The 57,671-nt window shown below is 64.3% G+C and carries 40 protein-coding genes and 1 pseudogene (2 of these 41 cut by a window edge); 22 read left to right on the top strand and 19 right to left on the bottom strand.

The annotated features are described in order from the left end of the window. On the top strand, positions 1-738 hold the 3' portion of the coding sequence (locus H570_RS18860) for a hypothetical protein (RefSeq protein WP_156899876.1). The gene continues 84 nt to the left of window position 1, outside the view; only the last 738 of its 822 coding nucleotides appear in the window; its start codon lies off the left edge, out of view; it ends in the stop codon at positions 736-738. A 276-nt stretch (positions 739-1,014) separates the two neighbouring features. On the opposite strand, the gene H570_RS0106860 is transcribed toward H570_RS18860, so the two are convergent. The 8 genes from H570_RS0106860 to H570_RS0106825 all read right to left on the bottom strand — a co-directional run bounded on the left by H570_RS0106860 (position 1,015) and on the right by H570_RS0106825 (position 9,192). Continuing rightward, complete coding sequence (locus H570_RS0106860) at positions 1,015-2,064, bottom strand: PIN domain-containing protein (RefSeq protein ID WP_027080091.1); 1,050 nt, start codon at positions 2,062-2,064, stop codon at positions 1,015-1,017. A 209-nt stretch (positions 2,065-2,273) separates the two neighbouring features. Beyond that, positions 2,274-2,942 carry a Cap15 family cyclic dinucleotide receptor domain-containing protein gene (locus tag H570_RS0106855; RefSeq protein ID WP_027080090.1) on the bottom strand — a complete coding sequence of 223 codons (669 nt, stop codon included), beginning with the start codon at positions 2,940-2,942 and terminating at the stop codon, positions 2,274-2,276. After that, the gene (locus H570_RS18145) at positions 2,942-3,412 is read right to left on the bottom strand and encodes a hypothetical protein (RefSeq protein ID WP_051176188.1); all 471 of its coding nucleotides are present in this window, start codon (positions 3,410-3,412) and stop codon (positions 2,942-2,944) included. The genes H570_RS0106855 and H570_RS18145 overlap by 1 nt, the downstream gene beginning before the upstream one ends. A gap of 83 nt (positions 3,413-3,495) precedes the next feature. Further along, entirely contained in the window at positions 3,496-3,966 is a 471-nt protein-coding gene (locus H570_RS16710) for a Mov34/MPN/PAD-1 family protein (RefSeq protein WP_084499912.1), read from the bottom strand. Beyond that, a complete protein-coding gene (locus H570_RS0106840; RefSeq protein ID WP_027080089.1) occupies positions 3,945-5,621 on the bottom strand; it encodes a ThiF family adenylyltransferase in 1,677 nt (558 codons plus the stop codon). Before H570_RS0106840 ends, H570_RS16710 begins: the two co-directional genes overlap by 22 nt. Position 5,622: 1 nt before the next feature. Continuing rightward, on the bottom strand, positions 5,623-6,789 hold the full coding sequence (locus tag H570_RS16705; RefSeq protein ID WP_156899875.1) for a CBASS cGAMP synthase: 1,167 nt from the start codon (positions 6,787-6,789) through the stop codon (positions 5,623-5,625). 2 nt (positions 6,790-6,791) lie between these two features. Further along, on the bottom strand, positions 6,792-7,871 hold the full coding sequence (locus H570_RS0106830; RefSeq protein ID WP_245559555.1) for a CBASS cGAMP-activated phospholipase: 1,080 nt from the start codon (positions 7,869-7,871) through the stop codon (positions 6,792-6,794). Positions 7,872-8,106: 235 nt separating this feature from the next. Then, on the bottom strand, positions 8,107-9,192 hold the full coding sequence (locus H570_RS0106825) for a site-specific integrase (protein WP_027080087.1): 1,086 nt from the start codon (positions 9,190-9,192) through the stop codon (positions 8,107-8,109). A 104-nt stretch (positions 9,193-9,296) separates the two neighbouring features. Here H570_RS0106825 and H570_RS16700 point away from each other — a divergent pair, with 104 nt between their 5' ends. Both H570_RS16700 and H570_RS18140 read left to right on the top strand, forming a co-directional pair. Further along, complete coding sequence (locus H570_RS16700) at positions 9,297-10,274, top strand: DNA-binding protein (protein ID WP_051176185.1); 978 nt, start codon at positions 9,297-9,299, stop codon at positions 10,272-10,274. Positions 10,275-10,330: 56 nt separating this feature from the next. Further along, positions 10,331-11,059 carry an enhanced serine sensitivity protein SseB C-terminal domain-containing protein gene (locus H570_RS18140; protein WP_051176184.1) on the top strand — a complete coding sequence of 243 codons (729 nt, stop codon included), beginning with the start codon at positions 10,331-10,333 and terminating at the stop codon, positions 11,057-11,059. A 346-nt stretch (positions 11,060-11,405) separates the two neighbouring features. On the opposite strand, the gene H570_RS0106810 is transcribed toward H570_RS18140, so the two are convergent. Genes H570_RS0106810 through H570_RS0106800 form a run of 3 tightly spaced genes read right to left on the bottom strand, consistent with a single transcriptional unit; the run spans position 11,406 to position 16,104 of the window. Continuing rightward, positions 11,406-14,399, bottom strand: a complete 2,994-nt coding sequence (locus H570_RS0106810) for a Tn3 family transposase (protein ID WP_027080086.1) — start codon at positions 14,397-14,399, stop codon at positions 11,406-11,408. A 23-nt stretch (positions 14,400-14,422) separates the two neighbouring features. Next, positions 14,423-15,694, bottom strand: a complete 1,272-nt coding sequence (locus tag H570_RS16690) for a site-specific integrase (protein WP_017355000.1) — start codon at positions 15,692-15,694, stop codon at positions 14,423-14,425. After that, a complete protein-coding gene (locus H570_RS0106800; RefSeq protein WP_014159604.1) occupies positions 15,691-16,104 on the bottom strand; it encodes a MerR family transcriptional regulator in 414 nt (137 codons plus the stop codon). Before H570_RS0106800 ends, H570_RS16690 begins: the two co-directional genes overlap by 4 nt. Positions 16,105-16,209: 105 nt before the next feature. Here H570_RS0106800 and H570_RS0106795 point away from each other — a divergent pair, with 105 nt between their 5' ends. From H570_RS0106795 to H570_RS0106740, 13 genes and pseudogenes are all read left to right on the top strand, one after another. Then, positions 16,210-16,827 carry a cation efflux transmembrane domain-containing protein gene (locus H570_RS0106795; protein WP_014159605.1) on the top strand — a complete coding sequence of 206 codons (618 nt, stop codon included), beginning with the start codon at positions 16,210-16,212 and terminating at the stop codon, positions 16,825-16,827. Positions 16,828-17,135: 308 nt separating this feature from the next. Next, on the top strand, positions 17,136-17,456 hold the full coding sequence (locus H570_RS18855; protein ID WP_062167471.1) for a hypothetical protein: 321 nt from the start codon (positions 17,136-17,138) through the stop codon (positions 17,454-17,456). 164 nt (positions 17,457-17,620) lie between these two features. Next, positions 17,621-17,854: pseudogene (locus H570_RS19590) on the top strand (dolichyl-phosphate-mannose--protein mannosyltransferase); the annotation flags it as partial. 158 nt (positions 17,855-18,012) lie between these two features. Beyond that, positions 18,013-19,728, top strand: coding sequence for a phosphoethanolamine transferase (locus H570_RS0106790; protein WP_051176183.1), 1,716 nt, complete (start codon positions 18,013-18,015; stop codon positions 19,726-19,728). Between the two features lie 71 nt (positions 19,729-19,799). Further along, positions 19,800-20,171, top strand: coding sequence for a diacylglycerol kinase (locus H570_RS0106785; RefSeq protein ID WP_027080084.1), 372 nt, complete (start codon positions 19,800-19,802; stop codon positions 20,169-20,171). Between the two features lie 141 nt (positions 20,172-20,312). Next, complete coding sequence (locus H570_RS0106780) at positions 20,313-20,624, top strand: hypothetical protein (RefSeq protein ID WP_126941536.1); 312 nt, start codon at positions 20,313-20,315, stop codon at positions 20,622-20,624. 56 nt (positions 20,625-20,680) lie between these two features. Next, the gene (locus H570_RS0106775) at positions 20,681-21,934 is read left to right on the top strand and encodes a TolC family protein (RefSeq protein WP_027080083.1); all 1,254 of its coding nucleotides are present in this window, start codon (positions 20,681-20,683) and stop codon (positions 21,932-21,934) included. Next, entirely contained in the window at positions 21,931-23,184 is a 1,254-nt protein-coding gene (locus H570_RS18520) for an efflux RND transporter periplasmic adaptor subunit (protein ID WP_062171269.1), read from the top strand. The genes H570_RS0106775 and H570_RS18520 overlap by 4 nt, the downstream gene beginning before the upstream one ends. A gap of 15 nt (positions 23,185-23,199) precedes the next feature. After that, positions 23,200-26,436 carry an efflux RND transporter permease subunit gene (locus H570_RS0106760; RefSeq protein WP_027080081.1) on the top strand — a complete coding sequence of 1,079 codons (3,237 nt, stop codon included), beginning with the start codon at positions 23,200-23,202 and terminating at the stop codon, positions 26,434-26,436. 78 nt (positions 26,437-26,514) lie between these two features. Further along, positions 26,515-28,974 carry a heavy metal translocating P-type ATPase gene (locus H570_RS0106755; RefSeq protein ID WP_027080080.1) on the top strand — a complete coding sequence of 820 codons (2,460 nt, stop codon included), beginning with the start codon at positions 26,515-26,517 and terminating at the stop codon, positions 28,972-28,974. Position 28,975: 1 nt separating this feature from the next. Next, positions 28,976-29,701: a response regulator transcription factor gene (locus tag H570_RS16685; protein WP_051176182.1), complete on the top strand. Its 726-nt coding sequence runs from the start codon at positions 28,976-28,978 to the stop codon at positions 29,699-29,701. Positions 29,702-29,770: 69 nt separating this feature from the next. After that, complete coding sequence (locus H570_RS0106745) at positions 29,771-30,493, top strand: hypothetical protein (RefSeq protein WP_017354992.1); 723 nt, start codon at positions 29,771-29,773, stop codon at positions 30,491-30,493. A 387-nt stretch (positions 30,494-30,880) separates the two neighbouring features. Then, positions 30,881-31,159 (top strand): hypothetical protein, encoded by a 279-nt coding sequence (locus tag H570_RS0106740; protein WP_027080079.1) that lies wholly within the window; start codon positions 30,881-30,883, stop codon positions 31,157-31,159. 12 nt (positions 31,160-31,171) lie between these two features. Here the strand turns inward: H570_RS0106740 and H570_RS0106735 are convergent, their stop codons facing one another. Next, positions 31,172-32,269, bottom strand: coding sequence for a UvrD-helicase domain-containing protein (locus tag H570_RS0106735; protein WP_017354990.1), 1,098 nt, complete (start codon positions 32,267-32,269; stop codon positions 31,172-31,174). Then, complete coding sequence (locus H570_RS0106730; RefSeq protein ID WP_017354989.1) at positions 32,247-33,827, bottom strand: ATP-dependent nuclease; 1,581 nt, start codon at positions 33,825-33,827, stop codon at positions 32,247-32,249. Before H570_RS0106730 ends, H570_RS0106735 begins: the two co-directional genes overlap by 23 nt. A gap of 274 nt (positions 33,828-34,101) precedes the next feature. Here H570_RS0106730 and H570_RS0106725 point away from each other — a divergent pair, with 274 nt between their 5' ends. From H570_RS0106725 to H570_RS0106715, 3 genes are all read left to right on the top strand, one after another. Next, positions 34,102-35,154, top strand: coding sequence for a DNA-binding protein (locus H570_RS0106725; protein WP_027080078.1), 1,053 nt, complete (start codon positions 34,102-34,104; stop codon positions 35,152-35,154). 42 nt (positions 35,155-35,196) lie between these two features. Continuing rightward, entirely contained in the window at positions 35,197-35,823 is a 627-nt protein-coding gene (locus H570_RS16680) for an SEC-C domain-containing protein (protein ID WP_027080077.1), read from the top strand. 534 nt (positions 35,824-36,357) lie between these two features. Next, positions 36,358-36,645 carry a hypothetical protein gene (locus H570_RS0106715; protein ID WP_156899874.1) on the top strand — a complete coding sequence of 96 codons (288 nt, stop codon included), beginning with the start codon at positions 36,358-36,360 and terminating at the stop codon, positions 36,643-36,645. 63 nt (positions 36,646-36,708) lie between these two features. Here H570_RS0106715 and H570_RS0106710 read toward each other — a convergent pair whose 3' ends face one another. The 3 genes from H570_RS0106710 to H570_RS0106700 all read right to left on the bottom strand — a co-directional run bounded on the left by H570_RS0106710 (position 36,709) and on the right by H570_RS0106700 (position 49,945). Beyond that, on the bottom strand, positions 36,709-37,140 hold the full coding sequence (locus H570_RS0106710) for a hypothetical protein (RefSeq protein ID WP_027080075.1): 432 nt from the start codon (positions 37,138-37,140) through the stop codon (positions 36,709-36,711). 144 nt (positions 37,141-37,284) lie between these two features. Next, complete coding sequence (locus H570_RS16675) at positions 37,285-45,873, bottom strand: GH36-type glycosyl hydrolase domain-containing protein (RefSeq protein ID WP_156899880.1); 8,589 nt, start codon at positions 45,871-45,873, stop codon at positions 37,285-37,287. Between the two features lie 154 nt (positions 45,874-46,027). Further along, the gene (locus tag H570_RS0106700; protein ID WP_027080074.1) at positions 46,028-49,945 is read right to left on the bottom strand and encodes a GH36-type glycosyl hydrolase domain-containing protein; all 3,918 of its coding nucleotides are present in this window, start codon (positions 49,943-49,945) and stop codon (positions 46,028-46,030) included. A 107-nt stretch (positions 49,946-50,052) separates the two neighbouring features. On the opposite strand from H570_RS0106700, the gene H570_RS0106695 reads away from it, so the two are divergent. The 3 genes from H570_RS0106695 to gnd all read left to right on the top strand — a co-directional run bounded on the left by H570_RS0106695 (position 50,053) and on the right by gnd (position 53,953). Further along, positions 50,053-51,447 carry a glucoamylase family protein gene (locus tag H570_RS0106695; protein WP_245559554.1) on the top strand — a complete coding sequence of 465 codons (1,395 nt, stop codon included), beginning with the start codon at positions 50,053-50,055 and terminating at the stop codon, positions 51,445-51,447. Continuing rightward, on the top strand, positions 51,447-52,946 hold the full coding sequence (locus tag H570_RS0106690; protein ID WP_051176181.1) for a mercuric reductase: 1,500 nt from the start codon (positions 51,447-51,449) through the stop codon (positions 52,944-52,946). The genes H570_RS0106695 and H570_RS0106690 overlap by 1 nt, the downstream gene beginning before the upstream one ends. A 101-nt stretch (positions 52,947-53,047) precedes the next feature. Continuing rightward, the gene (gene gnd, locus H570_RS0106685) at positions 53,048-53,953 is read left to right on the top strand and encodes a phosphogluconate dehydrogenase (NAD(+)-dependent, decarboxylating) (RefSeq protein WP_027080071.1); all 906 of its coding nucleotides are present in this window, start codon (positions 53,048-53,050) and stop codon (positions 53,951-53,953) included. A gap of 136 nt (positions 53,954-54,089) precedes the next feature. Here gnd and H570_RS0106680 read toward each other — a convergent pair whose 3' ends face one another. The 3 genes in view from H570_RS0106680 to pgm are tightly spaced (at most 39 nt apart) and all read right to left on the bottom strand, a layout consistent with a single transcriptional unit that may run on beyond the window. Beyond that, a complete protein-coding gene (locus tag H570_RS0106680; RefSeq protein WP_027080070.1) occupies positions 54,090-54,305 on the bottom strand; it encodes a hypervirulence associated TUDOR domain-containing protein in 216 nt (71 codons plus the stop codon). Further along, a complete protein-coding gene (gene tkt / locus H570_RS0106675) occupies positions 54,305-56,377 on the bottom strand; it encodes a transketolase (RefSeq protein ID WP_027080069.1) in 2,073 nt (690 codons plus the stop codon). Before tkt ends, H570_RS0106680 begins: the two co-directional genes overlap by 1 nt. A 39-nt stretch (positions 56,378-56,416) precedes the next feature. Beyond that, a protein-coding gene (pgm, locus tag H570_RS0106670) for a phosphoglucomutase (alpha-D-glucose-1,6-bisphosphate-dependent) (RefSeq protein WP_027080068.1) crosses the window boundary here: on the bottom strand, positions 56,417-57,671 show its 3' portion. The gene runs 410 nt beyond the window's last position; only the last 1,255 of its 1,665 coding nucleotides appear in the window; its start codon lies beyond the right edge, outside the window — the gene reads right to left on this strand; the stop codon is at positions 56,417-56,419.

The raw sequence follows: 57,671 nt of genomic DNA, 5'->3' as shown, positions 1-57,671 counted from the left end.
GACGACGTGATCGAGGCTCAAACGGTTGCGGGAATCGACTTCGGGGCACAACTGTTCGCTAGTTGCTGGGTCAAGCAGGATGCAGAAGATATTGTGCAATGGAGCATGTATGGAAACCGCATGCGCGGTGTCCGAATTTCACTCCCTGACGATCCCTTTGAGTGGAATTTGCTGAATGCACACCACCAAGTTCCTGGTACAGACGCCAAGTGGCAGTTCGACAACGCCGAAGCGCCGTTCTCGTTGGACGAGGTATTCGGTGATGGCTACTTGCTCCTTCCTGTAATCGACCGTGGCCGCTTCCTCAAGGAAGTTTGTTATGTCGAAGACGTCGCGGAAGCATATAAGCAGCATGTCAGGAATGATGGGGATAACATTGTGATCGACGGCCACCCTGCGGAGCTTGCCAAATACAAATGGAACAGATGGGAGTTCCAGCGAGAGCACCGTTTCGTCTTGACTACTCTGCGTGGGCCACGCAGCACGGCCAATCCCCAAGAGTACGGCGCACGCTACTACGACCTGGTGCACGATCCGCTGTGGCACCGGCAAGGTGCGTTGTCACCACACATTGACCTGAAGATCGCCCCGGAAGCACTGCAAAAAGCTGTCGTGACGATTGGTCCGCTGGCTTCGGATGAGGATCGGGACCAGATAGGTCGGCTGTGCAGCCGATATGCCCCAAGTTCACGGATCAAAATGAGCGAGTTCCAAGGCACGATGCGCGAAAAGGCGTAGGAGGGGCGCAAAAGTCCGATTCTCGTCGGCAGCAAACGCTGGCGAGCTGATTAGATGGATTTATCGGGGGCAGGGTGGGCATGCAATCACCCGTCACCCTTAGCGAACGCCAAAAAGCAAACTGGGCTCTTTATACATCCGCCATAAAGGATCTAGGGGCATCGTCTGCTGAGCAGGCTTGAATTCGTAGGTGACTGTACCCGCCGCATCACACAGGCGAAGTGATCGACGGCGCGAACAGCGTCGGCATCCGTTGCGCAAACAGTTCTGACAGCCTCAATCAAACACGCCACCGTAAAGCTCAGCCGTGATGTAACCATTTCCGCGCACGCTTGCGGACAAGACTTCGCAACTAGATTTGTCTGCGGCCAATTCAATGGCGTAAGCAAAAGGAACGCCCACTATCCCCACAACCCGCACTCCGCTTACTTTCTCTCCCCAAGGAACAAGCCTCTTGTCCTCGCTGTCCCAAATTGCGTTGTCCCAATCCCAGTGGGAAAAGGCGACCCGCGCTTTGCAAGTCACATGGCCGTACAGCAGAAAGGAATTGTCCTCACTGGTAACGCGATAGGCAGTCTCGATTCTAATTTCTTGATCATAGACTTCCAAAATTTCAAGCTCCGCATCTTCTACGTCTTCTGCATGCACTATGTATTGAACTAGTTCTTCAGATGTCTTGGCCTCAAACGCCTCTAAGAATTCATCCAGAATTTCCTTGTCAGCTTCAGACACTTCTTCAATGTTGAGATGGACCATCAACTCTTGGAAGGTGCTTAGTTCAGTGATGTGGTCCGCTTGATCTATGGCCTTGGAGAAGTCCTTGTCTGCGGTGATGAAGGCAATTGGCTGATCTTCGCTAGCCGCTGACGCAACCGCCGCAAAAATGAAGGCGTCTGGGAACTGGTCCTTTTTAGATGATTCTGAGAACACCCCTTTGCCATGGGTGTAGTCGTTCAACACCGAAAGGGGAGGGACATCATTGATGGTCAGAGGCTTCGTCTTGAATTCAAGAACGAACTTCTGATTCAGACGTTTGTGGTACTCACCGAAGATCTTCTGCCAAACCTCTTCCCTGGTCAGGGCAGGTAGGTTGATGCCCAAGTGTTCTTCTGCACGTCCTTTAAAGTCGTCTTTGAACAGTGGCTCCAGCGCTTCGAGATCCTTTTTGGCCCACCGCTTGGCGATCTCAATGATGGTGAGGTCGGTGGTAACCACTCGGATCAATTCTGAATCCACCAGCTCTTTTAGCACCAGTGCCTCCGACTTGTCGAAGTTCTTCCCGAACTGCAGGAACTTGTTCGCGTCGATGAACACTTTTGCAGTCATGCTGTGAGCATCCTTCTAATGACTAGACTAGCGAATGGAAAGGGTTTCAACACCTCATGTGAGCGCGCGTGCGATCCAGCGCTCATCATCAAGGTTGTGGCTGTACAGTCATGGAGCGCAACTAACTCGAATAGGAATATCTATCGGAGTTAGGGTGTGGCTAACCGACAGGTCTGCTTCTATAGCGTTCAAAAAAAGATTGCTAAGAGCTAATTGGTTGCTCCGGGTGGCGGCCATTCGGGTGACGGCCATTTCCGTAGCGCATCTTCGAAACTCTGGACGCCATCGCATTCAGTCGCCTTCCGTTGCAGGCTGATCGACCCGTGTGTCGGGGAGTTGGTCCAATAGAAGCCTCGCAGCCTGTCACCGCCCAGCAGTTCGACTTCTCCGGTCCCTTTGACCCGTTCCTGCGCACCCGCGTAGTGCCTATCTAATTCGTAGATATAGGCCAATACGGTAATTGCGTGACGGTTGTTCTGGATCAGCGCCTCAAAGGTCGATTGGCCGCGCTGTTTCTCCGTATAGCTGCAGATCGAGATGTCCAGATAGGTCTGGCGGATGACGAATACGATTGGGATCGGCTGTCCATCCTTGAAGTAGCTCGACGCAAGATGGCCGAGCCACACGCCACGAAGGTCCGGCCGCCCCATCCATCTCGCCAATGGTCCAAGTCGCCATCCGAATCTGTAAAAGCCCGCAAACAACAGGCCTGTCAGAGTGATAGCCAGGAAGACAGACTGCAGAACCGCCTGACCGAAGGGATGGCCGAGGCACCCCCATCGGAATAAAGAGATGGCGGCGGTCAGCACCAGCGCGGTCACGGCGAATACCTTCGTCAACCGCGACAATTCCACGCCGGTTAACGTCAGGCTTGCCATTAGGCTTGCACCTCTCCACCCAGCGCGCGCCCTTGCTGAAATACAGCGGGGGCGCCCTTGTTGCTCAGCAGAGCTGTATAGGAAACCGATGCAATCCTGGAGCCCGCCATCGCCGCCATATGCCTCGCGCCTAGCGGCAAGCCTTGGGAATTCGACTGGCGGAGAAACTCCACGGGCGGAGACAGGAACTGCGAGATATGCGTTAGCGCGAACGAGCTGGCATCGATGAGGTGAAACCCGTCGTGCCACGGCGAGGTAAACGTTGAGATCTCCGCCAGCAGTGACGCCAGCGTCCGTCGATCGGCGACGGGTAGCGTTTGCGGGAATAGCGCTTGATCGCCGAGCGCGACGATAGGAAGGTCGGCCAGCGAAGAATAGAAGATCAAGCCAAGGCCGGAGAACGCATGCGTCGCATGCGATTGCACCTGCCCAAGCAGGTCGAAAATTTCGTCCGGGCACAACTTATTCATCGGTCGAGATTACATGGGCCCTGGGAGTACTGTCGACGCCGGACGACGGGAGAGCATGCCGGCAATCATGGCGACGCCCACCACTACGTCAGTTCGGCCATCGAACGCAGCCCGGTTGTGGTGCCGACACCGATCCAAAGACGATCCTGGGTGCCGGCAATTACGAAGAGCATCGGCGTTTTGCGCTTGCTGCAGATGCGTTGCCATCCAACCATATCGATCGTCGACGGCGAGGGGCTATGTTCTGGGTGGGTATGCCACTCGCCCAAGTAGTCCATGGTCCCGCCACTTTCGCGCCATCGCGTGAGTGCGGCCTGCTGGTGCGGCGCGGCGGAACGAAAGAAACGGGTCCTGCTTGCATGGTCAGGAGCCACCGGCGCGCTGGCCTCGGTCACGTGCAGGTGGGAACCGCGCCGGTACCCCAGCAGGATGCCGCCGGCTTCGGGCGCGCCTTGGCGGAGTTGACGGTGCCGGCCGAGCACCTGGAGCACCCGTTCTTCGATCAGGACGAAGCCGTCATCTTCGGGTCGCCTCAGGATGAGGGGACTGAGCATCCCGGGCATCCCTCGAGCGGCGAGACATTCTGGTTCTTGATCTTCCTGGCGCCAGCGCCTTCGATGTAGCGGCTCCGAAAGCGCGGCGAGACGTCGCCCTTGAGCCAGTCGATGACCATGTCGATAGCAAGGGCGGAAGAAGACATCGGCGCGGAAACGGCATACGGGGTGTAAGCGGTGCAGCCGACGACCCTTGTCTCCGGATCATGATCGATGACAGGGAATCGCTGCGATCGCCTAGGGTCGTCGTTCCGGCGCATGCAGCGGAAACAAGCATATTTGCGCTGATCTACCCACAGCGCCTGGACACACTCGCCGTTGCCGACGATCCACGTGTGCAGGACCGGCACGCCCTCGGTGCCGGACTTAGTGCGGCGGTTCGCATTGATCGCCTCGCTCACCGCCTCCTCGCCGGTCGCGTCGATGACGAGGTCGCCGGCGATGTCGGAAGGGTAGGCCGCCCGCCGCGGCTCGGCGACGATCCTGGTGTGGGGAAACTGCCGGATCAGTGTCTCCCGCAGCGCGACCGCCTTGGGTTTGTACAGGCTGTCCATGCCGAGGAAGTGCCGGCCCAGGTTGCCGGGACCGAGCTCGTCCGGATCGATCAGAGTCAGCGAGCCGGTGCCCGATCCCGCACCCAGCTTCACCAGCGCCTGCGCGAGGTAGCCGCCGATCGCGCCGCAACCGACCAGCGTGATCCGCCGGTCCTTCAGCGACGGGAATTGCAGGTTGCGGCTGTGGATGAAGTCCGGGCTGATCTGCCTGACACTGACCCGCGTAATCGGAAGTTCGTGCCCCTTGCCGTACAAGTGCTGCCGATACCCCGATGGCTTGCGCTGGTGCATCAGCGTGCGGTTGGAGTTCAGGTCGAAGAAGAATCCGAACCAGCCGGCCGGACTGTCGATTAGGAACTGGACCGCCTTGAATCCCAGCCACTCGCGTTGCCCGAGCACGGCATGGATGCGCTCCATGGCCGTCGGATCCCACGACTTGATCCAGGCGAACATGTCGGCAATCGTCGCGGGCAGCGTGCCCGGCAACGTCGGTGACCGGGTGCTGCGGACGATATAGGTCCCGACCTTCATGCGCCTGGGCGCTGGCCAGCCGCGGGCCTGGGCCAGCGCCTTGACCTGCGCTTCGTCGCTGGCGGCGATGACATAGAGACCGTCGTCAACGGTGATGCCAAAACAAGGCACGGCGCCGTCGCCGGTGGCCTCGGCGAGCAGCACCGGAGCAGGCAGGGGGCGCTGGCCGATCTCCCAGTTCGCGCCGAATTCCTGTTCGAACTCGCGTTCGCGATACGTCGTGCTCCCGCTGAGTCGATCAAGCTCCCGCTGCGCCTGTTCGATGCACTGCCAGATCGCGTGGTCGGGACGATAGCGGTCGAGTACGACGCGTCCCTGCATGAAATAGCACTGCACCCCGTCGCCGGACACGTGCGGAGTCAGCGCGGGCAGGAACGCCGGGTGCTCGAGGATGACGAGCGTGGGGTAGATCGTGAAATCCCAGTCCGAGATCTCGAGCCGGACCTTGACCGGACCCTTGGCGCACTGCAACTCGCCGACGAAGCAGCGCGCCGAACCTGGGCGCTTGATCGGCTTGAAGCCGAGCTCGCCCAGTTTCGTCAGCCCCAGCGCGAGCCGCGACGCGGGCATGTCACCCCGACTGGTTCGAGCCCACCAGCGGCGGGGCCACGGCCGCGGCCGACGACCGGCGGACCTGGTCGGCGCTGTCGTCGACTTCGATGAAGCTGGTGTCGTTGGCGATGCGGCTGCCGAACTCGCCACGCATGTTGCGGATCGCGTCCGGCGCCAGGTTCAGGCTGGCGTAGTGGCGCGAGTTCCACACCTGGTCCAGGAGATCCTTCGCGTGGGCCTTGGCCACCTTGCGCTGGGTGGCGTCGAGCCGGTTGAAGTCGGTGTTGCCGCCATCGATCCCCGGCTCATAGATGTCGTGCCCGATGCTCTCGTAGATGGCGCGGGCGGCATCCTCGAGCGCGAGGTCGTCGCGGCGCAGGCGCGGGACGAAGTTCCGCGCCACCAGGATCATCAGCGAGACCGAGCTGGGGCCATCGCAGTTGGGCCAGTAGTAGTCGCGCCAGCCCTTCACGTAGCGGCAGACTCGGCGCAGCTGCTCGCCGTGCTGCTCCACGCGGTCGTTGTACCAGCGGGCGACTTCCTCCGGATCGGTCTTGAGCCATTCGCCATTGCGCGTGGCTAGGTGGACGCCTTCAATCATCTGCCAGAACGGTTCCGGCATCTCGGCGAAGTCCACGCTTTCGCTCAGCCGTACGCTGTCGCGCGTGGCATAGAGCTGGCCGCTCGCGCGGGCGCGTTCCTGGATCGTGTGGAACTCGCTGGCCGGTACGGCGTAGAGGGGCACGTCGATATGCGCCCACGCCGCGATCTTGACCCTGACGCAGCTCGTCTTGCTGCGGTCCAGCGACCAGCCGCGCTTCCTGCACAGCTCGTCCAGCGCTGCTTCGACGATGTTGAAGTAGGTCTTGGCAGCCGTCTTCGGACGCGCGTCCATGATCTCCACCGGCAGGTAGACGCCGAAGTCCCAGTCCATCTCCTGTCCGGAGTGCGCCGGCTGGATCAGCGTGCGGTAGACGCAGGAGCCCTGGCTGCGGAAGCGCGGGCCGATCTGTCGGTCCATGCCCAGCAACTGGGTCGATGCGGCGCGCAGGCTCGCCCGCAGGTGGTCGCGGATATCGTTCTTCGCGTGGACCAGGGTTTGCCACTGGGTCTTGGTCGGCTCGATGACCTCGTCGAAGCTCAGGGCATGGCCGGCGTTGAGAAACAGCTTGTGCAACTTCAACATGATCATGCTCCTTGAGCAGGATTGGCGTGTTCGCCGTAGTGGAAGGTCGGTGTCGGCGCCGGGCGATCCAGCAGCGCCAGGATCGACGCGTTACCGAGCGCGCGCTTGGCGCATTCCGCCGCGGAGCCGAGCAGGATTTCCCGAGCGGCCCGGTCGGTCTTGTCCAACGCCACGGCGCGGGCTCGTTCGTCGGTCAGGTCTTCGTCGAGGTGGTGGTACTGGCCGGGCGCGATCGCATGGCCCAGCAAGTGGTGAACCAGCGTTTCCTGCGCTGAGATGGAAACCCCGAACAGGCGCTTGGGCATGTTGGCCGGCATCCAGCCGCCCCAGTCCAGCGCACCGCCATTGCGGTTGCGATGCGGGTCGACGGTGAACTTCGCCGACATGGTGCCGACCGCCATGACGTGGAGGTTCTGGCGCGGCTGCCCAAGGAAGTGCTCGGCTTCATGCAGCGCCAGCAAGCCCGGAGCGTTGGCGAACAGCCCGCCGTCGACGTACTGGCAGTTGTTGAAGACGTGGCGCGGGAAGAATCCGGGAGCGGCGCTGGTGGCCAGCGCGACGTCGACCAGCCGGTGCTTGTAGTCCGCGGAGAAATCCGGGTGGTGCGGCGTCTTGAACAAGACCGGGCGTCCGGTGGTGTGATTGATCGCCGGGACGATGACGCGATGCGCGCATGCGCCAAGGGTGCGCTGGCCGAACAGCGTGTTAGACTCGAGGAGCTTGGCGAGAGATGCTTGTGTGTAAGGGGAGCGCAAGTAGCTGAGGAACGACCAGCGCTTCTTGAAGATCTCGTCGCCGCGTTCCTCGAACAGCGCCACCATCTGCTTGGCCGGTACTTCCAAGGCCAACGCCAAGGCCAGGATGCCGCCAATCGAAGTGCCGGCGATCAGGTCGAAGCGGGTCGCGATCCGCGCATCGATGCGCTCTTCGAGGTCGGCGAGGATGCGGGCGGTGAAGAGCCCGCGGTAGCCACCGCCGGACAGGCTCAGGATGCGGAATGGGGAATCAGGCCGGGCAGCACTCGGCGTGCTGCCCGCCAGGTCGTGCGGATCGTCCTCTCCCTGCTCGACGATCATGGTCATATAGGCCCCCTAGGCGGTCTGTGTGCTGGACTTCAGTGGAAACGGCACCAGTGTTCAGGTTCCCCGTCTCATAGATGGAGACCACATCAATATGGGGGCATAGATCACAATTTCAAGGGGCGACTGGGAAATTCCCCACTAGATCTAGTGTCGGAAGGGCTGCGACTTGTAATGCGACCGACAGCTTGGGGTTGTTTGCGGCTAAGGAAAGACCGAATTGGATGCCCAGCAATGCCTAGTCCTCCAGAAGACGCGCAGCGGGATTCGCCGTGGCACCGCCCGTCTGGAAGTAGCCGATCACACTTGACACCGCCCGATGCTCCGTCAACTGCATGATCGCAGGCAGCGACACCCCCTGGCGGCTGGCTTCGGTCACGAACCCCGACCTGAGGCTGTGTCCTCCAAAATCCCCCTCCAAGCCCGCCTGACGGGCACGCCTCTGCACGATCTCACCAACGGCGGCTGGGGAGAGGGCAGGGCCCACACGATCCTTCCACAGCCGCCGGAAGATCGCGCCTTCGGTAATCCCAGACGCGTCCAGCCAGTCCTCCAACGCCAGCGCGGCGCGATCGAGCACCGGCTTGTCCGGCGTCGAGTTGGCCGTCACGCCAGCTTGCTGGGTCTTGCTGTGCTCGAGCCGGTAGATGTAGCCCTGGTCGCCGAGTCTTTTCAGATCGCGCAGATCCGCCGCGGCGACCTCGCTTCGCCGCCGCCCGCCGCTGGCAAAGGCAAAGCAGAGTAGGGCGCGGTCGCGCAGACCCATGAGACTGTCGTCGCAGGTGGCCAGCATCCGTTCGAGCTCGGGCAGGGTGATGGCGGTCTTTTTACGTGGTCGCTCCCCACGTTTGACGGCCGCCCGGGCCGCGCGGCTCAGCACGGTCCGGACGGCAGGCTGCTCGCAAGGATTGGCTACTTGCTTGAGCCGGTGCGCGGTCGACAGGACCGCGACCCGATGCCGGACAGTGGCCAGGGTCCAAGGACCAGGTTTGGCTTTGAGGCCGGCCGTCACGAGTGCCTGATCGACGGCCGGCGGTAGTTCCCAGGCCAGGTCGCCATCGGCAGCTCGTCGGTGGACATGGTCGACCACGAACTGCAACACGGCCGCTTCCGAAACAGGGAGTACCAGTTCGACGCCGTAGCGCGCTGCATGCCAGCCCGCCCAGTAGCGCAGGGCCGTGGCGTAGCTGCGAGTGGTGTTCTCGGCGGCCGCTTCGGCCAGCAACTCGCGCACGGCATCGGCAGCCTGTTGGGCGAGCTGGTCGGGGAGGGCCATGCCAGAGGCCGGTTGCACGAGGATCGGAAGTGCGTGATTATCATTCATAGTATGTAGTGTGCACTACGCTACCGACCGTCTACCCACGATAATCATCACTTATCACCAGTAGGGAGTCAACAGAGTAGGGCGCCCGCGTAGGAGACACACTCATGGCCCGAGGCATCACCGAATCCGACGTCCACACCGCTGCTGACGAGATCGTTGGTGCCGGCGAGCGGCCGACCGTCGAACGCATCCGCGCCCACTTGGGCACCGGCTCTCCGAACACCGTGACCCGTTGGCTAGAGACCTGGTGGAAGGGGCTCGGTCAGCGACTGGAGGTACAGCAGGCGAGTCTTTCGCTCCCGCAAGCCCCAGACGCCGTGGCGAAAGCCGCGGGTGAGCTATGGCGCCTGGCGCTGGAGCATGCCCAAGCCAACGCCAAGGAGGTACTCGAGGCGGAGCGCGCGGCCCTTCAAGAGGGACAGACCGCGCTTCAGGCCGAACGCGAATCCTTCGCCCTTGAAGCCACCGCCCTACGCGACAAGGTCGAGGTCGCCTCCCAAGCTGAACGCGTAGCTTCCACCCAAGCGGCCGAGCTCAACCGTTTGGTCAGCCAGATGGAAGGCCAAGCTGCTGAATTGACTCAGCAGCGTGACTTCGCGCTGGAGCAAGCTGCGAACGCCGAGATCACGCGACAAGCAGCTGAGCGACGCCTGCAGGCGCTCCAAGACGCTGCCCAGGCTGAACGGGAGACGCTGGCGAAGCATGTCCAAGCGACCGAGGACCGGGCTCATGCCGAAGTCGATCGCGCCCGGCAGCAGAGCAGGGAGCTCCAAAGCCGTCTCACGGCCCTTCAAAAGGAACAGGCAGCGTCCCAGAAAGCGCACTTTGTGGCCCTGGAGCAAAGCAACGCCAAAGCCATGGAGGCCCAGCGTCAGGCTGAGATCCAGAAGGCCAAGGCTGAGGCGCTAGCAGGACAACTGTCGCAGCTGCGCGACTTGCCGGCCGAGTTGGAGTTGGTCCTACGCCAGGCCAAAAAGGCCGCGCCGAGCCCCAGAAAGATGGCCCGACGGAACGTGCAAGCGTCCCAGAGTAAGAAGGTGTCATCGGCGAGCCGAAAGACGTCAGCCGCGGACCATGACTAGGCCACGCTTGGAACCGTGCCATAGAGTTGCACTACTGCCTCCAGACGGATCCAGACATGATCAGCGAAAGCGAACTTGAGGAACACCTAGAGCGGGCTCGTGGGAATCCAGAGGCGGATCAGGAATTCTTCCGACTCCTGCTTGAGGCTACGGTGTACGCCCATGTTCCGATCTCCGACGACTCGGCGAAGTTCCGCCTGATTCAGTTCAGGCACCCTGATGGCTTCGACGCGCTGCCGTTCTTTACGTCTGAATCCAAGGCGGCCGCCGCTGCTGGCCGTTCGGCGAGAGTCGTGACATTCACGGGGCGCGAACTGCTCGAAGTCACCCGCGGGGCTACCTTGATGCTCAACCCGAATGACGGTGGCGCCGTGTTGTATCCGGAGGAGGTCGAGTCCTTGTTGACGACCGGGAACATCGCTCAGCTCAGGAAAGACCTATGGCCAGGTGGGGGGGCGTGGTTTGGCGCCCCAGACTACCTGCCTTCTTGGCTGATTCCCGCGTTGACCCAAACGTTGAAGAGACAAAGGCCCGTCATGTCGGCTTACGTGATCCAAACCGCTCCCGAAGCGAATAAAAACGACGTCTCCCTGCTGATTGTGCTCGGCGTAGCACCTGACCAAGCGGAGCGCGCAGTGCGAGCGTGCCTGACATCGATGCAACCGGAGATCCAGCGATCACCACCGGAGCTGGCGATTGACCTGACGGTGTTCGATCCGGCCCAGGGTGTCCCGGACTTCGTTACTGACAGCTGTGTAGAGGCTTTTTACCGGAAGAACGTTTAACCATTCGGAGCCGTGTGCAGCGAGAGCCGACGGCCAGAACAATTTTACTTTTTCCAAGAGGCTTCGCCGCATGCAACAGTCGTCTGGAACTCAGGGCCGCGTGGAAGTTGGGGCTCTTAAAGTGCGTCGGCGTGATTTCTGAGGAATTACGCCTGCGGACATTGAGACTGGGGATATCAGAGTGCGGCAAATGGGGGGGCGCGGGTGCAGGGGACAATCAAGCGCGCTCAACACTCAGCGTTCGAACCGGAGGGTCGGCAGGGAATCGTTACGTACAGGGCCAAAAGCTGCCTAAGCAATTGAAACGAAATGATAATTGCCTTATCCCGATAGCGGATCTCCCCGTCTATGGGGCCTGTTCAAGGACTTTCGCTGTATAGCTCAGCGGCGCCACTTCCCTATCAAGGTCGAGATGGTAGTCGCCGAAGCGATTGATGTGGCTGGTCCGATACGGCGACAGGCCGGCCAGGATCTCGGGGGTCAGTTCAATCCCCTCCTTCCGCATCTCAGCCAAGGTCCGGCTCATGCCTTCTACGTTGTGGAGGATGATCATGTTGGCGACCAGCTGGCTGTACTTGATGATCTTGCGCTGCTCGTGTTGGACGTTCTCAGCAATGATCCCCTGGCTGCCAAAGAACACCCATTTTACGAAGCCGTTGTACTCCTCGCTCTTGTTGGTCGCAGCATGGATCGTTTTCCGAATCTCGTTGTCGTCGATGTAGCGCAGCAAGAACAGCGTTCGGACGGCCTTGCCAACTTCCCGGAAGGCGAAGTACAGCTTGTTCTTCCGGCTGTAGGTGCCCAGCCGGCGCAGGATCGAGGACGCGGTGATCTTCCCCAATCGGATTGAGATCACCACCCGCAGCATGTCGTGGAGATGGGTCGCGATCAGTTGCCAGTCGATGCTGTCTCCGAACAGTGCCTGGATGTTCTTATAGGTCCTACCAGGTTCGGGCCGGAAGAATGTCAGATCCTTGATGTTTCGTATCCTGGGCATCAGCTGGATGCCCAGCATGTGGGCCAAACCGAAGACCGGGTAGCTTTGGGCCTGCGTGTCGCCATGGACGATCTCAGGCTGGATGTCGGAAGTATTGGCCAGCAGGCCGTCGAGGATGTAGATGCCCTCGTGCACGCCACAGGGAATGAAGTGGCTGAACAGCGCCACGTATTTGTCGGACACATGGTAGTAGCCGATGCCGCCGTAGCCGCCGTAGCGGATGTGGTACTCCGACAGCAGGTTGTCCTCGTAGACGCTCCATTTGGTGCCATCTGCTGAGGCGCTTTTCCCGCTGCCCCAGTAGCCCGGGAGGTCGAATTTATTGTAGGTATTGATGACCTCTACGATGGCCTTCTCAAGCACATCCTCGGTCACGTATTTCAGGTTCAGCCAAGCAACCTGGCGCCGGCTGAAGCCCTTGATCGACCGCGCCGTCTGCGTCGGCCCCAGGTTGCAGCCATAGCAAAATAGCGTGGTGATCACACGTCGGGGCAGATCTTCGACTTGGCTCTCGGTACCGGCGATCGGGCGGAAAAAACGGTGCAGATCCAGCCATTGGCTGGCATCGATCAGGACATCGACGATGCTGGATTCTGGAAGCCGTTCGGCGATGAGGCGATCCACGGTGGTAATCGCGCTGGAGACTTCGGCGCGTTGCCCCTTCCGCAGCACCAAGCGCCCCTCCAGGATGTCTGCATGCACGTTCTCCGGGAAACGCGAGTCGACCTCGTCTGCCAGGCCGGTCAATTGTGCGCGCAACCCTGCCACGAACGACTCGGCGTCGGTGGGCAGGCCTGACACCTGGCCATAGGCTTCCAGTTCCTGGGCCAAGGTGGCTTCATCGACCAGCTGCTCGCGGTAGTCGTCAAATCGTTCGCTGCTCGGGATGAAGAGATCTCCCGACTTCAGTTCGTCCTTGACCTGCACCAGCACGGCCAGCTCGAAGTACTTACGGTGCATCCAGCCGGCGCCTGCCGCGCTGGCCCGCTTGCCAAACACGTGCTGACGCCAGAGCTTGGACATCCAATCGAAGTCCTTTTCCGGGTCCAGGCCGAGGGATGCGACCTCGATCAGCTCACGGCGTTGGTTGCGCAGCGACAGCACCGCTGCAATCAACGGCTCCATGCCGGCATCGTGGCTGGTTGCCCGCAAGTTCATCAGCTCCAGCCCATTGAACAGCAGCGGCCTGACCGCGCCGTAGGGTTGCAGCATGAAAGGCAGATAGTTCTTTCCTGCGTATGCCATATGTTCTTCGCATTCGGCCAACAAGGTCGACACTTCCGCTTCCAGACTGTTATCGATGGCATCCACGCGCTGACTATCGCTGCCGTCGAGCTGATAGGCCTGCAGGATTTCCTTGAGCTGGCCGATCAGGAAGTCGGCCCGCTTGGCATGTTCGAGCTGGTAGGCCAGCAGCTTTTGCTGGGCCGTGTTCTCCAGCCCGCGCACCTGCTTGATGAACAGCTCGGCTGCGTCATCCAGCGTCTTGGCATGCTGGGCGCGAATGAAGATGGTGGCCAACGCATAGCGCTTGTCCGGAGCCAGTTCGGCTAACTCGCTGGCGTCATAGGCGCGAGCCATTGCACGGAATTGCTTGAGCTTGGGCACCGGCACATCGATGGGAGGCAGCTGCTCGGCCAACTGCTGCAGCATGCGGATGTGCTGCAGATAGAACCGGACCTCCTTGTTGGTCGGTCGGCCAGGCTCGCGCTTGAGCGATTGCCAGCCAGTAAATCTGGAGCCTTCCGGTGCGCGCAGCAATTCGTCAATGAGCGTGCGCGTGGCAGGCGTCAGCGCGTGACTGATGCTGCGGTAGTAGCCCAGATTGACCCGCTCACGTGCGCCGATGGCGGCCAGCTCCAGGGTGCGGAAGCCTGGCAGTTCGTAGCGGTGGTGCACCAGCTCTTCGAGCAGGACGTTCACGATGTCCGGGATGGTGTGCTTGGTCTGGGCTGCTCCGGTGGCCACCGTGTCCAGCCAGGCCAAGCCTGATTTGTCCAGGGGATGTACCCCGATGAACTGCCGAAGCTGCGGCATATGGCGGCGCTGGCTACCGGAAGCGTCGTAACGTTCGAGCTGGTCGGTGTCCAATACGCGCCCGAGTCGGGCGGCCTTGGCGATGTGCTTCCGGATCCGCTCGGGCACTTCGGCTAACACCGTGAAGTAACCCAGGCGCTGGAAGAGCTTGAGATGAATCAGTACCGCCAGCTGCGGTCCCGGCTGGGTGGTCAGCTGCTTGGCGAATGCAATCTCAGCGGCGGTGGGGGTATAGATCTCCTCCAGTTCCTTGGCGGTGGGATCAGGCTTCAGTCGCGGGTAGGCGGTCTCGTGAAGGGTAGCCATTGGATCCGGAGGTTATGAGGGGATCAATCCCAGTGCCGGCCGTCGTCTGTATTGAGAGACGCTTCCAGGAAACACTGGTGCGTATCGGCCATGCGGTGCATGTCATCGAGCAACGTGGCCAGGATTTCATCCAGATCCCGGTCGGGATCGGTGGGAACAGTCAACTGGTACTCGCTGCTGGCAGTGTTCAGGCGCACAGCCTGGAACGGGGCCAAGCAGATCTCTTCGATCCGGCCTCGGGCCTTGGCCGCGCCGCGGCCCGTGCGGGCAAACGGGGTCAGCACCATGCGCAGGCGCAGCTGCAAGGCCGGTTTGCCCTCGGGCGCCGGCAGTGCCATCGCCGGTACCGGCGCGGTTGGACTGGGCAGGCTTGCTTCAATGCGGTCACGGGCAAAGGGGTCACGCCCGTCCAGATAGCGCATGGCCGACTGCACATCGCGCCAGCCCACGTACTCCATCAGCGCCTTCATGTCCCAGCCTTGGTCGTTGGCCCAGCTGGCAAAGCCGCGGCGCAACGAATGGCTGCTGTGGAGCCCCGCATCGGCAAAGCCGGCACTGGTCAGCAACTCGCGTAGCAGGCGCACCAAGCTGTTGGGATGCAGGCCCTCGGCGCTCACCTGGCCCCATTGGTTAACCGCCCGAAACACCGGCCCTTCGTGCAGGTCGGCCGCCTGCAGCCACACCTGGGTCGCCTCCACCGGGCACAACCGCGACAACGCCGGCACCTTGTAGGTGACGCCGGCGGCCTGGCGGTCGCCCTTGCTGCGCGGCAGGAAACAGGTCATCCCCTGTCCCGGCACCAGCGTGAGATGGGCCACGTCCAGACGCAGCAGTTCATCGCCACGGAAGCCCCGCCAGAATCCGAGCAGCACCAACGCTCGGTCGCGTTGATGGCGCAGCGCCGCCGCTCCGTCGCCCCGGGCATGCGCCGCCGCGATCGCGGCAGCCAACCAGTCATCGAGCTCGACCAGCCGCCGAATCTGCAGCGGCGCGGCTTGCTTGACCTGGCCCGGGTGCAGGGTCTGGATGCCTTTGAGCACCTTGCGCACCAGCGGCGACCGGGTCGGGTCGACAAAGCCGTGGTCGCGGTGCCAAGAGGCAATGGCGGCCAGCCGGTGGCGAAGCGTGCTGGCGGCTAGGGTCTGCGCATACGCGGCCAGGTACCGCGCCACGCTGTCCGGTGTCGCTGGGAGGTGGCCTTGCCATTCAACCTCGAAGTGCCGCAGCGCCGACGCATAGCTGCGCACCGTGTTCTGGCGCGTGGCTGCATCGAGGTAGCGGTCCAGTTCGGTCACTGGCGCGTGGCCTCCACAGCGACCGGCTGCCGCAGGGTCGACAGGATGGTGCATTCAGCCCGCTGCCCACCGTGGCAACTGGCAATCACCCGTTCCAACTCGGTGGCCATGCGCTCCAGGTCGGCCATGCGCGCCCGCACGTCGGTCAGATGGCTGCGTGCCAGCCGGTCCACGTCCCCGCACGAAAGCTCCTCATCGCCGGCCAGCTGCAGCAGGCTGCGGACCTCCTCCAGGCTGAAGCCTAGGTCCCGGCCGCGCGCAATGAAGCGCAGCCGCTCGATGTCGGCCGGGCCATAGACCCGGTAGCCATTGCCCGAGCGCCCCGGGCGCGGCAACAGGCCGATCCGCTCGTAATAGCGGATCGTCTCCAGGTGGCATCCACTGGCGTCGGCAGCCTCACTGATTTTCATTCGTAGTACGCTTGACTCCGTAGTAGCTACGGACTTTACACTCACCTGCTGTGTCATGCCAGCGACCCGCCCGGGCCCGGCTTCCCTGCGACTGGAGATGTTCCGATGAGTGATTGCGGCTGCCACCACGAGGCCAAGAATGCGCAGGAGCGGCGCGTCCTCTGGATCGCCCTAGCGTTGAACGCGGCGATGGCCGTGATCGGCGGCATCGCCGGCTGGATTGCCCATTCCACTGGCCTGCTGGCCGACGCTCTGGACATGCTGTCCGATGCCACCGCCTATGCCATTGGCCTGGTCGCTATCGGGCGCACGGCGCGCTTCAAGGCCAATGCCGCTTGGGTCAGCGGCAGCGTGCTGCTTGTGCTGGGTGTGGGCGTGTTGGTTGAGGTGGGCCGCCGGGTGATGTACGGCGCCGAGCCGGTCAGCGGCTGGATGATTGGCACCGCCCTGCTGTCGCTGGCGGTCAATATGGCGGTGCTGCGCATGCTGGCACCGCTAAAGTCCGGCGAAGTGCATCTGCGAGCGACGTGGCTGTTCACGCGGGCCGATGTGGTCGCCAATGTTGGGGTGATCCTGGCCGGTCTGTTGGTGTGGTGGCTGGCCAGCCCGTACCCGGATTTCGTGATCGGCGCCCTGATCGGCCTGTATGTGATCAAGGAAGCCTTCGAGATTTTAGGTGATGCCCGCCGGGCAGGTGCCGACGCGCGCAAGACGGCTGCATGACCAGGCTTGGCCGACTGAGCTCGGACTCTGGCGGCTGCGCTTGAACCCGGCACTGTCACGTGGCGCAGCTGGCCCCCGACCTAATCCGTCGCAGCTCAATCTGCGTGACCGTGCGGAAGCTCAGGCAAAACGTTAACTTTCTGTTCTTCGGATGCCGGATTCCGTCAATTTCCCGCGCCAGCTTTTGCCTGGCCACCTAACTCGCAGAGGCCACTCGAGCCCGCGAGATTGATGAATAAGCGTCAGCTTGCTGATGAGCGGGACCCAAGGTATCTTTCCGGCCTCAAATGTATCAGTCCTAGCCACACGTGCCTTCCATTGTCATCCATGCCAAGCGCTACGCTCTGGCACTGCTGCTCGCAGTGATGATCATCGTGCCTGTCGTTGATGCTTCGGTCTGCTTCTCTGAGGAGCAGTCACACCAGGAAGTGGCAGGGCCAGGCGATGGCCACCCCGATAAGGCGCATGCCGCTTGTGGTCACGGTCACTGCCACCACAGCAGCACTTTTGTGGCGTCCAACGGTTTCACCAGTGCCGAAGCCGCAAGAAATGAAGGCGGGCACACGTTCTACGAACAGCCCATGACGTCCCACATCCCGGACACGCTGATTAGACCTCCCAGGCTTTGATCGCATAACAGGCGCAACGCGCCTGTCAGTCCTTCTGCGATCACCTTTGTGTAGGTCTTTCCATGAACACATCTTGTTGCTGGGCGCTCCGTGCGCTCGGCCGACGCGTGGCTGCACGTGCAGTCGCCGGCCAGTACTGCGCCGCCTTGAAGAAGGCGACCTGAATGCCCTTCTCAACATCTACCAATCTCCGAACTGCACGCGATCGAGCGGCACTACTGATGGCAACCTCCGTGCTTGCCATCGGCGCATCTCTTGGTGTGCGCGATTTTGGGCCTGTCGACGAACCGAGATTTGCCTTGGTTGCCACCCAAATGGTGGCAACCGGAAGCTCGCTGTTCCCGCGTCGGGGAGCGGAGCTGCACCCAGACAAGCGTCTCTTCATGTGGATCTCGGCTGCACTGCTGTCACTGACCCAAAACCTGCGGACCGCGGTCCTGGCCCCTTCGCTGGTGTCAGGCGTTGCATATGTGTGGATGGCTTTCCATCTAGGAACGCGCAATGGCGGCCGTGTGCGCTAGGGGCGCGCGCGGTGGTCAATAAAAAGGAATCACCAATGCATTACGTGAAAACAGAATTCAACCGAGGCAGTTCGCGCGGGGGCCTAGGCTCAGATCCACTGGGCCGTCTTGGCAAGCCCATCTGCGGCCCGCAGCTGGGCGTCAACACGTTGATTATCATCGTGGCGATGTACTTCACGTTCTTTCTCAACAGCGCGTTCTTCGCAGAAGTAATTGCGAAGAGTGGTGCGGACGGAGCAGCTCGTGCGCTACTTGTTATCTCTACGGGAGCGATCCTCACTGCCTTGAATGTGCTCATTCTCGGATTGCTATGCGTTCGATGGACGGTGAAGCCGGTTCTTGCATTGCTTCTCGTCGTGTCCGCTACTGCTGCCTACTATTCAGACAATTACAGCGTCTACTTCGACGCCAGCATGGTACGAAATGTGCTGAAGACCGACGGCGCTGAAGCCGGAGAGTTGCTGACCTGGGGCTTCTTTCTTGCGGTACTAATTAAAGGCGTCGTGCCAGCTATCGCGGTATGCATGGTAAGGCTCCAACGTTCTTCCAATGTGACGCGGGCGATACTTGCAAGAGTGCTTCTACTTGGCATGGCGGTTGTTGTAATCGTTGGCGCGGCAATTGCGTCATTCGACGACCTCTCATCACTCATACGCAATCACAAGCAAGTCAGATACCTTGCAAACCCTGGAAACTACATCGCTTCCATTGCGAAGGTTGTGCGAGAAGACACCCGTGCGGAGCGCGGTCCGATCCAAGTGGTTGGCCCCGATGCCATGATGACGCCTCATCCGCCAGGCGCGAAGCCCCACTTCTTGGTCATCGTTGTAGGTGAGACGGTTCGTGCGCAGAACTGGGGTTTGAATGGATACGGCAGACAGACAACGCCACAGTTGGCAGCGTTGGACGTCGTCAATTTCTCAGACGTGACCGCCTGCGGGTCAAACACCGAAGTGTCGGTGCCCTGTATGTTCTCTGCGTACGGGAGGCGAGACTACGATCGAGACAAGATCAAAGGTTCGGAGTCGCTTCTGCATGTTTTGGAGCGTGCCGGGGTCAGGACCCTATGGCGTGACAACCAGACTGGATGCAAGGGCGTCTGCTCTGATCTGGCATTTGAATCCTATCGCGTGCCGGTCAAGGATGTTCTGTGCGGCGACCAAGCATGCCGTGACGAGATTATGCTGCAAGGTCTGCATGACTCGATCGAGGACAACCCTGGTGATGTCGTTGTCGTTCTACATCAGCTGGGGAACCACGGACCCAGCTACTTCAAGCGATACCCGGAAGATCTGACGAAATTTACTCCCGACTGCCGAAACGCAGACTTGGGCAAGTGCACACGCGGTGAAATCGTCAATGCGTATGACAACGCGGTCCTTGCGACAGATGACTTCCTTGCAAAGACAATTCGCATGCTTGAACAGGACAAGAGTCACGATACCGGGCTGATCTATGTCTCCGACCACGGCGAGTCATTAGGGGAGGCGAACGTCTATCTTCACGGGCTCCCCTACGCTATCGCCCCTGATACTCAGATCAAGGTGCCGATGGTGATGTGGATGTCTGATGGTATGAAGAGCAGCAACAACCTGGACCTTCAATGTGTCCGGGACCGATCAAAGCAGCCGTCCAGCCACGACAACCTCTTCCATTCTGTGCTTGGCCTGATGCAGGTTAGGACGACGGTGCTAGACGAGAGCCTAAATCTGTTCTCAGGCTGTACCAGCAACGCCGGTCACAGCCTATAGCCGACCACGGCGAGTATCGCTGTTGGAAGACCCGTGAGCGTCTCTTGGGCCCAAAAGAAGGAAACATCGAAGTGGCAGATATGTACGGTCATCGTCCGCGGAGCATTGCGCGCGTCTTTGAGGCGCTTCGCTGGTCTCTCCAGGGGCTGAGATCAGCTTGGCTGCATGAATCGTCGTTTCGATTGGAAGTTGTTATGGCCGCAGTGGCATTACCTACAGCTATCTTTTTCGGCAACTCAGGGGTAGAGCGAGTGCTTCTCATGGGGAGCGTACTGTTCGTTTTGGCATTCGAGCTGCTGAACTCCGCTATCGAGGCAGTGATCGAACGGTATGGCCCAGAAATCCATGAGCTGGCTGGTCGTGCGAAGGACATGGGGTCGGCTGCGGTGTTCGTGGCTCTTTGCAATGTCGCCCTCACATGGGCCGTTATCCTTGTGGGTTGATTCCCTGGGTCCCGACCTGAACGGGGCTAGGGTGCGTTCAAGCACAGCCACCGTAGTGTTTTTATGTAATTGTATCCGTCCAAAAGAGGTTGCTAACCTTTCCCAATGCGTCGCTCTCTGCCTGCTATTCGTATATACCTGATGCTGCTGCTTTTGGCGGCGTTCGTGGTCGTGCCTGTGGCCGAGGCATTGGCGTGCGCGCAAGAAGCGACGGTCAGCGTGGGCGATGTGCACGCCTTGCAAAGTGATTCAGACTCCGAGTCGAGCAAGAGCAAGGATTCGTCCAGTGCCGATGCCTGTGGCCATGGGCATTGCCACCATTCAACGGCAAGCCTCCCAGCTGCCGGTCACGACGATCTGTTCGCCGATGGCCGGATTTCGCTGCACAGTACCGAGCACGGGGACGTCTACGCCCTCCGACTCGACGGACCCATGCGCCCCCCCCGTATCTGATCTGGCTCTGCCCCGCATTTGCGGGTAGTTCGCTCAGATAATTTACGGGAGTTTTTATGTCGATTTTGACGGGTCGGTCGCTTTCAGCGACCGGGTTGGCTGTCGCTGTTCTGCTGGCGTTGGTGCCAACCGGGCATGTAGCTGCTCAAACTGCACCATCTTACGAATCGTTGCTTTCTCGCTTGAACCAGATGCCTGCGACGGTCCAAGGCGTCGCGCTGGCTGAGGCAGCCGAGGCGCGGGTACAACAGGCTCGGGCACTGCCCAATCCGACGGTCTCCATCGAAGCGGAGAACGCCTACGGCACTGGTCCCTACAAAGGTTTCTTAAACGCTGACAGCATTGTCACCCTCTCCCAGCCGCTGGAGATTTGGGGTCAACGAGGGGCCCGAGTGCGCGCCGCGCGTGCGGAGGCTGGGGCTGCAGGCTTGCGGGGTGATCTGATGCGCAGTGACGCAGCGGGTCGCCTGGCTGCGACATACGCCGAAGCAGAGGCTGCGCTGCGCCGATATGAGTTGGCCAGCGAGGCATTGGCCTTGATTGAACAGGACGCCAAGGCGGTAGCTGCGATGGTCAGCGAGGGACGTGAGCCCAACCTGCGCGGTGTGCAGGCACGGAGCGAGGTCGCCAATGCAAAGGCCAGCCTAGATGAGGCCGAGGCCTACCGGGATGCGGCGCTTGCTCGCCTAGCCGGGGTGTCCTTAGTGGACAGCCCGCTGACCGACATCGGCGAAAGCCTGCTTGACCGAGTGCCCTCTCACCCAATTGACAATGAGGCCGCCCCGCTTGCCGTTCGTATCGCCCAAGCCGAAGCGGACGCCTCCGGCCGCCTTATCGATGTTGAGCGCAAGCGTGCGTTGCCACAACTGAGTGCATCCGTGGCTCAGACGCGCTTCCGCCAAGCGGGCGACCAAGCTTACAACGTGGGCATCAGCCTTTCGATCCCCCTATTCGATCGTAACCGCGGTGCGATCCAGGCGGCCTATGCGGAACAACGTGCTGCCGAAGCGGTTCTGGAGGCTCAGAGGCGTGACAGTGAGGCGGCCCGTTTGGGAGCGGTAGCGAGTCTCAAGGCATCCAACAGCCGCGCACGAGCAGCGGATGAAAGCGTACAGGCCGCAGATGAAGCCTATCGGCTGGCCCGCATCGGATTTGAGGCAGGTCGTATATCGCAATTGGAGCTGCGCAGCACGCGATCAACCCTGATCGCTGCGCGTGGCAGTGCTGTGGATGCCCGTCTTAGCCGGGTGGCAGCAGAAATCGACCTCGCCCGCCTTGAAGGGCGCGCACCGTTTGTGGAGGCAAAATGAACAAGTACGGAAACAAGACGCTCATCGGAGCGACGCTGCTGGCTACCTTGATGATGACCGGCGCGCTGACCTCATGCAGTGGCGGAGCGCAGGAGGATGCCAAATCCACCGGTACGGAGGCAGAAAAGCCGGCTGGAAAGGATGATGGTCACGACGATCACGCAGCTGACGCAAAGCCGGGCTCCGCCGAGGCGCACAGTGAAGGTGATGGTGATGGCGAACATGGCGAAGAGGAGTCCGAGGAAGGTGTAGTCAAGCTGACGCCTGACCAGATCAAGGCATCTGGCATCGGCGTGGTGGCTGTCGGCCGCGGCGGTGGCGCATCGACCCGCCTTGCAGGTCGCGTCGAGCCGGCCATCGGGGGGCGTGCTGCCATCGCCTCAACGGTCACCGGCCGCGTTGAGCGCGTGCTTGTTGCGCCGGGTACAGCCGTCAAGAGCAACCAGCCCCTGGTGATCATTGTCAGTGGAGAAGCTGCGACCTTCAAAGCCGCCGCCACTGCCGCTGCGGCGGAGGCCGAAGCCATTCGCCTGGCCTACGGCCGCGACAAGTCTCTTGTCGAGCAGGGCGTAGTGGCTCGCCAGGAGCTGGAGGCCTCGCGCGCGCGCTCTTTGGCCGCTGATGCCGCCGCTAGTGCTGCACGTGCACAGGTAGCGGCCAGTGGATCTCCGGACAGTTCCGGCCGGGTGACAATCTCCAGTCCTGTCGCTGGCGTGGTTGGCAACGTCCAAGTGACGCCCGGTGGTGTCGTCTCAGCTGGAACGCTTGTTGCGGAGGTTTCCAATCCGGACATGAATGAACTCGTATTCACTGCACCGCCAGCACTGGCCACTCTCGCGGTGCCCGGAATGAAGCTGGAAGTGACTGGCCCGGGCGGAAGCTTCGAAGCTGAGGTGATTGCCGCCGCTGCGAATGTGATGCAGCAGGGAGGCACCGCGACCATTCGCGCCAAACCAATTTCGGAGAAGTTGCCACCGGCCGGCTCCCCCGTTTCGGCCGTCATCATCGCCGATAGTGCCGCTGAAGGTATGAGTGTGCCGGCGGATGCGGTCCAAAGCGTTGATGGCAGAAGTGTTGTCTTCGTTGCCGTCCAGGGTGGTTTCCAGGCTACGCCGGTACTCGCTGGTCGTCGTGCAGGTAATCGAATCGAAATCCTTAACGGCCTGACAGGTAGTGAGCGCCTCGTAGGCGCCAATGCCTTCCTGCTCAAAGCCGAACTGGCCAAGGGCGAAGCCGAGCACGGCCACTAAGGGAACTCATACACCATGTTCAAGATCATCATTGAAGCAGCGGTCAAGTTCCGTTGGCTCGTGGTGTTTCTGGCTGCTTCGATTGCCTGCTTTGGCTTGTTCCAACTGAGCAAGCTGCCAGTCGATGCTGTACCAGATATCACCAACCGCCAGGTTCAGATCAATACCATCGCACCTGCCCTTACTCCGGAGCAGATTGAACGCCAGGTCACCTATCCTCTGGAGACGGCCTTGGCCGGCATCCCAGGTCTGAACACCACTCGCTCCCTATCACGCAATGGCTTCTCTCAGGTCACCGCGATCTTCACTGATCAGACCGACATCTATTTCGCCCGCCAGCAGGTGGCAGAGCGGATGCGGGAGGCTGCCGGAGATCTGCCCGAGGGCGTGTCCCCCATGCTCTCCCCGGTTACAACCGGGCTGGGCGAGGTTCTCATGTGGACGGTGGACTTCAAGCCATTCGACCCCAAGAAGCTGGCCAAGCCCGGCCAGGCTGGCTGGCAAGAGGGTGAGGTCTACCTGACACCAGAGGGCGATCGTCTTGGAACCGCCCAGGAGCGCGCAACGTACCTGCGTACTGTCCAGGACTGGATCATCGCACCACAGATGCGCTCCAGCCCCGGCCTGGCCGGTGTTGATACGGTGGGTGGGTACGTCAAGGAATACGGCATCTACCCCGACAGCGCTCGACTGGCGGCATACAACTTGGGTCTGGCCGATCTGGTCCAAGCACTGGAACGCTCCAACGTCCAGGCTGGCGCGGGTTTCGTCCAGCGTGCGGGCGAAGGCCTGGTCGTTAGGGCAGACGGCCTTGCCCTGACGACCGACGACTTGGCTCAGTCGCCGGTGGCCACCAAGGACGGTGTGGTCATCCGGGTGGCCGATGTTGCCGAGGTCGGTATGGGGCGCGCCCCACGGCTTGGTGCAGCTAGCCGAAATGGTCATGAGGCGGTACTGGGCACGGCACTGATGATCGCCGGCGGCAACAGCCGCACCGTCGCTCAAGCTGCAGCTGAGCGCCTGGCACAGGTCAATGAATCTCTGCCCGCCGATATCTTCGCAGAGCCAGTGCTGGACCGTAGTGTGCTGGTTAACTCCACTGTCAAGACTGTCGCCAAGAACCTGACCGAAGGTGCCCTGCTGGTCGTAGTTGTGCTGTTCCTGCTCCTGGGCAACCTGCGTGCGGCAGCCATCACCGCATTGGTCATTCCGCTGTCGTTCCTGTTCGCTGTTATCGGCATGAACAAGTTCGGCATCAGCGGCAACCTCATGAGTTTGGGTGCGCTGGACTTCGGCATCCTTGTGGATGGCGCGGTAATTGTGATCGAGTCCACCCTGCTGATGCTTGGCAAGCGGCGTGCGGAACTCGGCCGACCCCTCAATGCCATGGAGCGACTGCGTGTGGCCGCCGACTCGGCGAGGAAAATGGCGCGCCCTGCAGCCTTCGGCCAGGTGATCATCCTGTTGGTGTTCGCACCGATCCTTACGCTGGAAGGTGTGGAGGGCAAGACGTTCCAACCGATGGCCGCCACCTTCATGCTCGCCCTCGTTGGCGCGTTTATCTTCTCGTTCACCTTTGTACCGGCGATGGCTGCCCTGTTGGTCAGGGAGCCCAAGCTCCACGCGAACAAGGAGGGGCACGAGAGCGACCAAGACGAAGAACATGAGACTGCCATCATCCGCGTCCTGCGCGGCCGTATTGAACCGGCGATCCAAGCGGCGATTCGTAGGCCCAAGGCAGTGTTCGCTGGCGCCATTTTGATGCTCGCGATGGGCGTGGTCGGCTTTACGATGCTGGGTCGAGAGTTCATGCCAACGCTTGATGAGGGAAATCTCGCTATGCAAGCGTTGCGTGTGCCATCGACGTCGCTTGAGCAATCGTTGGCTATGCAATTGGCGCTGGAGAAGGCCATTGCTGCTGAACCAGAGGTTGTGACGGTCTTCTCGCGGACCGGTACTGCAGAAGCAGCTATCGACCCCATGCCGACCAACATCTCCGACAGTGTGATCGTACTTAAACCGAGAAAGGAGTGGCCAGACTCTTCCCTGAGCAAGGAGGATCTGATTGCAAGGTTTGAGAAGATCGCCGCCTCGCAGATAGGCAACAGCTTTGAATTCAGCCAGCCCATCGAGCTGCGCTTCAATGAGCTGATCTCAGGCGTGCGTACGGACCTGGCCGTCATGATCTACGGCGACAACTTCGAGCAACTGCAAGCTGTTGCCGATCAGGTCGCGCTGAAGCTGAGGAATGTCCAGGGCTCAGCGGATGTCCGTGTTGAACAGATTTCCGGCCTGCCCACGCTCAATGTGGCAATCGATCATCTTGCAGCTGCGCAGTATGGCCTCACGGCAGCGGACGTGAGCGACGCGCTTTCAACCGGTATTGGCGGCGCTGCGGCAGGCAAGATCTTCGAGGGCGACCGCCGGTTCGATGTTGTTGTGCGCCTCGGCGACGATGCACGCAATGACCCCGATCAGCTCGCGTCACTGCCGATTGCAACTCCAACTGGGGGCATCGTGCCGCTCTCCTCTGTCGCACGCATTGAGATCAGCGAGGGGCCGAACCAGATCAGTCGAAACAATGGAAGCCGTCGTGTGGTGGTGCAGGCAAATGTTCGCGGTCGTGACTTGGGCGGGTTTGTTGGAGAGGCCCAGGCGGCGGTGAAGGACGTACAGCTTCCGCCGGGCGCCCACATGACGTGGGGAGGTCAGTTCGAGAACTTGCAGCGGGCTGAAAAGCGACTCATGACAGTTGTTCCGATTGTCTTCCTATTGATCGGCAGCCTGCTGTTCATGGCATTGGGCAGCGCAAAGGAGGCGGGCCTGGTGTTCACCTGCGTCCCACTGGCCCTGGTTGGCGGAATTCTCGCGTTGCTGGTGCGTGGTATGCCGTTCTCGGTATCTGCCGCCGTCGGATTCATCGCGGTATCGGGTGTTGCGACCCTGAATGGATTGGTGCTCATGCAAGCCATCAGAGAGAGGCTTGATGCAGGTGACAGTCCATTGATCGCTGCAATGAACGGTGCCGGCAGCCGAATTCGCGCGGTGGTGACCACCGCGCTGGTGGCGATCGTTGGCTTCATTCCAATGGCTATTGCGAGTGGATCTGGTGCTGAGGTGCAGAAGCCTCTCGCCACGGTGGTCATTGGCGGCCTGTTGACCGCAACAGTGCTAACACTTCTTGTGCTGCCGACATTTGCGGGACGCTTGGCCAAGGCAGGCCCGAAAGGGCAACCGGAAACTGTCCACTGAATGATGGAGTGTTTGGGCCCGGCAGAGCATCTGCCTGCCGGACTTCCCGTTCCATTTTTATGACGTTGGAGGGAACAAATGAACCTGACCACAGAACTCGAACTGCCAGTAATACTCCCAGGTGTCTCTCGGGACGACAGCTGCGTCCAGAGGCTGGTCGCTGGTCTTCAGGACATGGAGGGAGTATCGCGCGTGCACATTCGCGAGGGTAGCGACGAAGCTCTCGGAACGCTCTGCATTCATTACGACCCCGAGATCGTCTCGCTTCAGCGAGTGCGAGAGGTGGCGGCATCCGTGGGCATTGAGTTGGGTGATCGGTATGGCCACCTTTTCTTGGAGCTTGGTTCGGCCGTTCACGCACGAAAGGCAAGGACAATTGCGGCGCAAGTGCAGGCCGTACCAGGCGTCATTGAAGCCACCACCAGCCCAGCTGGTGGCATAAGCATCGAGTACGAGAGAGCCAAGACAGGCGAGGCGGAGCTGAGAGCGAAGCTTGAGGCGCTGGGTGTAGCGCAAGAGCCACCGAGTCCGAGGGGAGATTTGAAGGATCAGCACGAAGGACACGATCACAAGGACCGACAGGACCCCGGTCATTCCCACGGGGGCACGCTAGGTGGCAATAGTGAGCTGATCTTCTCACTTGCTTGCGGCCTGCTCCTGATCGTGGGATTTGCGATTGAAAAGCTTGGGTTGACCCAAACGCCCTGGATCCCCACAGCGTTTTACGTAGCAGCCTACGTCTTTGGCGGCTGGTTCACGCTTGGCGAGGCGATCGGGAACATCAAGCTGAAGCGCTTTGAGATCGATACGCTGATGCTGGTTGCAGCGGCAGGCGCAGCCGCGCTCGGCGCATGGGCCGAAGGCGCCTTGCTTCTGTTCCTCTTCAGTCTCGGTCACGCCCTTGAACACTACGCGATGGGCCGGGCTAAACGTGCGATAGAAGCTCTCGCCAAGCTTGCCCCAGAAACTGCCAGGGTGCTGAGGAATGGGCAGGTCGTGGAAGTCCAGGTTGAATCGTTGATACCTGGAGATGTGGTGGTCGTACGTCCCAATGACCGGATGCCGGCGGACGGATTCGTTATCAAAGGGGCTAGCAGCGTTGACCAAGCCCCTGTCACCGGGGAAAGCATCCCGGTTGATAAGCTGGCAGTCAATGACGCTGCTCTAGCACGGGATCGACCTGATTCGGTGGTAATGGAGTCACGTGTTTTCGCCGGCACTATCAATGGCTCCGGCGCCCTGGAGGTTGAAGTCACGCGTCGATCAGGCGAATCGGCACTGGCCCGCGTCGTCAAGATGGTGAGCGAAGCCGAAACCAGGAAATCGCCAACGCAGCGCTTCACAGACAAGTTTGAGAGGGTATTCGTTCCCGCTGTTCTGATCTTGGCCGTGCTGTTACTTTTCTCATGGATCGTGATCGATGAGCCATTCCGCGACAGCTTCTATCGAGCGATGGCGGTACTTGTAGCGGCAAGCCCTTGCGCACTGGCAATCGCGACTCCAAGCGCGGTTCTAGCGGGAATTGCGCGAGCTGCGCGAGGTGGCGTACTCATCAAGGGTGGCGCACCACTGGAGGAGCTGGGCATGGTCCGTGCCATCGCGTTCGACAAGACTGGAACGCTCACTGAAGGCAAGCCGCGAATTACCGACATCAAAGTGATGCAGGGAACGACAGAGCAGGAACTGCTTCACGTTGCCGTCGCCGTCGAGGCTTTAAGTGACCACCCTTTGGCCGCAGCTATCGTTCGAGATGGTAATACTCGCCTGGGCGATGGACCGGTCATGGTAGCGACAGACCTCGCTAACTTCGCTGGAAGAGGCGTTCAGGCGAAGGTGAACGGCATTGACGTGTGGATAGGAAAGGCAGAAATGTTCGGTAACGACGGCATTGGCGCTCTATCCGCGGGTGCGGAGTCTGCCATTGAGGAGCTCCGTAACGCCGGCAGAACCACGATGGCCGTTCGCCTAGGTGATCGCGACCTAGGTGTCATCGGCCTTATGGATACGCCCCGGCCAGAGGCGCGTGAAGCCCTGGACAAGCTAAGGCGCTTGGGCATCCAACGAATGATCATGATCTCTGGCGACCACCAGACTGTAGCTCAAGCCGTGGCAACGGACGTGGGTCTAAACGAGGCATGGGGAAATCTCATGCCTGACGACAAGGTGAAGGCAATACGTCAGTTGAAGGAGACGGAGCGAGTGGCAATGGTCGGCGACGGTGTGAATGACGCACCCGCAATGGCTAGTGCCAGCGTCGGAATTGCAATGGGTGCCGCCTCTTCGGACGTAGCGCTGGAGACTGCCGACGTCGCGCTTATGTCTGAGGATTTGAGACAGGTTGCATTCTCTGTAGCGCTTAGTCGACGCACGAAACGGGTGATCCGTCAGAACGTGTATGTGAGCCTGGGCGTCGTAGCGTTGTTGGTTCCTGCGACCATCCTAGGTCTTGGCATTGGACCGGCTGTGGCAGTGCATGAAGGTTCAACCTTGTTGGTTGTATTCAATGCGCTGAGGCTCCTTGGCTTCCGTCAGTCGTGACATGCGAATTCTAGTGATTGAGCGCGATCGAGAAGTCGCTTTGAAGATTCTGGCCTACTTCGAGGCCCGAGGGCATCAGCTTGATACCATCGGGGACGGCATCGCCGGCCTTCACTTTGCGGCGTCCAATGGTTACGACGCAGTCATTCTTGATTGGATGCTTCCTCGCATGGAAGGCCCGGAGGTTCTGAGAAGGCTGCGGTTGAATCACGGTGTTTCAGTTCCTGTTGTGATGTTGGCTGCAAAGGTTGCGCTCTCGGACAAAATCATCGCTTTCCGCTCCGGTGCAGATGACTATGTGACCAAGCCTTTTGAGCTCCCGGAGCTCGAAGTTCGCCTAGAGGCGTTGGTTTCCCGTACGGAGGGACGCGTAACAAGGAGGCGGCTGCTGATCGGAGAGCTCACGTTGGACCTGAGTACGTTGGAGGCCACACGGGCTGGAAAACGACTGCATCTGTACCCAGCTTGCAGGAAGCTCCTTGAAGCGCTGATGCGGGCAAGTCCTGCCGCTGTGACCAGGCGGCAGCTTGAGCACACTCTCTGGGGTGACGACCTGCCCGACGGGGATCTTCTGCGATCACAGATGTCCAGCCTGCGGCGAAGCATTGATGGTCCGTTTGAGGAAAAGATGATCCAGACGCTGCCGCGGGTTGGGTATCGACTGATACCGCCATCAAGGCCTATGCCCCCCCCCGGGGAAGGGAGGCCCTATGACGGTGAGGCGTAGACATGGCTGCAGAGCCGTCAGTGCAGACCTTGAGCGCCTGACTATTTGGCCACGTATTCTGATCAGAGTATGACCATGTGGAAGCCAGCCGCACTCCCAATTGGCGCGTTCTTGGCCGCAGCGATTTGGGGCGCAGCGGCCATGGTGCCCTTCGCGCCGGCATCAGAAGAGATGATGTTTTGGATACCGGTGTCGATTGCGCTAACGAGTGCGGCTGCTGCATTGGTAGTTGCGATGATGCAAGACATCATTCTGGTCGCGGTAAAGAGATGGCCACTGTTCGTGAAATTCTATCCAACCCTCTGCTTGGAGCCACTCCCCTTTGCATTCCTTCCAATCGTGCTGTCACTCGCCGGAATTGCGGAGTTCGGTCCAGCGATGCTGAGTGCAGCTCTATTGCTGATCGGCTTCTCGTTTGCGGAGACTCTCTTCGCCGCCGCCCTCCACAGAGCCCGGGCGACGCCGACCGCGGTTGTGATCTCGATGCAGTGCGCTGCTCTGGTGTTTGCAGTTTACATGTACAAGAAAGGCATCCAAGCGAACGTCAGTGACATCAGTTGGCCGTGGTTCGCATCGTCTGTCACTGCCATGAGTCTATTCTCCTTCCTAGTCGGAAGGTATTGGGCCAACCTGCTTCGTGATGCTGAGGTGGGGTTCTCTCCCTTACTGAAGTGGGTTCTGGTCACCTTCATAGCTGAAGGATCTACTAGTGAATGGAGCCGGTGGAGATTGAAGCAACCTATTAAGCAACGCAGACCACCGGGGCTTCGGTCCAAGCCTCGCAGGAAATAGGATCCGATCAACCAATCCAAATCATGGAGGCTAATTCTTGACAACTGCGAGCGCGACAAATATGACGCAAGGGCGGATGGGACCACCCGTCGTCAGTCTCGCTCTGTGAGAGGTGGCGCATCGAGATCACGTTTGTGGAGGTCTTCTACCGGCCGGAAGCAATACCCCGAGGTAGGTCCGTGGTGGCGACTTCTGGTTTCAATGCGCCCGAAGCCCACCGGAGCCTCAAAGATGCGCGCTCAGGGTTGCAGCGGTCGCTGGCGACAGTCGTCATCGGCCGGAGCCTGTCCCCCGCCTACCAACCTTGCTGGCAAGGCCGGTGTTTTTTGATTGCAAGATTCAGACCTATCCCGCCTGACAATCACATTCCCTGGAGTCACCGCCAACATGAATGAAGCCGAGCTGGAACAAGTGCGTACGGCGATGTTTACCGACCCCGGCGTGAAAGCGGTGGATGACCTGCGCCTAGTCCCCGCCAAAGAGCGCGGTCGTGCGATCGCGGCCACCATCACCGTCGCTGCGCCCTCGGTCGACCTGGACCTGGTGCATGCGGTGATCGCCCGCGTGCTGGCCGATCAATTTGACATCGATCAGGTCATGCTGTGCTTCAACGACCCGGGTCCGGTGCCACCACAGCCCACAGCGGCGCCCTTGAAGAAAATGTGATCGCCCGTGGCTCTATGCGTCTGCGTTGGCGGGCGCATAGAGCTGATAACCCGGCAACGCGCACGCGCCGGCATACACAAAGGCCACGCTTTGCCGCGCCCGGGTGAAGGCCACGTAGTACTTTGGTGGGGCGGTGATACGCGCTGCATCTGCCGTGCGCAGGTACTGTGTCAGCGGGCCGTTCGGAAAGATGAGGACCCGGCTGTAGGTGCGGCCCTTGCACTGCCCAAAGTTCACGGCCGGTAGTCCGTCGCACGCTTGCCGCCGGTCATGCCGGAGCACGGTGGGCGCAAACTCCTGCATGTACGCTTCAACATCCGCTGGAGCGACGAGGTAGATGCCATCGTGCCCGGTGACCTCGCCATTGCCTGATTGGGTTCGCGGCATCTGCGGATAGAGCGTGTCCGCCATATCGCACAGGGCCTGGACGCAGCGAAGGCTGATGAGGCGGTGATCCAGCTGGCATAAGCCGTCCGCCTCCCAAATCTGAAACAGCGCTGCCAGATTGGGTCCACGATACTGGCTGTGCCTTTGAGCATAGTTGGTGGCATACGTCGCCTGCCGCGTATCACCCACCAACGTGATGGCAATGCCGCTCTTCAACAGCCGCTCGACCAGATCCAGATCAAAGCCGGCGAGGTCCTGAACTTCGTCGATGTAGAGCTCGTCGTACATGGCCGCCAGGCGTGCCATGACCTGACCTTGGGTGAGCTCATCGCAGCGCACAGCGAAATCGGCCGCCCGGTCCGAATACATCCGGTTGCCTGCCAAGTAGTGGCGCGCCACCTGGGTGCGTGGGGCCCTGTTATTGGTGACACCTTCTACGAACAGGATGGTCTCGATGCGAGGCTCAGGGCAAAGCGCTGCCTGGTACGGGCGGATGCACTGGCACAGCAGGAAGCCATACCAGCTGTGCAAAGTGACATGCACGGGGACCGCACCGGCGTGGACCTCAAACGAGCGCCGGATCTCTTCTAGATTCTCCAGCGTGTAGGTGACAATCGCGATGCGACGCCCAGGCCGCTCCAGGGCCTGCCGGACCAGCAAGGTGGTCTTGCCCGAGCCGGCCGCCGAAAGCAGGACCCGGTTAGGTGATGGCGCGCTGGACATAGTCCGGGAACCTGATCGAGTGCGGGCTGTTGAAGATCGCCAGGGCCGTATCGGTCTTATGGCCCTTCATGTACTTGAGCAGCGCCACCTCATCGGCAAACGTCTTGCCCAGCACGGTATTGAGTTCGGCCAGCGAGTTGGCTTTGATCAGCTGCTCTTCCAGCGATGGGGCGCTTTCGTCGGAATCGTAATAGATCGCGTTGATGTGTTCGGCATAGCGCTCCTGCACAACGGCGATATCGCCATCATTGTCGGTGATCACCTTGGCCTGGATTTTCAGCCGATCTGCAATCTGCAAGAAGCGCTTGAATGCCAGCGACTTGACCGAAATGATGTCTACGCCGCGAGCCATCGGCGCCACGCCATGGTGGTCGCTGTAGGCGCGCTGCACGATCAGCTCGTCGGAAGGGCCTTCCACCAGGATCGCCTGCTTGGCCAGGATCAATCGCAGCGTGTCGTGGCCCGGCAGCTTCATGAAATAGTCATGGGTATCGCTCGGCAGCTGGTCCAGCTTCATCTGGCCCTGCGCGCTGAACAGGATCACGTTGTCCACGCCCAGCTTATTCAACACGAAGCTGCTGTGGGTGGCGATGATCACCTGCTGGGCGGTGGAGAGGGCCGCAATCTTGTCGATCAGCTGGGTCATGCTGGAATAGGACAGATGGTTCTCCGGCTCCTCGATCAGCAGCACGTGGGCAGCGCCGGCCGCGTGCATCGCCAGCTTCATCTTCACCGCGCTTTGCTCACCCTTGCCGGCCTGGGTGAACGGGAGCTCATCCAGGTAAGGTGACAAGCTGGTTTCCCATGTTGAGCGCGGCGATGTGTCCACACCCACCGTCAGCGCCCGGTGGCTGATGTCCCCGGTGTGCTCGGTCAGGTACGCATTGATGGCCGCCACGTCCGCCTCTTCGGAAAAACTCTGCCGCATGCGGCGGAAGCTCAACGACAGCGAGACGCGCTGCGCAGGCGTCAGTGCCTGATCGATGATGCCGGCGATATAGCGATCGGCACCGGACAAGGTCTTGATGCCGTGAGTGTCGATGATGGTCGAATCGAACGGAATGCTGCGAGCGGTGACGCCATTGTTGGCGAAGGAATACCAGCGCACCGTGTAGTACTCCACCGGCAGGCTGACCGCACCCTGGTGCTGCTGCAGGTAGGCGTTGAACTCCTCGCGGTAGTCGTCGTTGAGCTCGACCAGCAGCCGGATGCCGGCGGTATCCAAGCGCAGGGAGTTGTTGGTGCCGCGCAACGACGCCAGCGCGACATCTGCGCCCAGATAGGCTTCGATGGAGATCCGTGGCGGCGAAGCCGGCGTGCCTGCAGCAAGGGTCGCCAGATATTCCTGCACCGCGGGCTGGTGGAACAGGTAGGGCGTGAGCTCGTAGGCGAGATTGCGCCCATGCAGTTGCCCGGTGACCACCACGTGGATGGCCTCCAGCAGGGTGGACTTACCGACCTCGTTGTCGCCCACCACCAGGTTCATGTGGGCGTTGAGGGGCAGGTCCAGATGGCGAAACGACTTGAAATTGTCGATGACGATACGTTCGATCGGCATGCACAGTCCTTTGATGGCCAACGAGTTCGGTGGCGGCGCCTGCTTGCACCCCGGCTGGCCTCCTTTCCGCTCTGGGCCAAACTACCCAGGGATCGCCAGCCTTGGGCGGTTTCGTACTGTTTTGACGACTTGAAATGGCCGAAACGCTGGTTACGCGGGATAATTCAATATTATCCCGCCTGAAGCTGATGCCCCCGGCCGGGTCTGTCCGGCCGTTGAGTAGTATGTAATTACATGGTATGTAATACATTACGAAATACACGGGAGAGGGCGAATGGCGCGTTCTGGCTTGTACAAAAGCGATGTGCAACGCGCCCGGGACAGTCTCCGGGCCGAAGGCAAGAACCCCTCGGTGGACGCGGTACGCGTGGCACTGGGCAATACCGGGTCCAAGACAACCATCCACCGCTACCTGAAGGAGCTGGAAGAGGAGGAAGGGCAAGGCGTGGGCGCCAAGATCGCGGTCAGCGACGCCCTGCAGGACCTGGTGGCTCGCCTGGCCGAGCGGCTGCATGCCGAGGCCGAAACGATGGTCGCGCAGGCACAGGAACGGTTCCAGGCCGAGCTGCACGAGCGCACCCAGGCCTTGGAACAGGCCCGGCAGGAGGCCGGCAATCTCAGCGCGCAGCTTCAGCGCACCGAGACAGCTCTGCAGACAGAACGCGAGGCGGGCGAAGCCGCCAAGGATGAGGTGGCCAGCCGCACCACCGAGCTGGCACAACTGCAGGAACGCATTGCGGGCCTCACGGCGCGGCTGGCAGAGCACGAAAGCCACGCACGCTCCTTGGAGCAGAAGCACGAGCATGCCAGGGAAGCCCTTGAGCACTACCGCACCTCGGTCAAAGACCAGCGCGAGCAAGAGCAGCGTCGGCATGAGCACCAGGTGCAGGAACTGCAGGTTGCCCTGCGGCAGGCCAACGAGGCGTTGACCGCCAAGAACCACGATCTGGTGCAGCTCAACCGAGAGAACGGCCAGTGGCTGGAACGCCACACGCGGTTGGAAAGGGAGGTGGCGCAGTTGCGCCAGACCACCCAGACGCAACAGGGTGAGCTCGATACGCTGCGCCTGACGGCGGCCGAATACCAGGCGTTGCAGGTGCGCTGGAGCCAAGACACTCAGGCCTTGGAAGTGGCTCGACAAGAGCTCGCGCAAGCCCGGACCGAGCTGGTCCAAGAGCGCGAACGACGCGAGCACGCCGAGGCGGAGACGCTGCGCGCCACTGTGCGCCTGAGCACCTTGGAGCCGCTGCTTGCCCAGCTGCAGCCATCCAGTGCCGGCGGCAAAGGCGCCAAGCGGATCTCATCGGAAGAGACGCCGGGGTCATAGCCTAGGAACGGAACATCCGCCACGATCGCAAGGAGCTTTGGCATGAGCGTAGTCACCACGACACCCCCGGAAATCTCCCGTGCCGTGCGGCGCTTGACCGATTCCGTCGTGCACGGCGCAGAACCGGTCTATCTCGATGTACAGCCGGAAGCCGACGCGATCGTGCACGAGTGCTTTCTCAACGTGCAGGCCAAGGTCGCGCGCGACGGTGGTCAGATGCTGTGCGGGTGGCAGCTGTGGGAATGGCCGCACGTGCTGGTCGAGGCAGAATTCCATGCCGTGTGGGTCAGTCCCGCAGGGGAAATGGTCGACATCACGCCAAAGCCTGAAGGCGAAAGGCGCATTCTCTTCGTGCCGGATGCGCGAAGACGCTATGAGGGCCTGGCTATCGACAACGTCCGCATGCCATTACGCGATGACCTGCTGATCAAGCACTTCATCCAGATGTCCGAAGCGATTGTCCAGGTGATGAACCGCGGCGAACGATCATCCCAGTATGGCGAGGTCAGCGTGCCCGCCAATGAAATCCAGCCCCTGCTGCAGGCGAGGGATTTCTTGGGCCAGTCACTCGGTGCGGGATTGCGCGAGCATGCGCCGTGCCTGTGTGGCAGCGGCACCAAGTACAAGCGCTGCCATGGCGCGCAAGTAGAAGCATTTTTCCGTCGTTGACGGTGGTGCCCCTGGTCGGACTGGGGAGGGCCGAGCCTGGAAGTTCGCCGAGGGTCGAATTCACCGATCCATCAATCGGTTAGCGAAGATCTGGCCGTGTTCGTAACGATTCCCTGCCAACCCTCAACCGCAGTCGACACCCGGGTACCTTTTCGTAGCGTTCAAGAAATTACAGGCATGTTGTAGTCGGTGCCGGCGACCGGCCGGCCTGCTGGGCCAGAGCGTAGACAGGCCCGGTTCGCCAACGCGGCGGCGACGATCCGCGAACTGCTGAGAAACTTCGGGCGAGTTGTCGGTGGTTCTTCGTCCGTCCGGGCGTTTTATCGGCGGACGTACAAATCGCGGGCGATTGTTGGTCGGCAAATGAGTGGGTGTTGGCTGGTGACGGGGCGTTTCCTCGGAGGCAATCACGAACAGCGACGAAGAACCTGCCGTTTCGGCCTTGGGGGAGGCCCCTTCGGCCATCTCCATCATTTCGCATAATGCATATTATGTAAAATACGGGGAGCCGAATGACGCCCTGGAGGAACGTCCATGCCAAAACATCGTCCTGTCGTCTGCCTGCATTGCCAAGTGGAGCATCCGGAAGCTCACCACGAGCGCGTGGTCTACAACAAGACGCCGCTCTATGGCCCGTGGGTCGACTGGCGCATGGCCGGTAAAGACCTGACCTCGTCCGAGGCTGACCGAATCTCCGTGCGTCGGCTCAGCGGCATTCTTTGGGACGAACGATCACGCAAACGGATCCTGCGGATCCTTCCACGGCAGACACTGGCGACCGTGACCCTGCCGGCGCGGGAATCGTTCACTGACATTGCCTGAAGGTAGCCGCGCCGCAGCGAATGAGGGCTGCCGTACGACTGCGTACCCGCGGGCATTGCGGACCTACTTGCAAGCGTCGTAGACGCGGTGGTTCCAGCGGGAAAGCTGCTCCATGGTCACCTTGATCCCGCGCTTCCGCTGGAAGTCATCGCGTGCGCGCTTTTCCCGGGTGCATGGGTCGACGGTGGCTTTGCGACGTTTCGAGCCGGCGTGCCTCGAGTTGCGCGTGCTGCGCGCATGTCGTGCGTGTCGTGGTCGCGATGCGCGTGATGATCCGTTCTCGCCGGCGGCGACGGCCGGACCGGCGCCGGGTGCCGCGGGCGTGGTGGCTTCAACTTCCATCTCGCGCACATCCACGAGCCGTTCGCCCGCCAGACAGGCCCCGCTGCGGTAAGCGGTCGTGCCGCCCTGCCCGCTGCACTGGTGGACGGTCTGTGACTGCGCGCAGAAGCAGGCGCCCAGCAGGAGCAGCAACAGCAAGTAGTTCTTTCGCACCGGTGACCTTCCCTGGTCTTGTTTCGATCGTGCACAGGATCGATGAATGCGCGACTCGGGGAAAGCGGGATCCGTGGCGTTGCCGCGTCGGGGAAATGCGCGCGTCCGCGTAGGGTTCCCGGAGGTCTTCAGTTTGCTGGGTGTCTACAACAGCCGGGGCGCTGGGCGATCCGCGGCATCCGCCAGCCACAGTTCGACCGAGTGCCGGGCGTAGTCGTCGCGAAGCGGAATCGCCAGCCCCGGCTGTTCGACGCCGTCCACCAGCAGCCGTGGTGGCGCGCCCTGCCCTGCGCCGCGGTGTACCTGGATGCGGTACACCGTGTCGCGGTAGCGGTAGCGGATGGCGTAGCCGGGCCAGTCGGGCGGGATGCACGGCGACAGCCGTAGGGTGCCGCCCTCCAGCCGCAGGCCAAGCAATGATTCGATCACCAGCCGATACATCCAGCCGGCCGAGCCGGTGTACCAGGTCCAGCCACCGCGGCCGACGTGCGGTTCGACCGCGTAGACGTCGGCCGCCACTACGTAGGGCTCGACCTTGTACGTGGCGACGCGCTCGGCGGTATCGCCGTGATGGATCGGGTTGATCATGCGGAACAGTTCCCACGCGCGCGCGTGGTCGCCAAGTTCGGCGAAGGCCATCGTCGCCCACACCGCGGCGTGGGTGTACTGGCCGCCGTTCTCGCGTACGCCGGGCACGTAGCCGCGGATGTAGCCGGGATCCTGCGAGGTCTTGTCGAACGGCGGGTCCAGCAACTGCACCAGTCCCGCGTCGCGTCGCACCAGGTGCTGGTCGAGCGACTCCATCGCCTGGCGTGCACGCATCGGGTCGGCGGCGCCTGAAAGCACCGACCAGCTTTGCGAAATCGAGTCGATGTTGCACTCGTCGCTTTCGGTCGAACCCAGCGGCGCGCCGTTGTCGAACCACGCGCGCCGATACCAGGCACCATCCCATGCCTGCGCTTCCAGCGCCTGGCGCAGCTGCGTGGCACGGTCGACGCAGCGCTCGGCGAACAGCAGGTCGCCGCGGTCGCGCGCCAGCGCATGGAAACGGTTGAGCACGTCGTACAGGAAGAAGCCCAGCCATACGCTCTCGCCACGGCCGCCCTCCCCCACCCGGTTCATGCCGTCGTTCCAGTCGCCGGTGCCGATCAGCGGCAGGCCGCGTTCGCCGAAGTGGTCCAGTGCGCGCTGCAGGGCGCGCACGCAGTGCTGGTACAGCGTCTCGCGCAGCCCGGAGCGTGACGGCAGGTCGTAGTACGACTCCTCGTCCGGGTCGACCTGGCGGCCCTCTACATAGGTCAGGCGTTCGTTGAGCACGTCGCGGTCGCCGGTGGCCTCGACATAGCGGCTGGTCGCCAGCGGCAGCCACAGGTAGTCGTCGGAACAGCGGGTGCGCACGCCACGGTCGAGCGGTGGATGCCACCAGTGCTGCACGTCGCCGTCGATGAACTGGTGTTCGGCGCACAGCAGCAGGTGGTTGCGCGCGAGCTTCGGCTCGGCGTGCAGCATCGCCATCGTGTCCTGCAGCTGGTCGCGGAAGCCGAACGCGCCGCCGGACTGGTAATAGCCGCTGCGCGCGAAATAGCGGCAGCCGATGGTCTGGTACAGCAGCCAGCCGTTGGCGAGCAGGTCCACGGCCGGCTCCGGCGTTTCCACCTGCACCGCGCCGAGCGTTCGCAGCCAGCCGATGCGGACTTCATCGAGCGCGTCCCACGCCGCGTCTTGGCCGCGGGCCTGGCGCGCGACTGCAATGGCGTCGGCATGCGAACGACCGGCGCCGAGGCGGAACACGACCTCGCGCGACTGCCCGGGCGCGAGGTCCAGCGCGACCTGGATCGCCGCGCAGGGGTCGAGGCCAGCGCCGATCCGTCCGGACAGGCGCTCGCGCGCCATCGCCGCCGGCTTGCGCAGGCTGCCGTTGCGGCCGATGAACTCGCCACGGTCGCCACTGATGCTGCGGCGCGCATCTCCACCGTGCCAGTCGCCGGCATCGATGTCGGCATCAAAGAACGCGACCCGCCCGCCGAACTCGGTGTTGTAGGCGTTGCGCGCCAGCACCGCGCCGCTCTCGCGCACGGGTTCAGGCTCGGTGACCACGTGCATCTGCGTGCGCGCGTGGAGGTCGCCGAGGATCCATTCGACATAGCCGGTTGCACTGAGCCGGCGCGTGCGCTCGCCGGTGTTGCGCACCCGCAGCACGCTGAACTTCACCGCCGCCTCGCGCGCGACGTACACCCACAGTTCGCTGGCGATGCCGTCGCGCTCGTGTTCGTAGACGCTGTAGCCGAAGCCGTGGCGCACGCGATACGTGCCTTCGTCGCCGCAGGGCAGCGGCGTCGGCGACCAGAACCGCCCGGTCTGTTCGTCACGCAGGTAGAAGGCCTCGCCATTGGCGTCGCACACCGGGTCGTCGTGCCAGGGCGTGAGGCGGAACTCGTGCGCGTTCTCCGCCCACGTGTAGCCGGTGTTCGATTCGCTGGCCACGCAGCCGAACTGCGGGTTGGCCAGCACGTTGGACCACGGCGCCGGTGTCGCCTGCCCCGGCTGCAGGTCGATCACGTACTCGCGGCCGTCTGCGGAGAAGGCGCCGATGCCGTTGCCCTCGCGCAGCGGCATCGCCACCGGGTCGAACGGCCACGGGTCCGTTGCCACCGCGTCGCCATTGCGTCCGGCACCGGCGTTCCCGTCGTGCGTGGGCAGCGCCATCAGTTCGTACTGCGTCGGCTGCGGCTGCAGCGGCGGCACGGCGGCTTCCGGCGGCGGCCGGCGCCCGACCTGCTCGGCCAGCGTGCCATGCGCATCGCTCACGATCACGCGGGCCACCGATTGCAGCAGGATCCGATCCTCCTGCGGCAGCTGGTGCGCGGGGCGCACGAAGATACCGCCGGGGCGGTCGATCACGTTGGCTTCCACGCCCGCCGAGATCAGGCCCATGATCTGGTCCTGCAGCTGCTGGCGGTAGCCGCCCTGCTCGTCGTTCCAGATCACCAGGTCGGTGGTCAGGCCCTTGAGCCGCCAGTAGGCGTAGGCCTGCACCATCTGCCGGACCAGTTCGATGTGCTCGGCGTCGGCGATCTGCACCAGCACGATTGGGTGGTCGCCCGAGATCGCCTGCCCCCAGAGCCCCGACTGGCCGCGGCGGTTCTGCAGCAGCAGCGCCTGCTCCGCGCGCAGCGCCGGGTTTGCGTACAGCACCAGCCCGGCCAGTCGCTCGTACAGCTGCGCATCGGCCTGCGAGGCGTTGATCTGCCGCCGTACCACCTGGCTGTGGGTCCACGCCAGGTCGAACACGCGGTCGGCCAGGCGCCGGTCGCGGTACTTGTCGACCAGCGCGGTGCAATCCTCGCGCGCGGCACCCACGCCGCTGACCATGTCGATGGTCGCGGCCTGGTATGGCGCCAGCGTGATGCGGCTGCGGATCGCGACGATCGGATCGAGTACCGAGCCCTGGCTGCCCGACAGCGCGCCGGGTTCGACCAGGGCACGTGGCGCGCGCGCGTCGCGACCACGACCGATGAAGCGCGAGCGGTCGGTTTCGTACGAGATCGCGTCGACGTCGGCGTCGTGCACGGCCACGAGGTGGAACATCCACGGTGGCACCTCGCCCTGGGCGCGGGCCCGGCGCGTGCACAGGATCGCCTGCCGCTCGGGCACCAGTTCGGTTTGCACGAACAGGTTGCTGAAGGCCGGGTGCAGCTCGTCGGAGATCGCGGATGCGAGCACCACCTCGGCGTACGTGGTGATCTCGATGCTGCGTGCGCTGCGCGACTGGTTGGTGATGTGCAGGCGACGCAGTTCGATGTCGTCCTCGGGTGAGATCGCGATTTCCAGGTGGGTCTCGAAGCCGTGCTGGCGGCCGCGGAACTCGGCCTTGGCATCGGAGAAGATCGCCTCGTAACCCGGGACCTCGACCGCCGTGGGCTGGTAGGACGCCGACCAGAATCCGCCGCTGTCCACGTCGCGCAGGTAGCACCAGCTGCCCCACGGGTCGCGCGTGCCATCCTCGCGCCAGCGGGTCACCGCCATGTCGTGCAGGCGGCTGTAGCCGCTGCCGGCGCTGGTGAGCATGAGGTGGTAGCGGCCGTTGGACAGCATCTGCACCGCCGGCCGCGGCGAGGATGCGTTGCGGAAGATGCGCAGGCGGGTTTCGGTGGCATCGGGGGCGATCGCCGCGCCCTCCACTTCGGCAGTGTTGGGATGGAAAGCGCCGGTGCGCGGGATGCGCTCCTGCAGCAGCAGCACGGTGGCCTGGAACTCGGGATCGGCGAGGAAGCGGCGCTGCATCGGCTGGTTGTGCAGCAGGTAGTCCAGCGCCAGCAGGCCCATGCCCTGGTGATGTGCCATGAACGAGCGCACCAGTGCGCGTGACTGCCCGCGCGGCAGCCGCGCCGGGGTGTAGTCGATCGCCTCGTACATGCCGTAGCGGCCGGAAAAACCCTCGTGGACCATGCGCTGCAGGTTCCTGCAGGCGTCGGCCGGCGCCACCATCAGCGCCATCATGCTGGCGTAGGGCGCGATCACCAGGTCCTGCGCCAGGCCGCGCCGCAGGCCCAGGCCGGGCACGCCGAACGCACGGTACTGGTAGTTCATGCGCGCATCGACGGTGTTGTAGCCGGATTCGGACATGCCCCACGGCACGTCGCGCTGGTGGCCGTATTCGATCTGCCGCGCCACCGTCGCCTTCGCGGTCTGGTCGAGCAGCGAGCCTTCGTAGCTGGGCATCACCAGCTGCGGCATCAGGTACTCGAACATCGATCCGCTCCACGACAGCAGCGCCGGGTCGCCATCGACGTCGGTCAGCAGCCTGCCCAGCGCGAACCAGGCATCCTGCGGCAGCTGGCCGCGGGCGATGCCGATGAAGCTGCACAGGCGCGCCTCGGAGGCCAGCAGGTCGTAGTAGCCCGGATCGCTGCGGTGCTCCTCGACGTTGTGGCCGATGGTGAGCAGGTGCCGGCCGCGGTCGTAGAGGAAGTCCAGCTCCATCTGCGCGCACTGCCCGGCAACGTGCGCGAGGCGCTCGAACCCAGCGATGCGTTCGCGTGCCTGCTCCTGCACCTCGCCCGATGCGGCGCCGGCGAGTTCGCGCAGCGTGGGTACCGGTGCCGCCGCGCGTGCCTGCGGGAGCCAGGCCAGCGCGGCCGCCGCTGCGTGGCACTGGTCGAGGAGCTTGCGCAGCCAGTAGGCGGCGTCGGTTGCCGCATCCGCGTCGCGCTCCGCTTCCGCGGAAGCGCCAGGGCCGGCAGCGGGCTGCGCCAGCGCGGTGAGTTCGGCCAGCGCCAGCGATGCTTCGGCGCAGGTCGTTGGCGGTGCAGGCAGCAGGGCGTCGAGCTTTCGTCCAAATGCATCCGGCAAGTTGCCGCCGGCTTCCTCCAGCACGCCCAGCGTGTCGCGCAGGCCCTGCCAGGTGGCGGGCGCAAGGATCGGCACGTCGGCTTGCGCCAGCAATCCCTGGCGCAGCGTCAGCAGGTGCCCGGCGAGGTTGCCGCTGTCGACGGTGGAGATGTATAGCGGCGGCAGCGGATGCAGGGTTTCGGTGTCGTACCAGTTGTAGAAGTGGCCTCGGTGCCGCGGCAGCGACTCCAGCGTGCCCAGCGTCGACGCGATGCGTTCGGCCATGCCCTCGCCCTGCAGGTAGCCGAAGTCGTGCGCGGACAGGTTGGCGAGCAAGGCAAGGCCGATGTTGGTCGGCGAGGTGCGCCGCGCGACCATCAGGGAGGGATGCTCCTGGATGTTGTCCGGCGGCAGCCAATGGTCGGCTTCGGTGACGAAATCCTCGAAGAACGCCCAGGTGCGCCGCGACAGGCGGCCGAGGAACGCGCCCTGCCTTGCCGACAGTCGCTCGACCCTGCGCGCGCGCGGCTTCCCGGTCCACCAGGCCAGCCACGGCGACAGCAGCCACAGCGCCAGCAGCGGCGCGGCGACCGGCAGCGACGCCGGATGCAGGCGTGCCAGCGCAAACGCGACCGCGATCGCTAACAGCGGCGCGAACCACATCTCGCGCAGCGACGCCGCCAGGCCGCTGCCCAGCGTCTTCTCCACCAGGCTCGACGGGCTCCACTGCAGCATCCGCCGGCGCGAGACCAGCATCCGCCACAGCGTGCGCGCGATCGCATCGAGGCTGTAGAACGCCTCGTACGGCAGGAACGCAGCGCCCAGCGCAATCCGCGCCAGGTCGCGCCCGGCCGCCTGCGCGCGATGCTGCAGGTGTGCCCGCCACGGCAGTTCGCGAGGCTTGTCGAACAGCGCAGTCAGGGCGGCCACCAGCGGCGCCACCAGCAGCGTCGACAGCACCCACATCGTCCATCCGAGCGCGTGCGGCGCGAGCAGCCAGCCAAGCACGAACAGCGTGGTGGTCGCCGCCGGCACCAGGCTGCGGCGCAGGTTGTCGAGCAGCTTGCCGCGCGAGAGCCATGACAGCGGATTGCGCTGCCCGCGGCCGCCGCCCGTCGGTACCCACGGCAGCAGCCAGGGCAGCAGCTGCCAGTCGCCGCGGATCCAGCGGTGGCGACGCTTGACGTCCAGCGCATAGCGGTCGGGATAGTCCTCGTACAGCTGCACGTCGCTGACCAGCCCGGCGCGTGCGTAGCAGCCCTCGAGCAGGTCGTGGCTGAGGATCTGGTTGTCGGGGAAGCGATCGGCCAGCGTGCGTTCGAACGCGGCCAGGTCGTAGATGCCCTTGCCGACGAACGAGCCTTCGCCGAACAGGTCCTGGTAGACGTCCGACACCGTGCGCGTGTACGGATCGATGCCCGGCTCGCTGCCGTATAGGCGCGCATACCAGGAGCGACGCTCGCCGCCCATGCTGGCGCCCACGCGCGGCTGCAGGATGCCGTAGCCACCCGACACCACGCGCCGCGAAGGATCCAGCCGGGCGCGGTTGAGCGGATGGGCCAGCGTACCGACCATTTCGCGCGCGGCATCGTGCGGCAGCCGGGTATCGGTGTCGAGCGTGATCACGTAGCGCACGCCCTGCAGCGCCTGCGCGTCGCCGACGATGCTGGAGAAGGCCGCCGGGCTGCCGTCTCGCAGGAAGGCGTTGAGCGCCGCGAGCTTGCCGCGCTTGCGCTCGCGTCCCATCCACGTGCGTTCGCGCGGGTTCCAGGTCCGCGGCCGGTGCAGCAGGAAGAAGATGTCGTAACCGCCGGCGTGGCGTGCATTCAGCGCCTCGATCGCGTGCCTCGCCTCGTCAAGCACGGCGGCGTCGCCCGGAAGCACTTCCGCATCGGCATCGAGGAAGTCGGTCAGCAGCGCGAAGCGCAGGTTACCGTCGCGATTGGCGAGGAACCGCACCTCCAGCGCGTCGGCCAGCGCATGCACCGACTCGACATCGCCGATCATGCTCGGCACCACAACCAGCGTGCGTGCGTCGGGCGGGATGCCGTCGGAGTAATCCAGTCGCGGCAATGCGCGCGGCACGGTCAGGATGGTGGCGAACCAGTTCACCAGCACCACGCCCAGTTCGCTGAAGGCGATCACCGCCAGCACGCCGACCAGGTACAGTACGTCGCGCTGGTCGAGGATCTCGCGCGCATCGCCCATCAGCCCGGCGGTGAACAGCGTCACCACCGCCGCGATCGGCAGGATGTAGGCCGGCAGCGGGAAGTGCGCCGGCCCGCTGCGCAGGGCGGCCAGCAGCCCGCGCCGCAACCCGAGTGCATCCTCCAGGCGCGGCAGCCCTGCGTCGACGAGGTAGTAGCCGACATGGTGGGCGATGTCGCCGGTGCCGTCCTGCACGTCGGCATCGCGCGCCAGCTGCAGCGCGGCGCTCGCGACCTCGTGTTCCTTGAGTTTTCCGCGCCGCGCGATGCGCTCGACGACGTGGCGGTAGCGGTCGCGGGTGGCGAAATCCATCCGGCCGTAGGTGCCGTCCGGGTCGTCGCGCAGCGTCGCCTCGACCACGCTCATGGCCTCGACGAAGTCGCGCCAGTCGGTCATCGACAGCAGCCGCAGGCTGCCGATGCTGTTGCTGATCGACACCTGGTCGGCGGCCTGCTGCCGGCTCTCCGCCTGCACCAGCGGCGCGATGCCCTGCTCCCGGTCGGCCAGCCACTGCTCGATCCAGGTCAGCGGCAGGCTCAGCGCCGCGCCCTGCCCCTGCAGGCGGCGGACGATCTCGGCGACGAAGGCGCTGCTCGGCGGCGGCTGGGCGCGTGCCATGTCCGCGATCACCAGCACCACGCTCTTGGGGTCGGACTCGGCGATCGCGCCGAAACGATCCGCCCACATGTCGGCGAGGTCGCGGTCGATGCGACCGGCGGTCACCTGCGCGCTGACTCGGCGCAGGTTCTCGATCAGCGCCAGCCGCAGCATGATCGGGATCGCCCACAGCTCACCGAGCGTGAGCGGCGTGACCGACTGGTACGCACTGATGAAGCGGCCCAGGCTCTCGACGTCGACGCGGCCGTCGCCATGCGAGATCGCGTTGAGCGCGATGTCGTAGACCCGCGGCAGCTGGTCGGACGGACCGCCCTCCAGGCGCGGCAGTTCGCGGCTGTAGCCCTTGGGCAGGTGGCGGCGCGCGATCCTGACCTGTTCCTCGATCAGGTAGAGGTTGTCGAGCAGCCAGTCGCCGGCTGGGGTCAGGCGGCGCTTGGCATGCGCGGCGTCACCGAGCAGCCGGCTGGCGCGTTCGATCACCGTCTCGTTCGCACTCAGCCGCGCCAGCAGCAGGTCGGCGCTGTGGCGACCGCTGAGCTTGTGCGCCTGCGCCAGCACCCGGCCGTGGCGTTCCATCTGCTCGGCGCTGAACAGCTGCGCACGCAGCGGCAGCTCGTGCGGGCCGGTGGCCGTCGCCGCGTGCGCCTGGCGCGCGGCGCGGCGCGCCAGCCACTGGCGGGCGGTTTCGCCTGGGCGCTTGCGGGGCGGGATCACGCGCGGGCCGGCTGCATCAGCGGCCGAGTCCGATGGCAACGCGGTGCACGGCGCCGTCGTCGCGCAGCGGCACCAGGCACGGGCCGACGTCGAGCGCGCGGCCGTCGAGTTCGCAGCTCGCGATGCCGCGGCAGGCGCGGTGCGGGTTGGCGACCTCGATCAGGTAACGGCTGCCGCCGTGGCGGTACTCGATCGAGAAGCCGGGCCAGTCCCGGGGAATGCACGGGTCAAGCAGCAACTGCTCGCCCTGCAGGTGGAAGCCGAGGATCGCCTCCAGTCCGGCCCGGTAGAGCCATGCGCCGGAGCCGGTGTACCAGGTCCAGCCGCTGCGGCCGACGTGCGGTTCGACCGAGTACACGTCGGCGGCCGCCACGTAGGGTTCGACCTGGTAGCGCGCCACGCCGTCCGGCGTTGCGGCGTGGTGGACCGGATTGATCAGCGAGAACAGTTCGAACGCGCGGTCGCCGTCGCCCAGCTTCGAGAACGCGAAGATCGACCACTGCGAGCCGTGCGTGTACTGGCCGCCGTTCTCGCGCAGGCCCGGCGGATAGGCCTTGATGTAGCCCGGGTCGTGCGAAGTGTGCTGCAGCGGCGGCGTGAACAGCGGGGCGATTCTCTCATTGCGCAGGATCAGCTGGCGGTCGACCTGCTCCATCGCCGACCTTGCGTGTTTGGGATCACCGCCGCCGGCGATCACGCTCCACGACTGCGCGATGGCGTCGATGCGGCACTCTTCGCTTTCATGCGAACCCAGCGGCGTGCCGTCGTCGTAGTAGCCGCGGCGGTACCACTGCCCGTCCCAGCCGCCCGCATCCAGCCCGATGCGCACCGTCCTGGCCACCTGTTCCCAGCGCGCCGCGCGGTCATGTTCGCCGCGGGCCTTCGCATGCGGCGCGAAGGCGTCGATGGTGGCGCACAGGAACCAGCCCAGCCACGAACTCTCGCCCCTGCCCTGCTCGCCGACCCGGTTCATGCCGTCGTTCCAGTCGCCGGTGCCGAACAGCGGCAGGTCGTGCGCGCCAAGCGTGAGGCTGACGTCGATCGCGCGCGCGCAGTGTTCGTAGAAGCTGGCATCGGTGGCGGCGATGGTCGGCCGGTAGTAGGCCTCGTGCGCGCCGGGTTCGACCTGCGGCCCTTCGATGAAGGGCTGGCGCGTGTCGAGCAGCGCGGTGTCGCCGGTGGCGTCCATGTAATGGCAGGCGACGAACGGCAGCCACAGGCGGTCGTCGGTCATGCGCGTGCGGATGCCGTCGCCGCCGGGCGGCAGCCACCAGTGCTGCACGTCGCCCTGCTCGAACTGGCGGCCGGCTGCGCGCAGCAGCTGCGCTCGGGTTTCGTCCGGCCTGGCGATGCAGGTCGCCATCACGTCCTGCAGCTGGTCGCGGAAACCATACGCTCCGCTGGCCTGGTAATAGGCGGTGCGCGCCCACACCCGGCAGCACAGCGCCTGGTACAGCAGCCAGCGGTTGAGCAGCAGGTCCATCGCACGGTCCGGCGTGCGCACCTGCACGGTGCCGAGGATGTCGTCCCACTGCCGCGTGGCGGCCTCCAGCACGGCGTCCAGGTCGGCATCGCGGTAGCGGCGCACCAGCTTGCGTGCGGCTTCGGCGTCGGCTGCGTCGCCAAGCAGCAGCACGATCTCGTCCTCGCCGCCTGCGGGCAGCTCGATGCGGGCCTGCAGCGCGCCGCAGGGGTCGAGGCCGGCGCCGGTGCGGCCGGCCAGCGGCGCATTGGTGCGCAACGCGGCGGGTGAAGCGAGGTCACCGTGCGGGCCGATGAAGTCGCAGCGATCGCCGCCGTGCGAGGACTGGCGTCCGCGCAGGTCGATGAAGGCGACGCGCTCGCCGAACTCCGCGCGCCAGGCATTGCCGGCGAACAGCGCGCCGGTGCCCGCATCCAGTGACGTGGTGACGAAGGGCGCCGGCCGGGTGCCGTTCGGCCCCAGCGCCCACTGCACGAACGCGGTGACCGACAGCCTGCGCGCGCGCCCGGAGCGGTTGCGCAGCCGCAGCCGCGAGATCTTCAGGCCGTCGTCGACCGGCACGTACTGCAGCAGGTCGAGTTCGATTCCGTGCCCCGCGTGCTGGAAGCGGCTGTAACCGTGGCCGTGGCGCACGACGTACTCGCCGCCATCGCCGCAGCGCGGCAGCGCGGTGGCGGTGAACAGCCGGCCGTCGTCCTCGTCGCGCACGTACAGCACTTCCTGTGGCGGGTCGGAGACCGGATCGTTGGCCCACGGCGTGATCGGGTTGCGCTGGCTGTTCTGCGACCACGCATAGCCGCCGCCGGCCTCGGTGGCGGTGAAGCCGAAATCGGGATTGGCGACCACGTTGAGCCACGGCATCGGCGGCAGCACGCCGTTGCGGATGACCGTCACGTACTCGCGGCCGTCGTCGGCGAAGCCGCCGTGGCCGTTGAAGAACTCGAGGGTGTCCTCGATGGCGTCGGCAGGCGCGTCCTGCGTGATCGGTTCAATGCCGCCGCGCGCGGCGACGGCATCATTCGCGTCCCTGGCCGGTTGCGCACCTGCTTCGGCAGACAGCGCATCACCCTGTTCGGCCAGCATGCCGCCGCGCTGGTCGATGACGATCGCAGCGGCCGTCGCCAGGCCCGCCAGCAGCGTCGGCGTGGCCTGGTCGGCGCGCAGGGCGAACAGGTTCGGCTTGCCGTCCGGAGGCGGAAACCGCCTGGCGTGCGCGTCGAAGCGCGCCTGCAACGCGGCCTGGCACGCGGCCGAATCTCCGTCGCCCGCATCGACAAGCGCCACCAGGTCGGCGTCCACGCCATGCGCTTGCCAGTACGCGCCGGCGATCAGCAGGTCGTCCGCCAGTGCCAGGCCCGCGTCGCTTTCGATCCGAAGCAGCACGATGGGGCGATCACCGGAAACGCCGCCGGCCCACAGCGTCGGTGCGCCGCCCTGCCCCGCCGCGAGCGCGTCGGGAGCGGCGCGCAGCGCCGGATCCGCGTACAGCAGCGCGGATGCGAGCCGCTGGAAGCGCTGCGCCTGCGCGTCGTCGATGTCGAGCCTGGCCTGCAGCTCCCGCGCATGTCGCGATGCGCTTTGCGATGCGTGCGCGAAGGCGTCAGCGCCGCGGTACCGGTCGGCGAGCGCCAGCACCGCGTCGCGCGATCCGGCCGCCACCGTCCACAGCTGCAGCGTCGCCGATCCGCCCGCCGCGATGCGCACGCGGCGGCGCAGGCAGAACACGGGGTCGAGCACGGTGCCGACGGTTCCCGACAACCTCGGCATCGACAACGCTGCGGGGCTGCGCTGGTCGCCGCCGCGGCCGATGAAGCGCGCGCGGTCGGTTTCCCACTGCGGTTCGTCGCCGGTTCCGCCCTCGACGTCGAGCCACTGCGCGGCGCATGCGGACGGGTCGCCCGGGCTGCGCACCCGGCGCGCGGCCAGCAGCAGTTCCCGTTCGGCCAGCCACTGCGTGCGCACGAACATCTTCGAGAACGCGGGATGCGCCGCATCGCCCGGCGCCGGAGCCAGCACCAGTTCGGCGTAGCTGGTCACTTCGATGGTGCGTTCGCGGTCACCCCGGTTGTGCAGGGTGATGCGCCGCACGTCGGCGTCGCCATCGCCCGCGACCAGCACTTCGGTCGTGGTTTCGATGTCGCCGTCGCGGCGCCGGATGCAAGCACGACCCGCATCGAATGAAGCCTCATACGCGTCGGGCGCGCCGCCGACCGGCTGCAGTCCCGCCGACCAGGTCGCGCCGTCGTCGACGTCGCGCAGGTACAGCCAGCAGCCGCGATCATCGCAGGTCGGATCGGCGCGCCAGCGCGTGATCGCGCAGTTCCCCCACTGCGTGTAACCGGCGCCGGCCGCGGTCAGCATCACGCCGTGGCGGCCGTTCGAAAGCAGCTGCAGCCGCGGTGCCTGGCGGCAGGCCGAAGGAGGCGTGCTCCCGGAAGCATGATCGTGCATGGGATCTGGATTCCTGTCGGGCGACCGCTCTTTATGACACGTCGGCGGTAATGGCCAGGTCAACATCATGGCGAGCTAACGAACTGCCGCCTACACTGCGCGTCAAGGTGCCGAAGACGATCCACAACAGCGCGGCGGCGGCGACCGTGGCGCACGCCGCGGCCATCGACGCCGACGACGTGCAGTCGTTGCCCGGCGTGACCGATGACGCGCAGCTCGACGCCTGGCAGCGGGCCGCCTTCGACTACTTCCCGCGCAACCGCAATCCCGCCAACGGCCTGTTCTTCGACACCTCGCGCGCCGGCTCGCCGGTCAGCATCGCGGTGGTCGGGTTTGCCCTGTCGTCGTACCCGGTCGCGGTGGAGCGCGGCTGGATCGACCGTGCGGAAGCGATCGAGCATTGCGCCGCCGCGCTGCGCTTCTTCCGCGACAGCAACCAGGACGGCAGCGACGGCGCCACCGGCTACAAGGGGTTCTACTTCCACTTCCTCGACCGCGATGCGGGCACCCGCGTTTGGCGCTGCGAGCTGTCGATGATCGACACCGCGCTGCTGGTCGTCGGCGCGCTGGCGGCCAGCCGCTACTTCGACGCCGACACTCCCGCCGAGGAAGAACTTCGCCAGATCGCCGACCAGCTGTACCGGCGCGTCGACTGGCGCTGGTCGCAGGACGGCGGCAGCACGATCATGCAGGGCTGGAAGCCCGAATGCGGCTTCCTCCACTACGGATGGGAGGGCTACAGCGAGGCGATCGTGCTGTACGTGCTCGCGCTGGGCTCGCCCACCCACCCGATCGGCGACGACTGCTACCGCGCCTGGACCAGTACCTACCAGTGGGAGAACCTCTACGGCCAGGAATTCCTGTACGCGGGGCCGCTGTTCATCCACCAGTTCTCGCACGCGTGGATCGACTTTCGCGGCATCCGTGACCGCTTCATGCGTGCCAAGCAGTGCGACTACTTCGAGAACAGCCGCCGCGCCGTCCACGTGCAGCGCGCCTATGCGTGCATCAACCCGCGCGGCCATGCCGGCTACGACGAGGATTGCTGGGGATTCAGCGCCTGCGAAGGACCCAGCGACGAAGTGCAAGGCGCCGATGCCGAACCGCGCCACCTGTTCGGCTACGCCGCGCGCGGCGTGCCCTACGGCCCCGACGACGGCACCCTGTCGCCGCCGGCGGTGCTGGCCAGCCTGCCGTTCGAGCCGGAACTGGCGCTGGCGGCGATCCGCACGATGTGCGAGCGCCATCCCGGGATCGTCCACGAGCACGCCTTCACCAGCGGCTTCAACGCCGACCTGCGTGATCGCAGCGGGCGCGCTTGGGTGTCGCCGGGCCTGTTCGGACTGGACCAGGGAATCATCGTGATGATGATCGAGAACCACCGCACCGGGCTGCCGTGGAAGCTGATGCGCGGCTGCCGCTGGATCGTTGAAGGCCTGCACCGCGCGGGCTTCGACGGCGGCTGGCTGGATACGGCCGCGCGCAACGGGGAGCAGGCCTGATGCATCGTCGGGATTCCGGCTCCGGCATCGTCGTCGACCCGGCCGTCCGCGACGAGCTTCGCGACAACATTCGCCCCACGCCGTGGCGAAACCCCGTGCCCGCGGACCGCTACGGGCTGGTGGTGGTGGGCGCCGGTGCCGCGGGACTGGCGGCGGCGCGCGAGGCTGCCGACAGCGGCGTGCGCGTGGCGCTGGTCGAGCGCGACCTGCTCGGCGGCGACCGGCTCAACTTCGGCTGCGAGCCGTCCAAGGCGCTGGTCCGCACCGCCCGCGCCTACGCGCAGATGCGCGATGCCCGGCGCTACGGTGCCGCCGCGCCGCAGCAAGTCGAGGTGGATTTCCACGCCGCGATGGAGCGCGTGCTGCAGCTGCGCGCACGCCTGAGCCGCGCGACCTCGCCGCGGATGCTGATGGAAGCCGGCATCGACCTGTTCTTCGGCCATGCGATGTTCAAGGCGCCGGACCGGCTCGATCTCGACGGGGTGCGGCTGCGCTTCGACAAGGCCGTGATCGCCACCGGCGCCGAGCCCGACGTGCCGGACATTCCCGGCCTGCGCGACGTGGGCTACTTCAACAACGAGACCATCTTCGGCATCGACGCGCTGCCGCGGCGGATGCTGGTCATCGGCGGCGGCCCGCTGGGCTGCGAGCTGGCGCAGGTGTTCCGCCGTTTCGGCAGCAGCGTGATCATCGTCCAGCACATGCCGCTGTTCCTGCCGCATGAGGAGCGCGACGCCGCGCAGATCCTGTCGGTGGCGTTCGCGCGCGACGGGATCGAGGTGCGGCTGAACACCGAGGTGACCGCGGTGCGCCGCGTCGATGGCGAGATCCGCGCCGACCTGCGCAGCGACGACTACGTGACCAGCGTGGCCGCCGACGCGCTGCTGGTGGGCACCGGCCGGGTGCCGCGCGTCGACGACATGGGCCTGGACGCGGCCGGCGTGCGCCACGACGCCGTGCACGGCATCCGCGTCGACGAGCACTTGCGCACCGACAATCCCGCGATCTACGCCGCCGGCGACGCCTGCATGGCACACCGCTTCACCCATGTCGCCGAGGCCACCGGCCGCATGGCGGCCGCCAATGCGCTGCGCGGCGAAAAGCACGTGTTGAGCGACCTCGTCATCCCCTGGTGCACCTACACCGACCCGGAGATCGCGCACGTCGGCCTCTATGTGCGCGAGGCGATGCGCCGCGGCATCGCCGTCTCGACCAGCACGATCCCGCTGCACGTGGTGGACCGCGCGGTGCTCGACGGTGACGACGTCGGCTTCATCAAGCTCCACGTCGCCGACGGTTCGGACCGCATCCTGGGCGCGACGATCGTCTCGCGCTGCGCCGGCGAGCTGATCGGACAGGTCACCCAGGCGATGGTCAACGGGATCGGCGTGCGCGGACTGGCGCGGGTGATCCATCCCTATCCCACCGAGTCGTCCGCGATCGGTGCGGCGGCCCGCGCCTGGTGCCGGGAGCACCCGGTGTCACCGCGGAATGAATGACGGACATGGCAGGCAGCCGGCGCGGCATCCCCGCGCCGGGTGCAGAATCGGCTCCACGCAGCATCGGCTTCACGACTTCGATTGCAGACAGAGGAACGCACATGGAACTGGGCATGATCGGTTTGGGCAAGATGGGCGCGAACATGGCGCAGCGCCTGGTGCGCGGCGGTCATCGCGTGGTCGGGTTTGATCCGAACCCCGACGCGCGCTCGCGCGTGGAAGCGTTCGGCGCGGAATCGGCTGCGTCGCTGGAAGAACTGGTCGGCAAGCTGCCGGCGCCGCGTACAGTCTGGATGATGGTGCCGGCCGGTGACATCACCGGCGGCACGGTCGACGCGCTGGCGAAGCTGCTGGCGCCGGGCGACACGATCGTCGACGGCGGCAACTCCAACTACAAGGACACGCTGGATCGCGCGAAATCCGTCGCCGGCAAGGGGCTGCACTACGCAGACTGCGGCACCAGCGGCGGCGTCTGGGGGCTGGCCGAGGGCTACAGCATGATGGTGGGCGGCGACGCCGCGGTGGTCGATCGCCTGCGCCCGCTGTTCGAGACGCTGGCGCCGGGCAAGGACCTGGGTTGGGGCCACGTCGGGCCGGTGGGGTCCGGGCACTTCACCAAGATGGTCCACAACGGCATCGAGTACGGCCTGATGCAGGCCTATGCGGAAGGCTTCTCGATCCTCGGCCACAAGACCGACTTCGGCCTCGACCTGCACCAGATCGCGGAAATCTGGCGCCACGGCAGCGTGGTGCGCTCGTGGCTGCTCGACCTGACCGCCGACGCGCTGGGCAAGAACCCGACGATGGATGGCATCGCGCCGTTCGTGCCCGACTCCGGCGAAGGCCGCTGGACCGTGGCCGAAGCGATCGACCTCGACGTGCCCGCGCCGGTGATCACCCAGTCACTGATCGAACGCCTGCGCTCGCGCGACAGCGACTCGTTCGCCGACAAGCTGCTGTCGGCGATGCGAAACGAGTTCGGCGGGCATGCGATGAAGAAGGAGTAGCGGCGCGCCCGCGCCGACGCGCCCAATGACATCCGTAGGAGCGGCCCATGGCCGCGAGATCTTGCCCTCCCTGCGAAGGCAGTGGGAGGAGTGAAAAGCTCGCGGCCATGGGCCGCTCCTACGGAAGGCGCAAGAGTCAGGACTTCACTTTTTTCAGCGCCCCGCCCTTGTGCACGGCGACGTGATCGGTCTTGTCGCTCTTGATCTCGTACTGCGGGTCGTCCTGGCTGCAGTGGCGGGTGTAACCGTGCCAGTCGAAGTCCTTCACGTGCACCTTGGTGATCTTGCCGCTGACGTGGCCGGCCTCGGAGTTCCACGTCACGTGGTCGCCGACCTTGAATTCATGTGCCATCAGGATGCCTCCTTTCCAAGCAGCGCGCGGGCGCGCGCGCAGACGTTGTCGACGGTGAAGCCGTAGCGTTCGAGCATCTCGCTGCCCGGCGCGGAGGCGCCGAAGCGGTCGACACCGAGCACGTCGCCGCCGTCGCCTACGTAACGGTGCCAGCCCTGCGGCGAGCCGGCTTCCACCGCCAGCCGCGCCGGCACGCCAGGCGGCAGCACGGCATCGCGGTACTCCGGCGGCTGTCCGTCGAACAGCGCCCAGCACGGCATCGACACCGCGCGCGCGGCGATGCCCTCCTCCTGCAGTTTCTCCGCGGCGGACAGCACCAGCCCGGTTTCGGCGCCGGTGCCGATCAGCACCACTTCCGGTTCGCCGTCGCCGGCATCGAGCAGCACGTATGCGCCCTTGCGCAGGCCGTCGGCGGGCGCGTACCTGCCGCGGTCGAGCGTCGGCACCTTCTGCCGCGACAGCGCCAGCGCCACCGGCCGGTCCTTCGCTTCCAGCGCGACGCGCCAGGCGGCCGCCGTTTCGTTGGCGTCGGCCGGCCGGATCACCAGCAGGTCGGGTACCGATCGCAGCCCCGCCAGCTGTTCGACCGGCTGGTGCGTGGGTCCGTCCTCGCCCAGCGCGATGGAGTCGTGGGTGAACACGTGCACCACGTGCAGGCGCATCAGCGCTGCCAGGCGCATCGGCGGACGCATGTAGTCGGAGAAGATCAGGAACGTCGCGTCGTAGGGAATGATGCCGCCGTGCGCGGCCATGCCGTTGCAGATCGCGCCCATCGCGTGTTCGCGCACGCCGAAGTGCAAATTGCGGCCGGCGTAGCTCCAGCCGCCGCCGGTCGAGCCCTGCTGGTCCTCGCCGGGCGTGGCGCGCGGGTCGAAGTCGCCCAGGCCCTTGACCGCCGTGTACGTGGATGGGTCGAGGTCGGCCGAGCCGCCGGTCAGCGCGGGCAGCTTCGGTGCGATCGCCGACAGCACGTTGCCGCCGGCCTCGCGCGTGGCCATGCCCTTCGCGTCGGCGGGGAACACCGGGATGTCGCCGTCCCAGCCCGGGGGCAGGCGTGCTTCGAGGCTGCCGCGCAGCTCGCTGGCCTCGTCCGGAAACGCTTTGGCATAGGCGTCGAAGCGCTGCTGCCAGTCGGCCTCGTCGCGCTTGCCGCGGTCGAGCGCGGTGCGGAACCGCGCCAGCGCATCGTCGGGCAGCAGGAACGGCGGCTGTTCCGGCCAGCCGAGTTTGCGCTTGGTCGCCGCGACGTCCTTCTCGCCCAGCGGCGAACCGTGCGCCTTGAAGCTGTCCTGTTCCGGCGAGCCGTAGCCGATGTGGGTGTGCACCAGCACCAGCGAGGGCTTCGTGGTCTCGTCGCGCGCCCGCTGCAGCGCCTGTTCGATCGCGGCCACGTCGTTGCCGTCGTCCACGGTCTGCACGTGCCAGCCGTAGGCGGCGAAGCGCGCGGCACGGTCCTCGGTGAAGGTGATGTCGGTGCCGGCGGCGAGCGTCACGCTGTTGTCGTCGTACAGCACGTTGAGCTTGCCCAGCTGCAGGTGGCCGGCGAGCGACGCGGCTTCGGATGCGACGCCTTCCATCAGGTCGCCGTCGCTGGCGATCACCCAGGTGTGGTGGTCGACAACGGCGTGCCCCGGACGGTTGTAGCGCGCCGCGAGCTGCGCCTCGGCCATCGCCATGCCCACGGCGTTGGCCAGGCCCTGCCCCAGCGGGCCGGTGGTGACTTCCACGCCCGGCGTGTGGCCGCGCTCCGGGTGTCCCGGCGCCTTGCTGCCCCACTGCCGGAACTGCTTGATGTCGTCGAGTGACAGGTCGTAGCCGGTGACGTGCAGCAGGCTGTAGAGCAGCGCCGAACCGTGGCCGGCGGAGAGCACGAAGCGGTCGCGGTCAGGCCAAGCGGGATTGGCCGGATTGTGTTTGAGGAAGTGCTGCCACAGCACGTAGGCCATCGGCGCGGCGCCGAGCGGCAGGCCGGGATGGCCGCTGTCGGCCTCCTGCACCATGTCGACGGAAAGGAAGCGCAGCGTGTCGATGCAGCGCTGGTCGAGGGTATCGGATGGATGTGCGGGTGACATGGATGTCCTCCTCGCGGCGCGCCTGGCAGGGGCGCGGGATTACGACTCCTTGCCCGGGGCCGGTGCCAGCGCCGCGTCGACGATGCCCTGCGCCTCGGCGAGGATCGCCTGCAGGTGGTCGCGGCTTTCGAAGCTTTCGCCGTAGATCTTGTAGATGTCCTCGGTGCCCGACGGCCGCGCGGCGAACCAGCCGTTGTCGGCCACCACCTTGATGCCGCCGATCGCCGCGTCGTTGCCCGGCGCCTTGTCCAGCACCCGGCGGATCGGCGCACCGGCCAGCCTGTCGGCCTTCAGCTGCGCGGGCGCGAGCTTCGCCAGCACCTGCTTCTGCTGCGCACTGGCCGGCGCCTCGACGCGGTCGAAGAAGACCTCGCCGAAGGCGTCGCACAGGCCGCGGTAGTGCTGGTGCGGGTCGCGTCCGTGGCGCGCGGTGAGCTCGGCCGCGAACAGCGCCGGCACCATGCCGTCCTTGTCGGTGGTCCAGACCGTGCCGTCGCGGCGCAGGAAGCTGGCGCCGGCACTTTCCTCGCCGCCCAGCCCCAGCGAACCGTCGAACAGGCCGTCGGCGAACCACTTGAAGCCCACCGGCGTCTCGTACAGCTTGCGCTGCAGCCGCGCGGCGACGCGGTCGATCATGCTGCTGCTGACCACGGTCTTGCCCACGGCGGCGTTCGCGCCCCATCGCGGGCGATTGCGGAACAGGTCGTCGACCATCGCCGCCATGTAGTGGTTCGACGGCAGCAGCCCGGCTTTCGTGACCACGCCGTGGCGGTCGTGGTCGGTATCGCAGGCGAAGGCGACGTCGAAGCGGTCCTTCATCCCGATCAGCCGCTGCATGGCATACGACGAGGACGGGTCCATGCGGATCTGCCCGTCCCAGTCCAGGGTCATGAAGGCGAACTGCGGGTCGACCTGCTCGCTGACCACTTCGAGGTCGAGCGAATAGCGTTCGGCGATGCGCGCCCAGTAGTGCACGCCGGCACCGCCGAGCGGGTCCACGCCCATGCGCACGCCGGCGCCGCGGACCAGGTCGAAGTCGAGCACGTTGCCCAGGTCTTCGACGTAGTGGCCGAGGAAGTCGTGCTCGCGCGTGGTCGTCGCGGCGCGGGCCTGTGCCAGCGGCAGGCGCGACACGTCCTTCAGGCCGGTTTCGAGCAGCGCGTTGGCGCGGTCCTGCACCTGGCGGGTGATCGCGGTGTCGGCCGGGCCGCCGTTGGCCGGGTTGTACTTGAAGCCGCCGTCGCCGGGCGGGTTGTGCGAAGGCGTGACGACGATGCCGTCGGCCAGGCCCGAG

It is taken from the genome of Luteimonas mephitis DSM 12574 (assembly GCF_000422305.1).
GTDB classification, from domain to species: Bacteria; Pseudomonadota; Gammaproteobacteria; order Xanthomonadales; family Xanthomonadaceae; genus Luteimonas; species Luteimonas mephitis.
The sequence above is the reverse complement of the archived record's forward strand: the minus strand, read 5'-3'. Positions and strand labels throughout refer to the sequence as shown.

Bases quoted from the DNA above. Each gene is read 5' to 3' on its own strand.
- H570_RS0106860 (WP_027080091.1), bottom strand. From the start codon at position 2,064: ATGACTGCAAAAGTGTTCATCGACGCGAACAAGTTCCTGCAGTTCGGG.
- H570_RS0106855 (WP_027080090.1), bottom strand. From the start codon at position 2,942: ATGGCAAGCCTGACGTTAACCGGCGTGGAATTGTCGCGGTTGACGAAG.
- H570_RS18145 (WP_051176188.1), bottom strand. From the start codon at position 3,412: ATGAATAAGTTGTGCCCGGACGAAATTTTCGACCTGCTTGGGCAGGTG.
- H570_RS16710 (WP_084499912.1), bottom strand. From the start codon at position 3,966: ATGCTCAGTCCCCTCATCCTGAGGCGACCCGAAGATGACGGCTTCGTC.
- H570_RS0106840 (WP_027080089.1), bottom strand. From the start codon at position 5,621: ATGCCCGCGTCGCGGCTCGCGCTGGGGCTGACGAAACTGGGCGAGCTC.
- H570_RS16705 (WP_156899875.1), bottom strand. From the start codon at position 6,789: ATGTTGAAGTTGCACAAGCTGTTTCTCAACGCCGGCCATGCCCTGAGC.
- H570_RS0106830 (WP_245559555.1), bottom strand. From the start codon at position 7,871: ATGACCATGATCGTCGAGCAGGGAGAGGACGATCCGCACGACCTGGCG.
- H570_RS0106825 (WP_027080087.1), bottom strand. From the start codon at position 9,192: ATGAATGATAATCACGCACTTCCGATCCTCGTGCAACCGGCCTCTGGC.
- H570_RS16700 (WP_051176185.1), top strand. From the start codon at position 9,297: ATGGCCCGAGGCATCACCGAATCCGACGTCCACACCGCTGCTGACGAG.
- H570_RS18140 (WP_051176184.1), top strand. From the start codon at position 10,331: ATGATCAGCGAAAGCGAACTTGAGGAACACCTAGAGCGGGCTCGTGGG.
- H570_RS0106810 (WP_027080086.1), bottom strand. From the start codon at position 14,399: ATGGCTACCCTTCACGAGACCGCCTACCCGCGACTGAAGCCTGATCCC.
- H570_RS0106800 (WP_014159604.1), bottom strand. From the start codon at position 16,104: ATGAAAATCAGTGAGGCTGCCGACGCCAGTGGATGCCACCTGGAGACG.
- H570_RS0106795 (WP_014159605.1), top strand. From the start codon at position 16,210: ATGAGTGATTGCGGCTGCCACCACGAGGCCAAGAATGCGCAGGAGCGG.
- H570_RS0106790 (WP_051176183.1), top strand. From the start codon at position 18,013: ATGCATTACGTGAAAACAGAATTCAACCGAGGCAGTTCGCGCGGGGGC.
- H570_RS0106780 (WP_126941536.1), top strand. From the start codon at position 20,313: ATGCTGCTGCTTTTGGCGGCGTTCGTGGTCGTGCCTGTGGCCGAGGCA.
- H570_RS0106775 (WP_027080083.1), top strand. From the start codon at position 20,681: ATGTCGATTTTGACGGGTCGGTCGCTTTCAGCGACCGGGTTGGCTGTC.
- H570_RS18520 (WP_062171269.1), top strand. From the start codon at position 21,931: ATGAACAAGTACGGAAACAAGACGCTCATCGGAGCGACGCTGCTGGCT.
- H570_RS0106760 (WP_027080081.1), top strand. From the start codon at position 23,200: ATGTTCAAGATCATCATTGAAGCAGCGGTCAAGTTCCGTTGGCTCGTG.
- H570_RS0106755 (WP_027080080.1), top strand. From the start codon at position 26,515: ATGAACCTGACCACAGAACTCGAACTGCCAGTAATACTCCCAGGTGTC.
- H570_RS16685 (WP_051176182.1), top strand. From the start codon at position 28,976: ATGCGAATTCTAGTGATTGAGCGCGATCGAGAAGTCGCTTTGAAGATT.
- H570_RS0106745 (WP_017354992.1), top strand. From the start codon at position 29,771: ATGACCATGTGGAAGCCAGCCGCACTCCCAATTGGCGCGTTCTTGGCC.
- H570_RS0106740 (WP_027080079.1), top strand. From the start codon at position 30,881: ATGAATGAAGCCGAGCTGGAACAAGTGCGTACGGCGATGTTTACCGAC.
- H570_RS0106735 (WP_017354990.1), bottom strand. From the start codon at position 32,269: ATGTCCAGCGCGCCATCACCTAACCGGGTCCTGCTTTCGGCGGCCGGC.
- H570_RS0106730 (WP_017354989.1), bottom strand. From the start codon at position 33,827: ATGCCGATCGAACGTATCGTCATCGACAATTTCAAGTCGTTTCGCCAT.
- H570_RS0106725 (WP_027080078.1), top strand. From the start codon at position 34,102: ATGGCGCGTTCTGGCTTGTACAAAAGCGATGTGCAACGCGCCCGGGAC.
- H570_RS16680 (WP_027080077.1), top strand. From the start codon at position 35,197: ATGAGCGTAGTCACCACGACACCCCCGGAAATCTCCCGTGCCGTGCGG.
- H570_RS0106715 (WP_156899874.1), top strand. From the start codon at position 36,358: ATGCCAAAACATCGTCCTGTCGTCTGCCTGCATTGCCAAGTGGAGCAT.
- H570_RS16675 (WP_156899880.1), bottom strand. From the start codon at position 45,873: ATGGAACGCCACGGCCGGGTGCTGGCGCAGGCGCACAAGCTCAGCGGT.
- H570_RS0106700 (WP_027080074.1), bottom strand. From the start codon at position 49,945: ATGCACGATCATGCTTCCGGGAGCACGCCTCCTTCGGCCTGCCGCCAG.
- H570_RS0106690 (WP_051176181.1), top strand. From the start codon at position 51,447: ATGCATCGTCGGGATTCCGGCTCCGGCATCGTCGTCGACCCGGCCGTC.
- gnd (WP_027080071.1), top strand. From the start codon at position 53,048: ATGGAACTGGGCATGATCGGTTTGGGCAAGATGGGCGCGAACATGGCG.
- H570_RS0106680 (WP_027080070.1), bottom strand. From the start codon at position 54,305: ATGGCACATGAATTCAAGGTCGGCGACCACGTGACGTGGAACTCCGAG.
- tkt (WP_027080069.1), bottom strand. From the start codon at position 56,377: ATGTCACCCGCACATCCATCCGATACCCTCGACCAGCGCTGCATCGAC.